At 69.7% G+C, this 57,671-nt stretch carries 49 protein-coding genes and 1 riboswitch (2 of these 50 cut by a window edge); of the genes, 19 read left to right on the top strand and 30 right to left on the bottom strand.

What is annotated here, in order from left to right; genetic code table 11:
• The 4 genes in view from ABFX36_RS07890 to prpD are tightly spaced (at most 1 nt apart) and all read right to left on the bottom strand, a layout consistent with a single transcriptional unit that may run on beyond the window.
• A protein-coding gene (locus ABFX36_RS07890) for a pyruvate carboxylase (RefSeq protein ID WP_346075793.1) crosses the window boundary here: on the bottom strand, positions 1–2,253 show its 5' portion. It extends 1,140 nt beyond the left edge of the window; 2,253 of the gene's 3,393 nt are visible here — the first part of the coding sequence; it begins with the start codon at positions 2,251–2,253; its stop codon lies off the left edge, out of view.
• On the bottom strand, positions 2,250–3,422 hold the full coding sequence (locus ABFX36_RS07895) for a bifunctional 2-methylcitrate synthase/citrate synthase (RefSeq protein ID WP_006896492.1): 1,173 nt from the start codon (positions 3,420–3,422) through the stop codon (positions 2,250–2,252). The genes ABFX36_RS07890 and ABFX36_RS07895 overlap by 4 nt, the downstream gene beginning before the upstream one ends.
• Entirely contained in the window at positions 3,419–4,348 is a 930-nt protein-coding gene (gene prpB, locus ABFX36_RS07900) for a methylisocitrate lyase (protein WP_045538799.1), read from the bottom strand. The genes ABFX36_RS07895 and prpB overlap by 4 nt, the downstream gene beginning before the upstream one ends.
• 1 nt (position 4,349) lies before the next feature.
• Positions 4,350–5,852 (bottom strand): 2-methylcitrate dehydratase PrpD, encoded by a 1,503-nt coding sequence (gene prpD, locus ABFX36_RS07905; RefSeq protein WP_006896494.1) that lies wholly within the window; start codon positions 5,850–5,852, stop codon positions 4,350–4,352.
• A 118-nt stretch (positions 5,853–5,970) separates the two neighbouring features.
• Here prpD and ABFX36_RS07910 point away from each other — a divergent pair, with 118 nt between their 5' ends.
• A complete protein-coding gene (locus ABFX36_RS07910) occupies positions 5,971–7,377 on the top strand; it encodes a short-chain fatty acyl-CoA regulator family protein (protein WP_006896495.1) in 1,407 nt (468 codons plus the stop codon).
• 55 nt (positions 7,378–7,432) lie between these two features.
• Here ABFX36_RS07910 and ABFX36_RS07915 read toward each other — a convergent pair whose 3' ends face one another.
• Entirely contained in the window at positions 7,433–9,601 is a 2,169-nt protein-coding gene (locus ABFX36_RS07915; protein WP_346075797.1) for an MMPL family transporter, read from the bottom strand.
• Positions 9,602–9,699: 98 nt separating this feature from the next.
• Here ABFX36_RS07915 and ABFX36_RS07920 point away from each other — a divergent pair, with 98 nt between their 5' ends.
• The gene (locus ABFX36_RS07920) at positions 9,700–9,960 is read left to right on the top strand and encodes a metal-sensitive transcriptional regulator (RefSeq protein ID WP_006896497.1); all 261 of its coding nucleotides are present in this window, start codon (positions 9,700–9,702) and stop codon (positions 9,958–9,960) included.
• Between the two features lie 7 nt (positions 9,961–9,967).
• Here ABFX36_RS07920 and ABFX36_RS07925 read toward each other — a convergent pair whose 3' ends face one another.
• On the bottom strand, positions 9,968–11,635 hold the full coding sequence (locus ABFX36_RS07925) for a PucR family transcriptional regulator (RefSeq protein WP_062367539.1): 1,668 nt from the start codon (positions 11,633–11,635) through the stop codon (positions 9,968–9,970).
• Positions 11,636–11,740: 105 nt separating this feature from the next.
• Here ABFX36_RS07925 and ABFX36_RS07930 point away from each other — a divergent pair, with 105 nt between their 5' ends.
• Both ABFX36_RS07930 and putP read left to right on the top strand, forming a co-directional pair.
• Positions 11,741–15,271, top strand: coding sequence for a bifunctional proline dehydrogenase/L-glutamate gamma-semialdehyde dehydrogenase (locus ABFX36_RS07930; protein ID WP_062367538.1), 3,531 nt, complete (start codon positions 11,741–11,743; stop codon positions 15,269–15,271).
• Between the two features lie 147 nt (positions 15,272–15,418).
• A complete protein-coding gene (gene putP, locus ABFX36_RS07935; RefSeq protein WP_346075801.1) occupies positions 15,419–16,969 on the top strand; it encodes a sodium/proline symporter PutP in 1,551 nt (516 codons plus the stop codon).
• Between the two features lie 12 nt (positions 16,970–16,981).
• On the opposite strand, the gene ABFX36_RS07940 is transcribed toward putP, so the two are convergent.
• Entirely contained in the window at positions 16,982–18,199 is a 1,218-nt protein-coding gene (locus ABFX36_RS07940) for a PucR family transcriptional regulator (protein ID WP_006896501.1), read from the bottom strand.
• A 118-nt stretch (positions 18,200–18,317) separates the two neighbouring features.
• Between ABFX36_RS07940 and ABFX36_RS07945 the strand changes: the two genes are divergently transcribed.
• Entirely contained in the window at positions 18,318–19,835 is a 1,518-nt protein-coding gene (locus ABFX36_RS07945; protein ID WP_006896502.1) for a flavin-containing monooxygenase, read from the top strand.
• Positions 19,836–19,909: 74 nt separating this feature from the next.
• Here ABFX36_RS07945 and ABFX36_RS07950 read toward each other — a convergent pair whose 3' ends face one another.
• The 8 genes from ABFX36_RS07950 to ABFX36_RS07985 all read right to left on the bottom strand — a co-directional run bounded on the left by ABFX36_RS07950 (position 19,910) and on the right by ABFX36_RS07985 (position 26,910).
• Positions 19,910–21,229: an Ig-like domain-containing protein gene (locus tag ABFX36_RS07950; RefSeq protein WP_006896503.1), complete on the bottom strand. Its 1,320-nt coding sequence runs from the start codon at positions 21,227–21,229 to the stop codon at positions 19,910–19,912.
• Between the two features lie 14 nt (positions 21,230–21,243).
• Positions 21,244–21,984, bottom strand: coding sequence for a hypothetical protein (locus ABFX36_RS07955; protein ID WP_039867447.1), 741 nt, complete (start codon positions 21,982–21,984; stop codon positions 21,244–21,246).
• A gap of 35 nt (positions 21,985–22,019) precedes the next feature.
• Positions 22,020–22,946, bottom strand: a complete 927-nt coding sequence (locus ABFX36_RS07960; protein ID WP_006896505.1) for a hypothetical protein — start codon at positions 22,944–22,946, stop codon at positions 22,020–22,022.
• A gap of 266 nt (positions 22,947–23,212) precedes the next feature.
• Positions 23,213–24,439, bottom strand: coding sequence for an acyl-CoA dehydrogenase family protein (locus tag ABFX36_RS07965; protein WP_006896506.1), 1,227 nt, complete (start codon positions 24,437–24,439; stop codon positions 23,213–23,215).
• A gap of 94 nt (positions 24,440–24,533) precedes the next feature.
• Complete coding sequence (locus ABFX36_RS07970; RefSeq protein ID WP_006896507.1) at positions 24,534–25,340, bottom strand: 8-oxoguanine DNA glycosylase OGG fold protein; 807 nt, start codon at positions 25,338–25,340, stop codon at positions 24,534–24,536.
• A 24-nt stretch (positions 25,341–25,364) separates the two neighbouring features.
• Entirely contained in the window at positions 25,365–25,856 is a 492-nt protein-coding gene (locus tag ABFX36_RS07975) for a histidine phosphatase family protein (RefSeq protein WP_006896508.1), read from the bottom strand.
• 5 nt (positions 25,857–25,861) lie between these two features.
• Positions 25,862–26,668, bottom strand: coding sequence for a CbtA family protein (locus ABFX36_RS07980; RefSeq protein WP_346075807.1), 807 nt, complete (start codon positions 26,666–26,668; stop codon positions 25,862–25,864).
• A gap of 20 nt (positions 26,669–26,688) precedes the next feature.
• Positions 26,689–26,910: a CbtB domain-containing protein gene (locus ABFX36_RS07985; RefSeq protein ID WP_006896510.1), complete on the bottom strand. Its 222-nt coding sequence runs from the start codon at positions 26,908–26,910 to the stop codon at positions 26,689–26,691.
• 62 nt (positions 26,911–26,972) lie between these two features.
• Positions 26,973–27,048: riboswitch (cobalamin riboswitch) on the bottom strand.
• Between the two features lie 104 nt (positions 27,049–27,152).
• Here ABFX36_RS07985 and ABFX36_RS07990 point away from each other — a divergent pair.
• The 3 genes from ABFX36_RS07990 (at position 27,153) to ABFX36_RS08000 (ending at position 33,174) form a co-directional block, all read left to right on the top strand.
• Positions 27,153–31,799, top strand: coding sequence for an ATP-dependent helicase (locus ABFX36_RS07990; RefSeq protein ID WP_062367046.1), 4,647 nt, complete (start codon positions 27,153–27,155; stop codon positions 31,797–31,799).
• Positions 31,800–31,801: 2 nt separating this feature from the next.
• The gene (locus ABFX36_RS07995; protein ID WP_045539391.1) at positions 31,802–32,587 is read left to right on the top strand and encodes a DNA-formamidopyrimidine glycosylase family protein; all 786 of its coding nucleotides are present in this window, start codon (positions 31,802–31,804) and stop codon (positions 32,585–32,587) included.
• Positions 32,588–32,670: 83 nt separating this feature from the next.
• Positions 32,671–33,174 (top strand): nuclear transport factor 2 family protein, encoded by a 504-nt coding sequence (locus ABFX36_RS08000; RefSeq protein ID WP_045539390.1) that lies wholly within the window; start codon positions 32,671–32,673, stop codon positions 33,172–33,174.
• 6 nt (positions 33,175–33,180) lie between these two features.
• Here the strand turns inward: ABFX36_RS08000 and ABFX36_RS08005 are convergent, their stop codons facing one another.
• Entirely contained in the window at positions 33,181–33,603 is a 423-nt protein-coding gene (locus ABFX36_RS08005; RefSeq protein WP_045539388.1) for a pyridoxamine 5'-phosphate oxidase family protein, read from the bottom strand.
• A 79-nt stretch (positions 33,604–33,682) separates the two neighbouring features.
• Positions 33,683–35,425 carry a glycerol-3-phosphate dehydrogenase/oxidase gene (locus ABFX36_RS08010; RefSeq protein WP_062367050.1) on the bottom strand — a complete coding sequence of 581 codons (1,743 nt, stop codon included), beginning with the start codon at positions 35,423–35,425 and terminating at the stop codon, positions 33,683–33,685.
• 51 nt (positions 35,426–35,476) lie between these two features.
• On the opposite strand from ABFX36_RS08010, the gene glpK reads away from it, so the two are divergent.
• The 3 genes from glpK to ABFX36_RS08025 are packed head-to-tail and all read left to right on the top strand — an operon-like array spanning position 35,477 to position 37,902.
• Positions 35,477–36,985 (top strand): glycerol kinase GlpK, encoded by a 1,509-nt coding sequence (gene glpK, locus ABFX36_RS08015; protein WP_082781277.1) that lies wholly within the window; start codon positions 35,477–35,479, stop codon positions 36,983–36,985.
• A gap of 38 nt (positions 36,986–37,023) precedes the next feature.
• Positions 37,024–37,407, top strand: coding sequence for an ArsR/SmtB family transcription factor (locus ABFX36_RS08020; RefSeq protein ID WP_006896517.1), 384 nt, complete (start codon positions 37,024–37,026; stop codon positions 37,405–37,407).
• Positions 37,408–37,416: 9 nt separating this feature from the next.
• Entirely contained in the window at positions 37,417–37,902 is a 486-nt protein-coding gene (locus ABFX36_RS08025) for an SRPBCC family protein (protein WP_346075812.1), read from the top strand.
• Here the strand turns inward: ABFX36_RS08025 and ABFX36_RS08030 are convergent.
• Complete coding sequence (locus ABFX36_RS08030; protein ID WP_346075814.1) at positions 37,871–39,289, bottom strand: MFS transporter; 1,419 nt, start codon at positions 39,287–39,289, stop codon at positions 37,871–37,873. The two genes, ABFX36_RS08025 and ABFX36_RS08030, sit on opposite strands and share 32 nt — an antisense overlap.
• Complete coding sequence (locus ABFX36_RS08035; RefSeq protein ID WP_006896520.1) at positions 39,286–40,689, bottom strand: NAD(P)H-quinone dehydrogenase; 1,404 nt, start codon at positions 40,687–40,689, stop codon at positions 39,286–39,288. Before ABFX36_RS08035 ends, ABFX36_RS08030 begins: the two co-directional genes overlap by 4 nt.
• Before the next feature lie 121 nt (positions 40,690–40,810).
• Here ABFX36_RS08035 and ABFX36_RS08040 point away from each other — a divergent pair, with 121 nt between their 5' ends.
• Positions 40,811–41,302 (top strand): gamma-glutamylcyclotransferase family protein, encoded by a 492-nt coding sequence (locus ABFX36_RS08040; RefSeq protein ID WP_006896521.1) that lies wholly within the window; start codon positions 40,811–40,813, stop codon positions 41,300–41,302.
• 73 nt (positions 41,303–41,375) lie between these two features.
• Here the strand turns inward: ABFX36_RS08040 and ABFX36_RS08045 are convergent, their stop codons facing one another.
• Together ABFX36_RS08045 and ABFX36_RS08050 are read right to left on the bottom strand one after the other, a co-directional pair.
• The gene (locus tag ABFX36_RS08045; RefSeq protein WP_039867450.1) at positions 41,376–42,554 is read right to left on the bottom strand and encodes an amidohydrolase; all 1,179 of its coding nucleotides are present in this window, start codon (positions 42,552–42,554) and stop codon (positions 41,376–41,378) included.
• On the bottom strand, positions 42,551–43,246 hold the full coding sequence (locus ABFX36_RS08050; RefSeq protein WP_006896523.1) for an enoyl-CoA hydratase/isomerase family protein: 696 nt from the start codon (positions 43,244–43,246) through the stop codon (positions 42,551–42,553). Before ABFX36_RS08050 ends, ABFX36_RS08045 begins: the two co-directional genes overlap by 4 nt.
• 65 nt (positions 43,247–43,311) lie before the next feature.
• On the opposite strand from ABFX36_RS08050, the gene ABFX36_RS08055 reads away from it, so the two are divergent.
• From ABFX36_RS08055 to ABFX36_RS08065, 3 genes are read left to right on the top strand one after another with little or no spacing between them, the layout of a single operon-like run.
• On the top strand, positions 43,312–44,124 hold the full coding sequence (locus ABFX36_RS08055) for a purine-nucleoside phosphorylase (protein WP_062367053.1): 813 nt from the start codon (positions 43,312–43,314) through the stop codon (positions 44,122–44,124).
• Between the two features lie 4 nt (positions 44,125–44,128).
• Positions 44,129–45,688 carry a phospho-sugar mutase gene (locus ABFX36_RS08060; protein WP_346075819.1) on the top strand — a complete coding sequence of 520 codons (1,560 nt, stop codon included), beginning with the start codon at positions 44,129–44,131 and terminating at the stop codon, positions 45,686–45,688.
• Positions 45,685–46,332, top strand: a complete 648-nt coding sequence (locus ABFX36_RS08065) for a hypothetical protein (protein ID WP_346075821.1) — start codon at positions 45,685–45,687, stop codon at positions 46,330–46,332. The genes ABFX36_RS08060 and ABFX36_RS08065 overlap by 4 nt, the downstream gene beginning before the upstream one ends.
• Here the strand turns inward: ABFX36_RS08065 and ABFX36_RS08070 are convergent.
• Positions 46,329–48,251, bottom strand: coding sequence for an ABC transporter ATP-binding protein (locus tag ABFX36_RS08070; RefSeq protein ID WP_346075823.1), 1,923 nt, complete (start codon positions 48,249–48,251; stop codon positions 46,329–46,331). The two genes, ABFX36_RS08065 and ABFX36_RS08070, sit on opposite strands and share 4 nt — an antisense overlap.
• 75 nt (positions 48,252–48,326) lie before the next feature.
• Here ABFX36_RS08070 and soxR point away from each other — a divergent pair, with 75 nt between their 5' ends.
• On the top strand, positions 48,327–48,791 hold the full coding sequence (gene soxR / locus ABFX36_RS08075) for a redox-sensitive transcriptional activator SoxR (protein ID WP_278126731.1): 465 nt from the start codon (positions 48,327–48,329) through the stop codon (positions 48,789–48,791).
• Between the two features lie 10 nt (positions 48,792–48,801).
• Here the strand turns inward: soxR and upp are convergent, their stop codons facing one another.
• On the bottom strand, positions 48,802–49,449 hold the full coding sequence (gene upp, locus ABFX36_RS08080; protein ID WP_346075825.1) for a uracil phosphoribosyltransferase: 648 nt from the start codon (positions 49,447–49,449) through the stop codon (positions 48,802–48,804).
• 86 nt (positions 49,450–49,535) lie between these two features.
• On the opposite strand from upp, the gene ABFX36_RS08085 reads away from it, so the two are divergent.
• On the top strand, positions 49,536–49,859 hold the full coding sequence (locus tag ABFX36_RS08085) for a type VII secretion target (RefSeq protein WP_006896530.1): 324 nt from the start codon (positions 49,536–49,538) through the stop codon (positions 49,857–49,859).
• A complete protein-coding gene (locus tag ABFX36_RS08090; protein ID WP_006896531.1) occupies positions 49,856–50,803 on the top strand; it encodes a C40 family peptidase in 948 nt (315 codons plus the stop codon). The genes ABFX36_RS08085 and ABFX36_RS08090 overlap by 4 nt, the downstream gene beginning before the upstream one ends.
• 30 nt (positions 50,804–50,833) lie before the next feature.
• On the opposite strand, the gene ABFX36_RS08095 is transcribed toward ABFX36_RS08090, so the two are convergent.
• The 5 genes from ABFX36_RS08095 to ABFX36_RS08115 all read right to left on the bottom strand — a co-directional run bounded on the left by ABFX36_RS08095 (position 50,834) and on the right by ABFX36_RS08115 (position 54,364).
• The gene (locus ABFX36_RS08095; RefSeq protein WP_346075828.1) at positions 50,834–52,543 is read right to left on the bottom strand and encodes a cytochrome c biogenesis protein DipZ; all 1,710 of its coding nucleotides are present in this window, start codon (positions 52,541–52,543) and stop codon (positions 50,834–50,836) included.
• 81 nt (positions 52,544–52,624) lie between these two features.
• Positions 52,625–53,347 carry an anti-sigma factor gene (locus tag ABFX36_RS08100; protein WP_346075830.1) on the bottom strand — a complete coding sequence of 241 codons (723 nt, stop codon included), beginning with the start codon at positions 53,345–53,347 and terminating at the stop codon, positions 52,625–52,627.
• A gap of 2 nt (positions 53,348–53,349) precedes the next feature.
• On the bottom strand, positions 53,350–53,898 hold the full coding sequence (locus ABFX36_RS08105; protein WP_346075832.1) for a sigma-70 family RNA polymerase sigma factor: 549 nt from the start codon (positions 53,896–53,898) through the stop codon (positions 53,350–53,352).
• A gap of 61 nt (positions 53,899–53,959) precedes the next feature.
• Complete coding sequence (locus tag ABFX36_RS08110) at positions 53,960–54,208, bottom strand: hypothetical protein (protein ID WP_062367073.1); 249 nt, start codon at positions 54,206–54,208, stop codon at positions 53,960–53,962.
• Positions 54,209–54,211: 3 nt separating this feature from the next.
• Positions 54,212–54,364 carry a hypothetical protein gene (locus tag ABFX36_RS08115; RefSeq protein WP_156479425.1) on the bottom strand — a complete coding sequence of 51 codons (153 nt, stop codon included), beginning with the start codon at positions 54,362–54,364 and terminating at the stop codon, positions 54,212–54,214.
• An 80-nt stretch (positions 54,365–54,444) separates the two neighbouring features.
• Here ABFX36_RS08115 and ABFX36_RS08120 point away from each other — a divergent pair, with 80 nt between their 5' ends.
• Positions 54,445–55,704, top strand: a complete 1,260-nt coding sequence (locus ABFX36_RS08120; RefSeq protein ID WP_346075835.1) for a primosomal protein — start codon at positions 54,445–54,447, stop codon at positions 55,702–55,704.
• Positions 55,705–55,926: 222 nt separating this feature from the next.
• Here the strand turns inward: ABFX36_RS08120 and ABFX36_RS08125 are convergent, their stop codons facing one another.
• Positions 55,927–57,048 (bottom strand): adenosine deaminase, encoded by a 1,122-nt coding sequence (locus ABFX36_RS08125; RefSeq protein ID WP_346075837.1) that lies wholly within the window; start codon positions 57,046–57,048, stop codon positions 55,927–55,929.
• A gap of 51 nt (positions 57,049–57,099) precedes the next feature.
• Positions 57,100–57,671, bottom strand: partial view of an LLM class F420-dependent oxidoreductase gene (locus tag ABFX36_RS08130; RefSeq protein WP_346075839.1) — the 3' portion only. 442 nt of this gene lie beyond the right edge of the window; only the last 572 of its 1,014 coding nucleotides appear in the window; its start codon lies beyond the right edge, outside the window; its stop codon occupies positions 57,100–57,102.

The raw sequence follows: 57,671 nt of genomic DNA on the forward strand, positions 1-57,671 counted from the left end.
GATCGCCGCGAGATAGGTGGCGACCTGACCGCCCGCGGTGTCGTGGGTGTGGACGTGGATCGGGATGTCGAACTCCCGGCGCAACGCGCCGACCAGGGCGGTCGCGGCACGCGGACGAAGCAGACCGGCCATGTCCTTGATCGCGAGCACGTGGGCGCCGGCGTCGACCACCTGCTCGGCCAGACGCACGTAGTAGTCGAGGGTGTACAGATCTTCACTCGGATCCGACAGGTCGCCGCTGTAGCTCAACGCCACCTCGGCCACCGCCGTCCCCGTCTCGCGTACCGCGTCGATGGCGGGCCGCATGGCTTCGACGCTGTTGAGCGCATCGAAGATCCGGAACACGTCGATGCCCGTGGCCGCCGCCTCCGCGACGAAGCCGCGGCACACATCGTCCGGATACCGGGTGTAGCCCACGGTGTTGGCACCGCGGAGCAGCATCTGCAGGCAGACGTTCGGCAACCCCTCCCGGAGTCGTTCGAGCCGCTCCCAGGGATCTTCCTTCAGGAAGCGGAGCGCTACGTCGTAGGTGGCACCGCCCCAGCACTCCACCGACCACAGCTGCGGGGTCAGTGCCGCCACGTACGGTGCGACGGCGTCGAGGGCGCTGGTGCGCAGCCGGGTGGCGAGCAGCGACTGATGGGCGTCGCGGAAGGTGGTGTCGGTGATCGCGACGGCGGACTGAGTCCGCAGCGACTCGGCGAACCGGTCCGGCCCCAGACTCAGCAGACGCTGCCGTGAGCCCGCGGGCGGCCGCGCCAGCAGGCTCGCCGGGACGGCGGGCAGTTTGGAGGTGGGACGGACGGTCGACGGCGCCTCACCGTGCGGCCGGTTCACCGTCACGTCGGCCAGATACGCCAGCAGCTTGCCGACGTCGTCGCCCGGTGCGTGCCCGGTGAGCAGTTCCGGATGGTCGTCGATGAACGAGGTGGTGGTCCCGCCCGCGAGGAAGTCGTCGTTCTCCAGGACCGCGCGGAGGAACCCGATGTTGGTGGTGACGCCGCGGATCGAGAACTCGGCCAGCGCCCGCCGGGCCCGCGCGGCCGCGGTCGCGAAATCGCGGCCCCGGCAGGTGAGTTTGACGAGCATCGAGTCGAAGTGGCCGGTCACCTCGCTGCCCAGAGCGGCGGCGCCGTCGAGCCGGACCCCCGCCCCGCCGGGCGCGCGGTAGTCGCGGACGCGGCCGGTCTGCGGCCGGAAGCCGTCGGCGGGATCCTCGGTGGTGATGCGGCATTGCAGCGCCGCACCGCGGACGGTGATCGCGTCCTGGTGCAGCCCCATCCCGGCGAGCGAGGCACCGCCGGCGATCTGCAGCTGGGCCGACACCAGATCCACCTCGACCACCTCTTCGGTGATCGTGTGCTCCACCTGAATCCGCGGGTTCATCTCGATGAAGTAGTGCCGGCCGCGTTCGTCGAGCAGGAACTCGACGGTGCCCGCACAGGTGTACCCGATGTGCCGGGCGAAGGCGACGGCGTCGCGGCAGATGCGGTTGCGCACCTGGGGGTCCAGGCCCACGGCGGGGGCGATCTCGATGACCTTCTGATGCCGCCGCTGCAGGCTGCAGTCCCGCTCGTACAGGTGCACCACGTCACCGCCGGCGTCGGCCAGGATCTGTACCTCGATGTGTCGCGGTCGCACCACCGCCTGCTCCAGGAACACCGTGGGATCGCCGAATGCCGCATGGGCTTCCCGGCCCGCCGCCGTCACCGCATCGGCGAGATCCTCGATCCGTTCCACCCTTCGCATCCCGCGGCCCCCGCCGCCGGCCACCGCCTTGACGAATACCGGGAACGTCAGCTCGGCCGCCGCCGCTACCAGCTCGTCGGGGTCGGATGACGGCGCCGACCCGGCGAGCACGGCCAGGCCCGCCTCGCGGGCGGCCTGAACCGAGCGCTTCTTGTCGCCGGTGAGGTCGAGCACCGCGGCCGACGGTCCGACGAAGACGAGTCCGTTCTCGTCGCACGCGCGGGCCAGTCCGGCGTTCTCCGAGAGGAAGCCGTAGCCCGGGTACACCGCGTCGGCCCCCGATCTCAGCGCCGCCCCGATCACCTCGTCGACTGACAGATAGGCCTTGACCGGGTGGCCGGGCGTGCCGATCTGATACGACTCGTCGGCCTTGAATCGGTGGATGCCGCCGCGGTCCTCGTGCGGGAACACGGCCACCGTTCCGAGGCCGAGGTCGCGGGCCGCACGGAAGGCCCGGACCGCGATCTCGCCTCGGTTGGCGACCAGGATCTTCGAGATGCTCACGCCGGAACGGACCTCTGCTGCGGGCCCGAGTACGCGGACAGCGGACGGATCAGGGCGTTCGACTCGGTCTGCTCGATGATGTGGGCCGTCCACCCGGTGATGCGGCTCATCACGAACAGCGGCGTGAACATCGGGATGTCGAAACCCATGAGGAAGTACGCCGGTCCGGTCGGGAAGTCGAGGTTCGGCCGGATCCCGGTCCGCGAGACCATCTCCTCTTCGAGCTCGGCGTAGATGGCGAGCCATCTGGATTGACCGAGGTGTTCGGAGACCTCCCGCAGCGCGCGGTACATGGTGGGCACCCGGGAGTCTCCCCGCTTGTAGACGCGATGGCCGAAACCCATCACCTTCTCTCCGGCGGACAGCTTCGCGTCGAGCCAGGCGCGCGCCCGCTCGGGGCGGTCGATCTCGATCATGTCGTGCATCACGGCCTCGTTGGCGCCGCCGTGCAGCGGTCCCTTCAACGCGCCGATCGCCGCGGTCACCGCGCTGTAGATGTCCGATCCGGTCGAGGTCACGACGCGGGCAGCGAAGGTGGAGGCGTTGAAGCTGTGTTCGGCGTAGAGCACCATCGACTTCTCGAAGGCCCGGACGACCACCGGATCGGGCACCTCTCCGAAGCACATGTTCAGGAAGTTCTCCGCGTAGCCGAGACCGTGGTGCGGGGCGATCGGGTCCAGTCCCCTCCTGCGTCGCAGGTCGGCGGCGACGATGGTGGGCAGCACCGCGAACATCCGCTGAGCCTTGTCGAGCAGTGACGCGGGTGCGGCGACGTCCTCGTCGGGGTCCTCGGTGCCGAGATAGCTGATCATCGTCCGGACCACGTCCATCGGGTGGCAGGTCTCGGGAGTGCGGGCGAGCACCGCCTGTGCCGATCGGTCCAGACGCCGGGCGGCGCGCTCGCGCTGGGTGAACTGTTGCAGCTGATGATCCCCCGGCAGCTCGCCGTACCAGAGCAGGTACGCGACCTGCTCCATCGAGCACTTCTCCGCGAGTTCCTGCACCGGATAGCCGCGATAGGTGAGCGAGTTGGTCTCCGGGACCACTTTCGAGATCGCGGTGGTGTCCACGACGACACCGGCCAATCCCTTGTATATGGCGTCGGTGTATATGGCGTCGGTCCCGCTCGTCCGTGCGGCCGCGGACTGCGCGGTGGGCGTGTCGGTCATTTCTGAACCCCCGGTCGGGTGAAGGTGAACAGCTGGTTGTCGAAGGCGTTGTAGTCGGCGTATCGGAGGAACTCGTAGAGGCGGGCGCGGTGCTGCATGCCGTCGAGGAGCCCCCGCTGCGTGCCGGTCGAGGAGAGTTCGCCGAGACCGGCCTCGACGGCACCCATCGCGATCCGGAGAGTGGTGACCGGATAGATCACCGCGTTGTAGCCGAGATCCCGGAGTTGCTGTGCGGTGAGCAGTTCCGACTTGCCGAACTCGGTCATGTTCGCCAGCAGCGGCGCGTCGACCGCCGCGCGGAAACGCTCGAACTCGGCGGCGGTGGCCAGGGCCTCGGTGAAGATGAGGTCGGCTCCGGCGTCGACGTACGCCTTCGCTCGGTCGATCGCCGCATCGAGGCCCTCGACGCCGCGGGCGTCGGTGCGGGCGCACACGATGAAGTTCTCGTCGCGGCGGGCTCCGACCGCGGCTCCCAGCCTGCGCAGCATGTCGTCGACCGGGACCACCTCCTTGCCGTCGAGGTGTCCGCAGCGTTTGGGGTTCACCTGGTCCTCGAGGTGGCAGCCGGACAGCCCGGCGTCCTCGAGCGTCGCGACGGTCCGGGCCGCACTCATCGGCTCGCCGAACCCGGTGTCGGCGTCGATGAGCGTCGGCAGGTCGGTGGCTCGCGCGGTCGCTCCGCCGCGCGCGGCGACCTCGGTGAGGGTGGTGAGGCCGATGTCGGGCAGCCCCAGGTCGGCGGCCAGCGCGGCGCCCGAGACGTACACGCCCTCGAATCCGGCGTCGGCCACCATCTTGGCCACCAACGGTGAGAACGCGCCCGGCCAGCGCTGGAGTTCGCCGGAGTTCAGGGCGTCGCGCAGGCCGCGCCGCTTGTCGGCGTCGCTGCGGCCGGAGGAGAAGACGCTTCCGGAAGTGGCGGTCATCTCAGAGGATTCCCTTCCCGGTCTCCGGCGCGGACGCCAGCACGTCCGGCAGGACGCGGACGTTGAGGGCGTCGAGACCGCCGGCGGGCAGGTCCGCGAGGCCGGTCGCCGCCGCGACGAAGCGTTCCTGCTCGGCGGGGTCGATCACGCCCTCGGCCATGCGCGCGAACTTCGCCAGATACTGGTCGCGGGCGAATGGACGGGCGCCGAGCGGGTGGGCGTCGGCGACGGCCAGTTCGTCCTCGATCACCTCGCCGCTCGCGAGGGTGATGACGGCGCGGGCGCCGAAGGCCTTCTCGTTCGGGTCGGTGGAGTGGTAGCGGCGCGTCCACTCCGGGTCCTCGACGGTGGAGATCTTGCGCCACAGTTCCACCGTGTCCGGGCGGGCGGCGCGCTCGGGCGCGTACGAGCGTTCGTGGTCCCATTCACCGTCCTGGAGCGCGACGGCGAAGATGTACATGACCGAGTGATCGAGCGTCTCACGGCTCGCGGTCGGGTCGAACTTCTGCGGGTCGTTCGACCCGGTGCCGATCACGTAGTGGGTGTGGTGGCTGGTGTGCAGCACGATCGACGCGATCTGCGAGGGGTCGCCGACCCGGTCGCGCATCCGCCGGGCCAGGTCGATCGGCGCCTGGCTCTGGTACTCGGCCGAGTGCTCCTTGGTGTAGCTATCGAGGATGGCCCGCTTGGCCTCACCCGGCGCAGGCAGGGGCACCGTGTAGCGCGCCTCGGGCCCACCGAGCATCCAGGCGATCACACCGTCTTCGCCCTCCCAGATCGGCGACGGCGCCCCCTCGCCGCGCATCGCCCGGTCGACTGCCTCGACCGCGATCTTGCCCGCATGGGCCGGGGCGTACGCCTTCCAACTGGAGATGAGTCCCTTGCGGGACTGCCGCGTGGCGGTGGTCAGGTGCAGGGCCTGGCCGACGGCCTGGTAGATCGTCGGCACATCGAGCCGCAGCATGGTGCCGAGACCGGCCGCGACCGACGGACCGAGGTGCGCGACGTGGTCGATCTTGTGCTCGTGCAGGCACATGCCCTTCACGAGATCGATCTGGATCTCGTACGCGGTGGCCAGTCCGCGGATCAGATCGGCGCCGTCGGCGCCCACTCGCTGCCCCACCGCCACCAGGGCGGGGATGTTGTCGCCGGGGTGCGAGTACTCGGCGGCCAGGAAGGTGTCGTGGAAGTCCAGCTCACGCACCGCGACGCCGTTGGCCCAGGCCGCCCACTCCGGTGCGTACGAGCCGTCGACGCCGAAGACCGTGGAGCCGCCGGCGACCGGCCTGGTCTGCGCCTGCCTGCGCGCGCTCACGACCGGTCGCCGCACCACCGACGCGGCGCTCACGGCCGCGTTGTCGATGATGCGGTTGACGATCATCTCGGCGGTCTCGTCGGGCACACCGACGGGGTCGGCGGCCACCTGAGCGATCTTGTACGCGAGATGCTCGCTCAACGGAAACTCTTCGGCGCTGCGGCGGGTGCGGACTTCGTGATTGATCATGTTCGCACCGTACGCAGGCGCTCTCGTCTCGCGAAAGGCCTGGCAAATGCGTATTTCTGCGGATCTTTCAGGACTATGTTGCGAATCTTGCGGATACCGTGCCGGATACAGTTGGCGCATGGCCAAGACCTATGTGGGCGGCCGGCTCCGCCGGCTGCGCGAGGAGCTCGGGCTGTCGCAGGCGGCGCTCGCCCGGCGGCTGGACCTGTCCACCACGTACGTCAATCAGCTCGAGAACGACCAACGCCCGATCACCGTCCCGGTGCTGCTCACCATCACCTCCGCGTTCGACCTCGCGCCGGACTTCTTCTCCGCGTCCGGCGACGCCCGCCTCGCCGCCGACCTGGCCGACGCGATCCTCGAGCAGGGAGAGAAGGTGAGCCGGACCGAGGTGGCTGAGATGGTGGCGCGCATGCCGCAGATCGGCCGCGCCCTGGTCGGCATGCACCGTCGGCTGGCGGCGGCGACCGCCGAGCTGGAGACGCTCCGAGCGCGGACCGGTGACGGCTCCACCGAACCCCACATCACCCCGTTCGAGCAGGTCCGCGACTATTTCTACGACCGCCGCAACTACATCGCCGAGCTCGACCTGGCCGCCGAGCGACTCTTCGCCGACGCCGGCCTGTCCGTCGGCGGGCTGGATCTGCAGCTGGCCGACCTGTTGGAACACCGGTTCGGCGTCCGCGTCACGATCGCGCCCGCCGAGCGCGGCACCGGACCCAAGCGCGTATTCGACGAGGAGTCGGCGACGGTGACGCTCGCGCGGCGACTGTCGGCGGGCCAGCGCGCCTTCCAACTCGCCACGCAGCTCGCACTGCTCTCGCAACGCCCGCAGATCGATCGGCTGGTGGCCTCCGCGGACAGCCTCGACGACGCCTCGATACCCGTGGCGCGCGTGGGCCTCGCGAACTACTTCGCAGGTGCGCTGGTTCTCCCCTACGGCGAATTCGCCGCTGCCGCACGTGAACTCCGCTACGACGTCGACCTCTTGAGTCGGCGGTTCGAGGTCGGCTTCGAGACCGTCTGCCACCGCCTGTCCACCCTGCAACGCCCCGGCGACCGCGGAGTTCCGTTCATCTTCGTCCGTGTCGACAAGGCCGGGAACATCTCCAAGCGTCAGTCGGCGACCGCGTTCCACTTCTCCCGGGTGGGCGGCAGCTGTCCGCTGTGGGTGGTCCACGACGCCTTCGCCACGCCCGGCCGGGTGCGGACCCAGGTGTCGCAGATGCCGGACGGCCGCAGCTACTTCTGGCTGGCGCGGACCATCGACTCGCATTCGGGCGGCCACCTCGCGACGCCGTCCGACTTCGCGATCGGCCTGGGCTGCGATCTCGCACACGCCGACGAACTGATCTATTCGACCGGAGTCGACCTCGCCGAGGACCGCACGATGGTGCCGATCGGCGCCGGCTGCAAGGTGTGTCCGCGGCCGGACTGCTCGCAGCGCGCCTTCCCGATGCTGGGCCGCGGCATCCACATCGACGAACGGATCAGCGACTCGATCCCGTACCGCCGGTCGGAGTGAACCGGGGCGGTACGGGACCGCAGCCGTGCGGATCGACCGATGTCGGTGGAGTCGATCAGTCGTGAGCGAAGCTCACGGTCGGGAGCACCTTCCGCAGCCAGGCCGGCGTCCACCAGGCCGCCCGTCCGGTCAGCCGCAGCAGCACCGGCAGCAGCACCAGCCGGATCAGGAAGGCGTCCAGCAGCACCGCGACGCCGAGGATCACTCCCATCTCCTTGGGAGGCAGCGGTCCGGACAGGGCGAAGGTGAAGAACACCGCCACCATGACTCCGCCCGCGGCGAAGATCACCCGCCCCGAGTGCGCCACCGCGCCCACCATCGCCGACCTCGCATCGCCGTCACGTTCCCAGTGCTCCTTGGCGGAGGCGAGCAGGAACACCGTGTAGTCCATCGCGATGGCGAAGATCATCGCGAAGAAGAACACCGGCGCCCAGGCGTCCAGGAAGCCCTGCGACTCGAAGCCGAACAGTCCGGCACCGAGTCCGTCCTGGAACACCAACCGCGCCACGCCGAACGCCGCCGCGGTCGAGAGGAGACTGACCAGCGTTCCGAGGAAGGAGATGAGCGGCGCCGCCAGCGCGAACAGCAGTAGCAGGAATCCGAGCGTCAAGACCACCGCGATCACCACCGGAGTGCTCCGGTCGAGTTTCGCCTTCAGGTCCAGATTCTCTACGGCGGCACCGCCCACGAGCACCCCGGCGGGCAGGCCGGCGCGCAACCGGTCGACGGTCTGCGCCAGTTCCGGGTCCGACGGATCGACGGTCGGCACGGCCTGGATCATCCGGTAGTCGACGCCGTCGGACGGTGCGGCCGGCGGGGTCGCGGCCGCGATTCCCGGATCGTCCGCCAGCACCGTGCGCGCCTCGTCGGCGACCGCCGCGGGTGCGATGACGGTCAGCATGCCCGGCGCTCCCGGACCGAAAGCCTCCTGCACGCGGTGGTAGCCGACGCGGGCACTGGCGTCTTCCGGGAGCACCTTGATCGACGGCATGGCGGTGGTCAGGCCCACCAGCGGGATCGCCAGGACCACCAGGATCGCCAGGGCCGCCGCTCCCCACCGCAGCGGGTGCCGCCACAGTCGTTGCGCCCACGCCTCGAACCGCGGCGAACGGTGTTCGCCCGCCTTGACCCACGGCAGCGGCAGTTTGTCGATGCGGTGATCGAGCTTCGAGAGCACCAGTGGCAACAGGGTGAGGGTGGCCGCGAGGATGAACACGACCGAGATCATGATCCCGCCCGCCATCGACCGGAACGACGGTGACGGCACCAGCATCACGGCGGACAGCGACACCAGCACGGTCGCGCCCGAGAGCAGGACCGCCTTGCCCGCCGTATCCATGGTCTGAGCGATCGCGGCCCGCATCGGCAGTCGCTGTCCCATCCGTGCCGCCCGGAACCGGACGACGAGGAACAGCGCGTAGTCGATGCCCAGGGCGAGGGAGAACATCATCGCGAAGTTCATCGCCCAGATCGACACCGGGACAACGGCGTTCACCAGCACCAGAATTCCCGCCGACGCGACGAGACCGGCGATCGTCAGCAGCAGCGGCAGCCCGGCGGCGACGAGCGCACCGAACGCCACCACCAGGATGAAGAGCGTCACCGGGAATGAGATCATCTCGGAGGTCAGCATCGCCTCGAGGTTGGCCTTGTTGAAATCCGACCACATCACCGACGCACCCGTGGGCGCCACCTGAACGCCGTCGCGTGAGAGGGCCTCGAGTGGCGGCGACAGATCGGTCGCCGCGCGCACCATCTCGTTGGTGTCCGCGCCCGCACCGCCGATCACGATCGCCGTCCGGCCGTCGGCGGAGAGGGTGGCCCCCGGCGTCGGCTCGATCACCTGGCTGATCCGTCCGTCGGCGCGCAGGATGTCGCCGACAGCGGCGATCACCTCCGGCCCATCACCCTCGGTGAGGGACCGCTGGCCCGTCACGACCACCTGGATGGCCGACGACGCGTTCCCGCCGAAGTGCGCGACCGCTAGATCGCGGGCCGCGACCGAGTCGGACCCCTGTGCCTGCCAGCCGGCGCCGGAGAGACTCTTCTCCACCGACGGTGCGAAGACGCCGAGCCCGATGACGATCAGGATCCACGCCGCCGCGACCAAGCGGCCGTGGGCACTCACCCAGACGCCGAGCCGACCGAGCGGCCCGGGCCGCGGCTCCACCGCGCCCACGGACGCGGCGGACGCCCGCGTCGGTTCCAGTTCTTCACTTCTCATGTCATTCGTCCTCCTCCATATCCCCCTGGGGGGTTAGTGGGAGACCGTACATCCCCCCAGGGGGTTATGCAATAATCGAGGCGACGAGAGGAGTCGACATGCAACTACCCGACGAGAAGCTCAAACCGGTGCTCACGCGGCTGCGACGCGCCCATGGCCATCTGGCGACCGTGATCCGCATGCTCGAAGAGGGTGCCGAATGCGAGGATGCCCTGACCCAGCTCGCCGCGGTCGACAAGGCGCTGGCGCGCAGCGGCTACGCCCTGGTCTCCACGGGCCTGATCCACTGCATCAGCACCGAGGGCCCGGACAGCGTCGATCAGGCCAAGATGGAGAAGCTGTTCCTGTCGTTCGCCTGAGAGCGGATCAGCGACGGACGGCGGTGCGGAGCAGCGCGAGCTGGATGGTGGTGAGGAGCCGGTCGTCCCGGTCCTCCAGGCGCAGGCCCGAGAGCTGCTGGGCCCGCTCGATCCGATAGCGCAGGGTGTTCGCGTGCACGCCCACCGCGGCGGCCGCATCGCGCACGTTGCCGTGCGCGTCGAGATAGGCCTGGACGGTCGCCACCAGGTCGGCGGAGTGCTTGCGGTCGTAGTCCGCCAGCGCGGCCACCCGCGGGTCCAGGAGGTCCTCGCGCGCGGCGACCACGTCGAGGATCTCGCCGAGCAGAACCGCGGTCCGTGATTCGGCCAGACTCGTCACCCGCGCTGCACCCGGAGCCGATGCGGTGGCCGTGAGCACCCGGTCCACTTCGGCCCGCCCGGCAGGAACGTCGGCCAGCCCGGCGAGCGGGCTGACCACCGCGGCGTGCAGCACCGCGCCCGCCAGGGCCGCGTCCCCGTCGAACTTCGTGACGAGTCCGCCGACCCAACGCATGATCGCGGCCGTGTTGACCGCCGGCAGCAGCAGGTACGCGCGACCGTCGAGCACCGTGGTGACGGCCGCGGCGGCGAAGGCGCTGGCGTGCAGCCGGAGTGCACCGCCGACTGCGGCCATCGCGTCCTCGTAGACGGCCTGGTCGCCGCCGGTGGGCGCGATCCCGATCACCGCGACGGCCTCGTCCACCGGCCACCGCAGGTACGCGCCCGCCGACGAGACGTCGATGCCCCCGTGCGCACCGAACAGACGCTGCACCAACTGGCCCTCCGTGGACGGCGCACGCATCTCCCGGGTCAGGATGCGCGCGGCGATGGCGGCGGCCCCGCGCATCACGTCGGCGGAGTCGTCGGCCAGCGGTCGGGCACCCTCCTGCACCCAGATGGAGCCGAGATGCCTGCCGGATCGGGCGTGGACGCCGACGACGAGGCGGCGGCGCATGGCCTGTTCCGGATGCTCGGGCACGTCGACCACCTCGCCGCCGCGGCGGATCGCGTCGAACACACCCCAGCGACGAAGCAGATCCAAGTACGCGGGCGGCCCGGCCCGACCGAGGATCGTCTGCACCCGCAGGTCGTCGGCCTCGCCCTTCGACGGCGAGTACGCGAGGACCCGCGCACTGGTCGCGTCCTCGATGGACACCAGTCCCCCGGTACCGTTCGCGACCAGCGCCACCAGACCGAAGAGATCGACGTCGACGGGCGGCGTCAGGTCCGCGGGGTCATCGTCCCGGACCCGGTCCAGACATCCCTGCACCGTCGTCAGCACCCGGTCCCACCGCGCCCGGGCATCGACCACCACCACGGCCACCCCCGCCCGCGCGGCGACCTCTGCCAACCCGGACGGATTCGCCTTGGTGAAGACCACACGCGGCCCCTCGACGGGCCTCCCCTCCGTGTGGCGCCCTCGCATCCACTCGAGGACCGCGCCGGTGCCGAGTCCCACCAGAAGCACCGCGTCCGTCGGCGCATCGAGACCGCCGGCCAGATCGTCGGCATCGATCATCGACACCGAGGTGATCCGCCGTTCCGGATCGGCGTCGGCGAGGACGTGTGCCACGGCGGTGTCGAGGGCCGAGACGACGTCTCGGAGGAGCACCGACGGATGCGTCGCCGACACCTCGTCGCTCGTCGCTCCGGAATCCTCGTCACCAGTGGTCATGGCAGTAGAGTCTGTCAGGTCAGCTGGAGAATCGTACAAGAAACCACGTGATCGTTCGTAGTATTGTCCGACGACCGCCGCGGCCCGCCGACGTGTACTGGCATCATGACCACCGCACACGCCGCCGACCCGATTCCGGCGCCCACCGAAGTGTTCACCGAACTGAACGAGCTCGCCGACTCCTCCGAGAAACTCGTCACCGACTGGCTGCGCGCCGCCGCGGCGGCGCAGACCGAGCCGCATGCGTCCGCTCGCCGTCTCGCCTCGGTCCTGTCCGATCCGCGCGGGCTCGACTTCACCGTCGGTTTCGTCGACCGGGTGATCGGCACCGAGGACCAGAAGGCGGCCGCCCAGGCGCTCGCCGAACTCGCGGCGAGCACCCCGGCCACGCTGGGCGCCTGGGACCGCTTGCAGATCAAGGCCGGCGGCGTCCTGGCCGAGAGGCTGCCCGGGGTGGTCATCCCCGCCGCGCGCGCACGGATGCGTTCGATGGTCGGGCACATGATCGTCGACGCCCGTGAGCGGCCCTTCCGCCGGGCGGTCGCCAAGCTCCGCGAGAGCGGCCATCGGCTCAACATCAACCCGCTGGGCGAGGCCGTGCTCGGTGACGCCGAGGCCGACAACCATCTCGCGGACGCGCGGGCATTGCTGCGGCGCGATGACGTCGACTACGTCTCGATCAAGGTCTCCTCCGTCGCCTCCCAGATCTCGATGTGGGCGTTCGAGGAGACGGCGCAGTACATCATCGACCGACTGACGCCGATGTATCTCCAGGCCGCCGCCGCGCCCGCGGGCACCAAGTTCATCAACCTCGACATGGAGGAATACCGCGATCTGGAACTCACCATCGAGGTGTTCACCCGGCTCCTGAGCCTCCCCGAACTCAAGCACTTCGAAGCGGGGATCGTGCTGCAGGCCTACCTGCCGGACGCACTCGGCGCGATGCAGCGCCTGTCGGACTTCGCCGCCGCCCGGGTGGCGGCCGGCGGCGCAGGGATCAAGGTCCGGCTGGTCAAGGGCGCCAACCTCGCCATGGAGTCGGTGCACGCCGAGGTGGCCGGATGGCCCCAGGTGACCTGCTCGTCGAAGACCGCGACCGATGCCAACTACAAACTCGTGCTGCACTGGCTGCTCAACAGGGATCACATGCGGGGCCTGCGCGTCGGTGTGGCCGGGCACAATCTGTTCGACATCGCCTTCGCCCATCTGCTGGCCGATCGCCGCGGTGTGTCCGACCGCGTCGAGTTCGAGATGCTGCAGGGCATGGCGACCGAGCAGGCCGACGTCCTCAGCGCCGACGTCGGCCGGCTGCTGCTGTACGTGCCGACGGTGAAACCGAAGGAATTCGACGTCGCGATCTCGTACCTGGTACGCCGTCTCGAGGAGAACGCCGCGCCCGAGAACTTCATGTCGGGAATCTTCGACCTCGCGCCCGGAAGTGCGATCTATCACCGGGAGTCGGGGCGGTTCCGCGATGCGCTCGCCGAACTCGGCCGCATCCTCACCACCGACGGCTACGCGCCTCCCCTGCCGAACGACCGGCAGGACCGGACACTCGACCAGTCCGCTGAGACGGCCCTCGATCCGGCACTGCCGCTTCCGGCCTTCGCGAACGAACCGGACACCAACGCCGCCCTGCCCGCCAATCAGCGATGGGCGCGCGACGCGCTCGCCACCGCGACACCGCAGTGGCTCGCCTCCCAGCCCGTTCCCGACGCGATCGCCGAGGACGAGGTGGACGCGCTGGTCGAGCGCGCCCGGTCGGCCGCCGCACAGTGGAGCGCACGCCCGGCCGCCGACCGCGCAGCGATCCTCTACCGCACCGCGGACATCCTCTCCCGCCGGCGCGGACACCTCGTCTCACTGGCCGCGGCCGAGGCGGGCAAGACCGTCGCCCAGTCCGATCCCGAGATCTCCGAAGCCATCGACTTCGCCCGCTACTACGCGCATCGAGCACTGGAACTGGACGAGGTCGCCGCGGCCGCCTTCACTCCGGACCGGGTGATCGTGGTGACACCGCCGTGGAACTTCCCGATCGCGATCCCCGCGGGCGGCACCTTCGCCGCCCTGGCCGCCGGCGCAGCGGTGATCCACAAGCCGTCGAAGCCGACACCGCACTGCTCGATGGCCATTCTCGAAGCCCTCTGGGAGGCAGGTGTTCCGCGCGAGGCGTGCCAGGGAGTGTTTCCCGACGAGGGCCCGGCCGGGCGACGATTGATCAGTCATCCCGACGTCGACCGCGTCGTGCTCACCGGTGCCTCCGAGACCGCGGCCCTGTTCGCGTCCTGGCGTCCGGACCTGCGGATCAACGCCGAGACCTCCGGTAAGAACGCGCTGATCATCACCCCGTCCGCCGATCGCGACCTCGCCATCGCCGATCTGGTCCACAGCGCTTTCGGCCACGCGGGCCAGAAGTGCTCGGCGGCGTCGCTGGCGATCCTCGTCGGCAGCACGTACTCCTCGGAGCGGTTCCGCCGTCAGTTGGTGGACGCGGCCGCCTCACTCGTCGTCGACTGGCCCACCAACCTCTCGGCCACCGTCGGACCGCTCACCGAGGATCCGAGCGATAAGCTGCTGCGGGCCCTGACCACCCTCGAGCCGGGCGAACGCTGGCTCCTGAAGCCGCGGCGGATCGACGACCGACTGTGGTCACCGGGAATCAAGGACGGTGTGGCGCCCGGAACGTTCTTCCACCGCACCGAGTGCTTCGGACCGGTTCTCGGACTGATGCGCGCCGAGACGCTCGACGAGGCCATCGAGTTGCAGAATGCCACCGACTTCGGACTCACCGCGGGTCTGCACTCCCTCGAGCCGCGCGAGGTCCGCTCGTGGATCGACCGCGTCGAGGCGGGAAACGTCTACGTCAATCGCGGCATCACCGGCGCGATCGTCCGCAGGCAGCCCTTCGGCGGGTGGAAGCGGTCGTCGGTGGGTCTGGGTTCCAAGGCGGGCGGTCCCAATTACCTGATGCTCATGGGATCGTGGGCCGACCGCGACTGCCTGCCCGACGCCGCACCGGCCGCGCTCGCCGAGGTCGGCGCCTTCATCGACTCGGTCTCGCCGGTGCTCACCGCCGGCGAGACGGCATGGCTGCGAGCGGCGGTGAGCGACGACGACACCGCGTGGGCCGCCGAGTTCGGGACGCCGCGCGACGAGACGGGCCTGGCCGGCGAGGCGAACATCTTCCGCTATCGCCCCGCGGCGGTGGCGCTGCGGGTGACGGCGGAGTCGACGCCCGCCAAGGTGGCACGACTGCTGGCGGCCGCGCACCGGAGCGGTGCGCGCGTGGTGGCGGCACCGGCGCCGGACATCGGCGACGATCTGCGCGCGGTGCTCGACGCCGCGGCGGCGCTGGGCGTGCCGGTCGATCCCGCCCGCGACGACCGGGCCTTCGTCGACCGGATCGGACGGGCCGGCATCGCCCGTGTCCGCCTGGATTCTCCGGCGACACCGGCACTGCGCGATCTCACCCTCGGACGGCCCGAACTCGCGGTGCTCGACGACACCGTCACCGCGTCCGGACGCGTCGAACTGCGGTACTGGCTCGCCGAGCAGTCGGTCTCGATGACCCTGCATCGATTCGGGAACCTCGACCGCGCCTTCGTCGAATTGGCCGAAGACCTCAAGTCTTCATAGATCGCCACAATGTGGGGACGTGCATCTTGTACGTCCCCACATGCTTTGCCGGGCCGGTCACCGGGAAGAATCGTCGTGAGCGGGAGACCTGTGTCACATTTGACGCGTGTGTTGCTTCCGGCTGAACCCACCTCTAGGAGATGACCTATGACCGTCGCGCCCGACGAGAAGACCATCCAGCTGGTCGCGGTCGCGCTGTACTTCGCAGCCATGCTCGGCATCGGCTGGTACGCGTACCGCCGCACGCGGAACAGTCTGGACGATTACATGCTCGCCGGCCGCGGCCTCAAGCCGTGGGTCGCCGCACTCAGCGCGGGTGCGTCGGACATGTCGGGTTGGCTGCTGATGGGCCTGCCGGGCGCGATGTATCTCTCCGGCCTCTCGGCGTCCTGGATCATGATCGGCCTGCTGATCGGCGCGTGGACCAACTGGAAGCTGGTCGCGCCGCGACTGCGCGCATACACGCAGGTGGCAGGTGACTCGATCACGATTCCGAGCTTCTTCGAATCGCGATTGCACGACGACTCGCGCATCCTCCGGATCACCTGCGGCGTCATCATCCTGGTGTTCTTCACGTTCTACGTCTCCAGCGGCATGGTCGCCTCCGGCAAGTTCTTCGACAGCTCCTTCGGGGTCGACTACACCGCGGGCATGCTGATCGTCGCCGGCACCACCATGCTGTACACGCTGTTCGGCGGGTTCCTCGGCGCGTCGCTCACCGACGTGGCGCAGGGGCTGCTGGTGGTGGTCGCGCTTCTGGCGGTTCCGATCATCGGCATCATCGACCTGGGCGGCGTCGGCGCCACCATCGACGGAGTGAACGCCGCCATGGACAACGGTCTGAGCTTCTTCGCCGGGACCACCGTCATCGGCATCATCTCGGCGGCCGCGTGGGGCCTGGGCTACTTCGGGCAGCCGCACATCATCGTGCGTTTCATGGCGCTGCGGTCCCCGTCCGAGGCCGGTGTCGCCCGCCGAATCGGCATCGGCTGGATGCTGCTGTGCGCGCTCGGCGCCGTCGGCACCGCACTGGTCGGCATCGCCTACTTCGCCGAGCACACCGCGCAGGCCCCGAAAGACGCCGAGACCGTGTTCCTGTCGCTGTCGCAGCTGCTGTTCCACCCCTTCATCGCGGGCCTGGTGCTGGCCGCCGTGCTCGCGGCCATCATGTCCACCATCTCGTCCCAGCTCGTCGTCTGCTCGTCGGCTCTGGTGGAGGATCTGTACAAGCTGGTCGCCGAGAAGACCGGCAGGGGCCGTGAACTCACCGACAAGACCTACGTCATGCTCGGCCGTCTCGGCGTTCTGACGATCGCGGTGATCGCCGCGCTGCTGGCGATCTCGCCGTCGAACAGCATCCTGGATCTGGTCGCCTTCGCCTGGGCGGGCTTCGGGTCGGCCTTCGGCCCGGCGGTGATCCTCTGCCTGTACTGGCGCCGGGTCAGCACCGTCGGAGTCCTGTCGGGCATCGTCGCGGGCGCGGTCGTCGCCTACGTGTGGGGTCAGACCTCGCTGAGCGAGGACCTCTACGAGATCATCCCGGGCTTCGCCGCCAGCCTGATCGTCACCGTGGTCGTCAGCCTGCTGACCTTCCGCGCGGACCCGGAGATCGATGCCGAGTTCACCCGCGCGGTGGAGCTGAGCCGGTCCAAGGAGCCGTTCACTCATCAGACGGACGACGTCCTCGCCGACGTCTGACCCGCCGCGCCCCTACTCGCGCCACCGCAGCGCTTCGAGCGCCGCCGCCACGGCGACGGCGTTCGTCTCCAGCGGCCGCGGCAGCAACTCCTGGGCACGCGCCACATGCCGGACCACGGTATTGCGATGCGTGTACAGGCGTGCGGCGGCCGCGCTCGCGTTGCACTGACAGGCGAACCACATCCGAACCGATTCGTGGAGACCGCGGTCGGCGGACGCCAGATCGCCGAGGGTGTGCGCGACGAAGGCGTCCAGCCGTGTCAGATCGCGCGTCATCGCCGCCAGCAACGCGAGATCGTCGTATGCGGCGAACCGCGCCGTCGAGCCGAGCCTGGTCAGCAGTTGCTGTCCTTCGAGTGCTTCGAAGTGGCTGCGGCGGAACCCCTCTCGACCCGCGCCGGGCGAGCCGGCCGTCACCCGTACATGCGGGTGCGCCGCGAGGGCCGCGTCCACCACCAGCCGATCGGTCGGCAGCCACACCCACAGTTCCGAGGCCCCGGCCAGGACGGTGAGACGGCGACCGACGCCGGAGGCGACCATGATCGCCTCGCAGGCGGCCTCCAGATCGTCAGGTGCCAGCCCGGCGTCCCCGGAGATCACCATCGCCGACTGCGGTCCTTCGATCGAATATCGGAGAGCGAGGTCGGCGCGGGCCGGCGCGATCGGCGCACCCTCCAGGATCAGCGCGACCGCAGCACGCCGCTGGGCGTGGTTGTCGCCAGCGAGTTCGGCGCGGGCGACGTCGATCTGGTGCGTCAGTTCGGCCACCGTGTCGTCGATGAAGGTGGCGATCGAGACCGAGGTCACCTCGAGAAGCTCCCGCAGCAGTCTCGCGTCCGAGGTCAGACCGAAGCAGATCTGCATCCAGAGCCGCCAGGCGGTGTTCTGCGCGGTGCGGAACGAGTCGAGCGCACCGGCGTCGAATCCGCGCCTGACCAGATCGCGGACGAAGCCGATCGTCTCCTCGTTGAGGTTGACGCTCACCCGTGCGCCGGGATCGGCCAGGTTGCTTCGAGCCCAGTGGTTGAGATTGCCCTCGTTGATCCGCAGGGCGACCTCTCGCAGATCCGCATCCACGAGGACGCGCTCCATCCCGGCGGGGTGCATCGCGGCGTGGTTCATATCGGCGATCCATTCGGGCGGAGCGTTCAGAACCGTCTCCACCCCGGCCCGGATGAGGTCGGCCACCTCGCGACTGGGCTCGGCCAGTTCTGCCTCGTCAGACGCCATATGGTTGATTATGCACTCCGACTGCGGCCATGCTGGTGCGATTCATCCTTGCTTTTCATCGACGGTTACAACGATCATTGGTATCGAAGGTTCAGCCCTCCTGACGAGAAGGAACACCATGACCACCGAATCGACGGGCACATCGGCCACCGCCGACTCGATTTTGAGCGAGCAGCCGCTCGACGTCGTCGTCCTCGGCGCAGGCATCTCCGGAATCGGCGCCGCGCACTACCTCACCACCGAGCATCCCGGAAAGAGCTTCGTGATCCTCGAATCACGCGACTCCATCGGCGGTACCTGGGATCTGTTCCGGTACCCCGGTATCCGCTCCGACTCCGATCTCAACACATTCGGGTACGAGTTCAAGCCGTGGCGCGATCCCCAGGCCATCGCCGACGCACCCCGCATCCTCGACTACCTGCGTGAGGCCGTCGCCGAGGACCGCCTGGAGTCGAAGATCGCGTTCAACCGCCGCGCGGTGTCGGCCGACTGGTCCGAGGCCGAGCAGTTGTGGACCCTGACCGTCAAGCACAACGACACGGGCGAGACCTCCGAGGTCAAGACCCGCTGGGTGTTCGCGGGCACCGGCTACTACAACTACGACGAGGGCTTCACTCCGGAGTTCGCAGGCAGCGACGACTTCGCGGGGCAGATCGTCCATCCGCAGCACTGGCCCGAGGATCTCGACTACCGGGGCAAGAAGGTCGTCGTCATCGGGTCCGGCGCCACCGCCGTCACCCTGGTCCCCTCGATGGCGGGCGATGCCGCCCACGTCACGATGCTCCAGCGCACGCCGACCTACGTGATCCCGCTTCCCCGCGAGGACGCCATCTCCAACGCGCTCAAGAAGACGCTCGGCGCCGAGCGCGGCTACCGGCTGAGCCGTCAGAAGAACATCTTCCAGCAGAAGCTGGTGTACCAGTTCTGCCAGCGCTACCCGAGCGTCGCGCGCAGGGTCATCCGCGCCTCCAATGCGGCGCTCCTCCCCCGCGACTACGACCTGGACACCCACTTCAACCCGCCGTACAACCCGTGGGACCAGCGGCTGTGCGTGGTCCCGGACGGCGACCTGTTCAAGGCGATCAAGAAGGGCACCGCGTCCATCGAGACCGGCCGGATCAAGCGGTTCGTCGCCGACGGCATCGAACTCGAGTCCGGTCAGGTGCTCGAGGCCGACATCATCGTCACGGCCACCGGTCTCAACCTGCAGTTGTTCGGCGGGATGGAGCTCAGCCGCGACGGCGAGCCGATCGACCTGTCCGAGACCGTCGCCTACCGTGGCGTGATGCTGTCCGGCGTGCCCAACTGGGTGCTGGCGATCGGCTACACGAACTCGTCGTGGACGCTGAAGATCGGCCTGCTGTGCGAGTACTTCTGCCGCATGCTGACCCACATGGACCAGGGCGGCTACAGCTCGGTGCGGCCGGTGGCCGATCCCGGCATGGAGACCCGGCCGCTGCTCGATTTCGGCGCCGGATACGTCAAGCGGGCCCTCGACCGTCTGCCGAAGCAGGGCACACAGAGCCCGTGGACCATGACCATGGCGGTCTCCGCCGACGTCAAGCAGCTTCGCAAGGGCGAGGTCGACGACGCCTTCCTGGACTACCGGAAGGTCGCCGCCACCGTCGACGCCTGAGGCTTCCCCTTCGAGTACGGGTGCCCCGGACCTCATGGTCCGGGGCACTCGTGTCTATCGGTGGTCGGCGTCGCTCAGTTGCTGCTGCCGACCGCGTCGGTGATGCCGCCGAACAGCCCGCCGAGGCTCCCGCCGAACAGGCCACCGAGGCTGCCGCCGCCCAGGCTGCCCGTGCTGCCGCCGTCGCCGCCGGTGCCGGGATCGGGGTCGCCACCGTCACCGGGACCGCCCGGATCGCCTCCGCCGTCACCGGGGTCGCCGCCGCCGGCGGCCTCGACGACCAGGTTCCTTATCGACGACTTCGCGCCCACCACGGCCTTCAACTCCACGGCACCGGCGGTCGTGGGAGTCCACTGACAGGTGGCTTTGCCGTTCGCGAGGACGAGCCCGGAGCAGATCGCGGCACCGTTCGCGGTGAGTGTGACCGCACTGCCCTCGGATGCGTCGGACGTCACCACGACCGGGGTTGCGGTGCCGACCTTGGGCGATCCGTTGACCGCGATCACCGGCGCACCGGGTTCGGGTTCGGGGTCGGCTGCCGCGACGGTGCCCGTGATCGTCGCGTTGGACGCCTCGATGGTCGCGGTTCCCGAATAGACCGCCTTCAGCGAGTAGGCGCCACCCGCGGCGGGCTTCCAGTTCGTCGTCGCGACTCCCGCGGCGACGGTCCCGGTTCCGATCGAGGCGCCGTTGTTGAAGAATTCGACCGTGCCGCCGGTGGCGCCGCTGCCGCCGGCCGTGACCGTCGCCTTCACAGTCGAGGTCTCACCGGCCTTGGGCGCCGGCGTCACCGACACGGCCGTGGCCGACGCGGTCTTGGGGGCGGGTGTTTCCACGGTGATGGTCGGGCCCACGTTCGACTGGTTGTTGTTCTTCTCGAACACGTTGGTGGTGGACCACTGCAGGCCGCCGGTGTTCAGCGTGCCCGGCGCACACTCCACCGTGTAGTCCTGCGTCCAGATCAGCGGCTTGGCCTCCCACGAACCGCCACCGGTCGCATCGATCATCACCCAGCCGTCGCCGGAGGTCACCTCGTTCGGCTTCTTGGTCCCGGGACCGTCCGGATTGTTCGTGTAGGTCCCGCCCGAGACCGTCCACACGGAGGTGTTCGGCACCGCTTTCATGCACGACGGATGATTGTCGCGCACGCTGTACACCAGCCACCCCAACTTGCGGTCGATCCGATTCGTGATGGTGACCGTGTCACCGACCTTCACCTTGCCGTCGACCAAGGCCGCGCTCCCGACCGTCCGCGAGAAGCTGACGGTGTCGTTGCCGCCGGTCACCGGCGTCATCGTCTCCGCGCCCGCGGCCCCGGCCGCCGTGGTCCCTGCGATGATCGCCGCGGACGTCGACAGCAGGGCGACGAGCGCAGGTCTGTTGAGTCTGCTCATCTGATTGCTCCTGATCATCCGAAGAGGTTCGAGAGACTGCCGGACCCGAGGCTTCCGGACCCGGAGCTACCCGACCCCGAACTGCCGCCGGCACCGCCCGTGCCCTCGCCGCCCGAGCCGTCACCGCCGGAACCCGTGCCGCCGCTGCCGGTGTCTCCACCGGAACCGTCCCCGCCACCGGGCGACGACGCCGGGACCACCGTGATGGTCGGACCGACATCGGGCTTGTTGTTGTTCTTCTCGAACGCGTTGGTCGTCGACCATTGCAGACCACCCGTGTTCAGGGTGCCAGGAGCGCAGGTGACCACGTAGTCCTGCGTCCAGATCAGCGGCTTGGCCTCCCACGAACCGCCACCGGTCGCATCGATCATCACCCAGCCGTCGCCGGAGGTCACCTCGTTGGGCTTCTTGGTCCCGGGACCGTCCGGATTGTTCGTGTAGGTCCCGCCCGAGACCGTCCACACGGAGGTGTTCGGCACCGCCTGCAAGCACGACGGATGATTGTCGCGCACGCTGTACACCAGCCACAACATCTTCCGGTCGATCCGATTCGTGATGGTGACCGTGTCACCGACCTTCACCTTGCCGTCGACGAGGGTGGCGCCCTCGACCGATCGTTGGAAACTCACGGTGTCGTTCTCACCGCTGACGGGGCCGACGGTGTCGGCGGCCGCCGCACCGGTGCCGATTCCCGCCAGCGCGGCAGCCGCCGCGCAACTGCCCACGACCGCCACTGTCCGTCTGATTGTCGACATGTTCGTCTGCTTTCTCGAGGTGTTGGTATGCGCGCTCATCCGAGGCTGCCCGTGTAGATGCTTCCGGTGTCCATGCCGGCGCTTCCGCTGCCGAGGCTTCCACCGAGACTGCCGCTCGCCGGGCTGGCCGAGACGTAGACGCTCTCGGTCACGGTGACCGGCTCTGCGCTGGAGATGACGGCGCGCAGCGGGTAGGTCCCGGCCTTCTTCGGCACCCAGGTGCAGCTGACGCGGCGGTCACCGTCGAGCTCGAGGTTGCCGCAACCGTCGAGCGACTTGCCGTCGGCGGTGAGGACCACCTTGTCGCCGGGGCGGCCGTCGGGGTTCTTGACGGTGATCTCGACGTCGTTGTCGGCCATCGCATCCTTCGGGTTCACCGAGATCCCGGGAACGCCGCGCGTCACCTCGATGTTCGGGCCGACGTTCGGATGGTCGCCGTTGTCGCCCACCCAGGTGGTCGAGTACTGCAGTCCGCCGGTGTTCAGCACCCCGACGTCGCACTTGAGCAGGTAGTCCTGCGACCAGGCGATGCTCTCCCAGGAGTTGGCCGCGGGCGCGTCGATCTTCGCCCATCCCGGACCGGAGGAGAACTCGTCGGGCTTCATGGCGCCGGAGACGTTCGGATTGTTCGTGTAGGTCTTGCCGCTCACCTTCCACACCGAGGTGTTGGGCACGGCCTCCATGCACGTCGGGTGCGTGTCCTTGACCCAGTAGATGAGCCATGCGAGTTTGCGGTCGAGCCGGTTGGTGACGGTGATGACCTCTCCGTTGGGCACCTTGCCGTCGACCAGTTTGAGTCCGCTGATCTCGCGGGAGAAGTTCACGGCACTGCTGCTGCCCTTCGCCGGACCGACGGTGTCGGCGTCCGCCGCACCCGATCCGGACATCACGCCGACCGCGCCCAGCGCAGCGATCGCCCCTGCCGCTGCGAGTCGTCGCAGCACGATCTTGGTTTTCAACACAGCCTCCTCGATTCGCGGCGCGGGATCAGGTGGGAGGGCGCCGCGACAGCGTCCGATAAATGTATGGATCCGACGAGGGCGAACGCTTCATCGAGCTGTCGATACGTCCCGAATTGCGTGCTGCCAGCACAAAAACTGCGACATATCGGCCGTTCGTAGGACGGCCGGCACGAAGTGGAGGGCGGCGCACCGCCCGCCGGACACGACGATGCCCGCAGGTTCCCCTGCGGGCATCGGTCGGAGTCGATGTGGTTCGGTCGCGCGCCCTACTGCGCCAGCAGTCCCTTCGCCACGTGGGTCACCTGGATCTCGTTCGACCCGGCGTAGATCATCAGCGACTTCGCATCGCGCGCCAGCTGCTCCACGCGGTACTCGGCCATGTAGCCGTTGCCGCCGAAGAGCTGCACCGCCTCCATCGCGACCTCGGTCGCCGCCCGGGAGGAGTACAGCTTCATCGCGGACGCCTGGGCCAGTGTCGGCGGCTTGCCGGCCTTGGCCGCCTCCATCGCGACGAAGAGCATGTTCTGCACGTTGAGCCGCGCGATCTCCATCTCCGCGAGCTTGAGCTGAATTAGCTGGAACTTTCCGATCTCCTGTCCCCACAGGGTGCGCGTCTTGGCGTAGTCGATGGAGAGCCGCTGGCATTCGTTGATGATGCCCAGGGACAGCGCGGCGATGCCGATCCGCTCGGCGGTGAATCCGGCCTTCGCGCTGTCGCCGCCCCGCTTGTCCGATCCGGTCTCCTCGGTCTCTCCGAGCAAACGATCCCGGCCCACCCGGACGTTGTCGAAGAACAGCTCACCGGTCGGCGAACTCATCATGCCCATCTTCTTGAACGGCTTGCCCTGGGTGAGTCCCTCCATGCCCTTGTCGAGGACGAAGGTGAGCACCTTGCGATCGCGCATCGGCGTGCCGTCGCCCTCGTCGAGCTTGGCGAAGACCACCATGGTGTCGGCGTACGGGCCGTTGGTGATGAAGGTCTTGTTGCCGTTGAGGATGTAGTCGTCGCCGTCGCGGCGCACCGTCGTCTTCATCCCGCCGAGCGCGTCCGAGCCGCTGTCGGGCTCGGTGATGGCCCACGCCCCCACCTTCTCCATAGTCACCAGCTCCGGAAGCCAGCGACGCTTCTGCGCCAGGGTGCCGCGGCTGCGGATCGTCGAGACCGTCAGGCCCAGTGAGACGCCCATCGACGCGATGAGGCCCAGGCTGACCCCCGCCATCTCCATGTTGAGGATCAGGAACATCGAGTTGGCGAGACTGTTCGATCCGCCGCCCGAGGATCGCGGCTCGCCCGCCTCCTCGGCTGCGAGCTCCTTCTCCAGGCTCTCGGCGTTCATCGAGTCCATCCCGAAGGTCGCCAGCATCTTGCGGAGGATGTCGTACGGCGGGAGCGACCCCGACTCCAGACCCTCCAGATTGGGCCGGACCTCCTTGTCGATGAAGCCGCGCACAGCGTCGCGGACCATCACATCTTCCTCAGACCACTCGAACATCAAGCCTCCAAACTGGAACACGTTTCACTTAGGTCTGACGGTAGCGCATCGTGTCACCGACCCGGTAGGTCGACGCCCTCAGTCGACCGGCTCGTCACAGCGCCGATCCGTCCCGTACGGCGGCCTCGGCCAGGCGACTGTGCCACTGCCGATTGAGCCACATCTCGACCAGTTCCGGCGCCACGCCCGCCTGCGCGGCCCAGCGGTGAAGCAGGGAGTTGTACCGCACGTATCTGCGGACGGAGTAGTGCGACACCGACGACGCGACAAGCCAGCCGTTCCACGTGAGACTGCCGGCGCTGGCAGCATCCAGCAGTTGCGGACGGTCGGGTGCCCCGGAGTGGATCGCCCAGCAGTACAGGGACATCAGGACGTGGCCCACACCAGGAGCGACCGGCCATCCCGACCAGTCCCGATACGCCGCGGCGTCGATCAGTGCCGGAGCGCGCCGGCAGGCGACGAGCGCACGCTCGACCGCGGCGAACGGCGTGCCCGCATCCCGCCCGGACCGGACGTCGACGAATCGGCGGACACCGCCGCGCAGCGGGTGCTCGGCCAGCCAGGCGGCACACATGTACAGGCGATCGAGTTCCGGTTCGTCACCGAGGCCCATTCCGTGCACACCCGGCTCGAGATCGCCCCGACGCAGGTACGCGGTGCCCTTCCACACCTGCGTTCCGTCCGCATCGCGCCCGCTGACCTGCGCCGGGATCTCGCACTGAGCCAGGCGCTCGTTCCACCAGTCGAGATCCACTTCGACGACATCCTCGAGAACCGTCTCGGCGTAGGGCTGGTTCCGGCACCAGGCGATGCAGTCCGCCGGAATCACCAGGTGCGCGTCCGCGCCGTCGCCGCTCCAACTCTCGTCCATGCGGCCGATGGTCGCACGGCCCTCTGACATCGACGTCGCACCTGCTCCGCGACGTCAGAGCGTGACCGTGTACAGCCCGCCCGGGCACACGTCGGCCGCAAAGAAGCTCGCGGCGTCCTCGCAGAGCACGGCCTGTGCGACCGGGCCCGCGACCACGAGCGTCGCCGGCCCACCCGCGGCGAGCGCGGCGAGAACGCCGCGAATCCGACCCACGAACGCGCCGACCGACTCACCGCCGTGGCCCGACCACAGGGGATCGCCGAACCAGGCGCCCAACTGCGCCGGGTCGACCGACTCCGGCGCGGTCGACCGCCAGCGGCCGACGTCGAGCGACGCCAGTCGCGGGTCGACGCCGAACAGACCGCACGCCAGGCGTGCGGTCTGCGTCACCGATCTCTCGGGTCCGGCGATCACCCGTCCGGCCCGGGGCAGCCGCGATGCGAGCGCCGCCGCATCCCGGCGGCCACGCGAGTCGAGATCGTCGTGCTCGCCGCCGAACCGGACCGCTCTGTTGGGTGCGGTCCGCGCGGCGACCACCAGATGCACCGACGTCAGGCGCCGACCTCCGCGAGCGTGCGGTCGGAAGTCTTGGACCGGCGCATCATCACGCCGAGCAGCGCGACGAACGCCACGGTCAGGACCGTCCACAGAAGTACCTGGTTCGCGATCGCGTACACCCGGAAGTCGGCCACCACCTGTCCGGGGAATCCGGCGCCGACGATCCGGTCGCCGTCCATCACCGGACCGGGGATCTCCTTGAACTCGGGAAGAAGCGCGGCCGTGATGGTCACACCGACCAGGTACACCACCGCGGAGGTGACACCCGACCACAGTCCGCCGATCCGGTCCGCGAGCCGGCAGCCGAGGATCACCGCGACGACCATCAGCGCCACCGACACCAGCGTCAGCGTCAGGTAGGCGCCCGACCGCGCTCCGATGGTGTCCTCCTCGCCGACCGCGGGCGGGTTGGGCGGGTAGACGAAGTAGGGGACGCCGATCACGGCCACGAAGGCCACGGCACCCAGCCCCGCTGCGACCGCCCGAGGGTCCGCGGCCGGCCACCGACGTCCCACGTAGGCCCACAGAACTGTGAACGCGACGGCGAACAGGGCGCCCATCGCGACGGCGAAGACGACCGTGCCGACTCCCGCACCGATGTTCTCCTGGACGGTTCGGCTGTAGATCTCTTGCTCGTGTGCATGCTCGCCGGACAGCATCGACTCGGCGTGCGACCGCTCCTCCTCGTAGTCGATGGCCAGCCGCACCTGCGGTTCGATGAAGATCCGCGCATAGACGAACGACACCAGTCCGGCGATCAGGCCTGCGAGCACGCCTGCGCCGGTGAATCTGCGCTCCATTGTTCTGTTGTCTCCCCGGCTCAGTGGCAGGGGAAGCCGAGGAAGTGCCGTGCGTCGTGCACGAACTCGTGGACATGGGTGTCGCTGCCGAACACCGACACCGCGCCCTGGTCGTATCCCAGGAAGTAGTAGGCGAGCGCCGCGAGTGCCACGGTGGCGGTGAGCCAGAGGGCCGCGCTCGCGGCGGAGAGGTTCGGCACGGCGAGGGAACGTACGCCCTGCGTTGCGGTGGATGCGGTCATCGTCGACGTCCTGTTCTCCCGGATCACGCGCCCGGGGTCGGCATTGTTCACACCGATGCGACTGTCTGGCTCGCAGTCCGACGGCGTCGTCGGCGGACCGCTCACAGTGGCGCGACCGCCCCGGATTCGCACCGGGTTAACCGCATCGGCCCGCTGAGTGTACCGCCGGCCGCAATCCGCTGAGTGTCACAGGTGTGCGCTTGAATGGGAGTGTGGCATCGGGCAGTCAGATCCTTCGGAGCATGCATCCGGCCACGCAGCGGTGGTTCAGCGACGCGTTCGGCGCGCCGACCCGAGCCCAATCCGGTGCGTGGACGGCGATCGCCCGCGGCGAGAACACCCTCGTCGTGGCTCCGACCGGGTCGGGCAAGACCCTCGCAGCCTTCCTGTGGGCCATCGACTCGCTGTACCGCGAGCGGATCGACGCCGCGACCGGCGGCAGTGCGGGCACCGCTCCGGGTGTCCGGATCCTCTACATCTCACCGCTCAAGGCACTCGCCGTCGACGTGGAGCGGAACCTGTCGGCACCACTGGTGGGCATCGCGCACGCGGCGCAGATCATGGGACTCGACGCACCGTCGATCACGGTCGGAGTCCGGTCCGGGGACACCTCGGCGGCCGACCGCCGACGGCTGCAGACCCATCCGCCCGACATCCTGATCACCACGCCCGAATCGCTCTACCTGATGCTGACCTCCTCGGTGCGCGAGACCCTCGCCACGGTGACGACGGTGATCGTCGACGAGGTGCACGCCGTCGCAGCGACCAAGCGGGGCACGCACCTGGCGCTCTCGCTCGAACGGCTCGATGCGCTGCTCGAGCGGCCCGCGCAGCGCATCGGGCTGTCAGCGACCGTGCGGCCCGAGGAACTCGTCGGCGAGTTCCTGGCGGGCGAGGGCGACTGCACCGTCGTGAAGCCGCCTGCGGCGAAGACCTTCGACCTCTCCGTGGACGTGCCGGTGGAGGACATGACCGCCATCCCGCCGCCGGACACCGGGACGGACGATCTCGACGACGCCTTCTCCCCGACCGCCGGTTCCCTCTGGCCCCACGTGGAGTCGGCGATCGTCGACCGCATCGAGGAGAATCGCTCGACGATCGTCTTCGCGAACTCTCGTCGTCTCGCCGAACGTCTGACCGCCCGGCTGAACGAGATCGCCGCCGAACGCGCGGGCATCGAGTTCGACCCGGACCGACCGAACCCGACAGTGCCCGGCGGGATGCCCGCCTACGTCTCGGCCAGTGGAGACACGGCGGGCGCGCCCGCCGTCCTCGCCCGCGCCCACCACGGCTCGGTGAGCAAAGAGCAGCGTGCACAGATCGAGGACGATCTGAAATCCGGCAGGCTCCGGTGCGTGGTCGCAACGAGCTCACTGGAACTCGGCATCGACATGGGTGCCGTCGACCTCGTGATCCAGGTGGAGGCCCCGCCGTCCGTCGCGGCCGGGCTGCAGCGCATCGGCCGCGCCGGACACCGGGTCGGCGAGGTGAGTCGCGGCGTGCTGTTTCCGAAGCACCGCACCGACCTGATCCACTGCACGGTGGTGGCGCAGCGAATGCTCGCCGGCCGCATCGAGGCGCTCTCGGTACCGGCCAACCCGCTCGACATCCTCGCCCAGCAGACCATCGCGGCGACCGCCGTCGACGATCTCGACGTCGACGACTGGTACGCGACCGTCCGGCGCGCGATGCCGTATCGGACCCTCACCCGCGACGTGTACGACGCCGTCCTCGATCTGATATCCGGCCGGTATCCGTCCGACGAATTCGCCGAACTGCGCCCGAGGGTGGACTACGACCGCGCAGCCGGGCGGCTCACCGCCCGGCGCGGCACCCTGCGTCTGGCGGTCACCTCCGGCGGGACCATCCCCGACCGCGGGCTGTTCGGCGTCTTCCTCGTGGGCGGGACCGACCGCGCAGAAAGCGGCCAACCCCGCCGGGTCGGAGAGCTCGACGAGGAGATGGTCTACGAGTCACGGGTCGGCGACGTGTTCGCCCTCGGCGCGTCGAGCTGGCGAATCGAGGAGATCACACACGATCGGGTGCTGGTCTCGCCCGCGTTCGGCATGCCGGGGAGGCTGCCGTTCTGGATCGGCGACGCCGTCGGTCGTCCGGCCGAGCTCGGTGCGGCGATCGGTGAGTTCATCGGGATCGCGGGCCATGAGGAGAAGCTCGCCGCACTCGCCGCCGAACTCGGGCTCAGTGCCAATGCAGAGCGCAACCTGTCCGCGCTGATCGCCCAGCAGCGCGATGCCACCGGCGTGCTCCCGACCGACCGCACCCTCGTACTGGAACGCTTCCGCGACGAGCTCGGCGACTGGCGGCTGGTGCTGCACTCCCCCTACGGCCTGCGGGTCCACGCACCGTGGGCCGGTGCCGTGGCCGCGCAGCTCTCGGCACGTCTCGGCATCGACGGGGCCACCACTGCCACCGACGACGGCATCATCGTGCGCCTCCCCGACACCGATGACGATCCGCCGGGGGCCGACGTCTTCCTCCTCGACCCCGAGCACATCGAAGCGGACGTCACACGCGCGCTGGCCGATTCGTCACTGTTCGCGTCGCGGTTCCGCGAGTGCGCCGGGCGGGCGCTGCTGCTTCCGCGCCGTGATCCCGGAAAGCGTGCCCCGCTGTGGCAGCAGCGGCAGCGCAGCGCCCAGCTGCTGGCGGTGGCGTCGCGCTTCAGCGATTTCCCGATCATTCTCGAGACGGTCCGCGAATGCCTCTCCGACGTCTACGACCTGCCCTCGCTGGTGGACGTCCTCACCCGCATCATGCAGCGCAAGATCCGGATCACCGAGGTCGAGACGTCCACGCCGTCGCCCTTCGCGGCCTCGATGCTGCTCGGCTACGTCGGCTCGTTCATCTATGACGACGACGCCCCGCTCGCCGAACGCCGGGCGACCGCGCTGTCCCTCGACACCGCGTTGCTCGCCCAGCTCCTCGGCCGCGTCGACCTGCGTGAGTTGCTCGATCCCGCAGTGATCACGGAGGTCGTCGCACGGCTCCAGCGGACGGCTCCGGAACGGCGGGCGCGCGACGATCAAGATGTGGTGGACCTGCTGCGATGGCTGGGACCGTGCACACCCGGACAGATCGCCGAACGCTACCGGGGCGACGACCCACTCGCCGTTCCGCTCGACGAGGTGCTCGAGCGACTCGTCGCCGACGGCCGCCTGATCGAGGTGCCCTTCCGCGGCGCGACCGCTCTGGCCTCGGTCGACGACGCAGCGCGCCTCCGCGACGGCCTCGGCATACCGCTCCCGCTGGGCGTCCCCGCCGCCTACCTCCAGCCTGTCGCCGATCCCCTGGCCGACCTGGTGCACCGTTACGCCCGCACCCACGGACCGTTCACCACCGCCGATGTCGCGGAAGCTCTCGGCATGGCGCCCGCGGTGGTGACCCGGACCCTTGAAGAGCTCGCGGCGCGACGAACGGTGATCGAGGGCGAGTTCATTCCGCTCCCGCCCGAACCGCAGACCGGGCGCACCCCGAGCCAGTGGTGCCATTCCGACGTCCTCACCCAGCTCCGCCGCGGATCGCTGGCGGCCGGGCGCGCCGAAGTGGAGCCGGTCAGCGCCGAGGCGTACAACCGATTCCTGCTCGGCTGGCAGCACGTCACCGGGAAGTCACGGCTGCGCGGCGCCGCCGGCGTCGCGGCCGTCGTCGAGCAACTCGCCGGACAGCCGATACCGGCGTCGGCGTGGGAGACGCTGGTGCTGCCGGCCCGGGTGGAGGACTACCGGCCGTCGATGCTCGATGAGCTGACCGCCTCCGGCGAGGTGATCTGGTCCGGACACGGGGGCATCGGCGGGGCCGACGGCTGGGTGGCCCTGCATCTGGCCGACGCCGCCGCACTCACCCTCCGGCCCGCCGAGGACACCGAACTGACTCCCGCGCAGGACGCGGTCCGGACCGCTCTCGACCGGGGCGGGGCCCTGCGCTTCCGCGAGCTGTCCGACGCGCTGAACAACGCAGAGCACGCGATCCCCGACGGTGAACTGCCGGACCTGCTGTGGGATCTCGTCTGGGCCGGGCTCATCACGAACGACTCGTTCTCGGTGGTCCGCGCCGCGCTGAACCCGCCGCGCAGCGCACGATCGTCGGCCACCTCCGCCCACCGGACTCGCGGTCGGCCGCCGCGTCTGCGCGCCGCGCGGCTGTCGTCGCAGTATCTGGCGGGTGCTGCGGGTGCGGCAGCCACGCCGCCCACGGTCGGGGGGCGGTGGTCGGTGATCCGTCGCATCGCCGTCGATCCGACCACCGCTGCCGCTGCCACCTGCGAGGTGCTTCTCGACCGCTACGGCGTGGTGACGAAGGGAGCCGTGACCGCCGAATCGACCGAGGGCGGGTTCGCGCGAATCTACAAGGCGCTCGGCGTCTTCGAGGACAACGGCCAGGTGCGGCGCGGGTACTACATCGACGGGCTGGGAGGCGCGCAGTTCGCCGCCGGTCACACCGTCGACATCCTGCGCGAGTCGGCTGTCGTCGCACGCCAGGAACGGTGCGCGGCGGTGGTGCTCGCGGCCACCGATCCGGCGAATCCGTACGGTGCGGCCCTCGACTGGCCCGAGCGAGCCGTCGAATCGGGGCATCGGCCCGGCCGGAAGCCGGGAGCGGTCGTGATCCTGGTGGGCGGACGCGCCGCGGTGTTCATCGAGCGCGGCGGAAAGACGGTGCTCACCTTCACCGCCGAGACCGAGATCCTCGAGGCGGCCGCGGCGGCGCTGTCGCACGCGGTCACCACCGGGGCGGTGCCGCGCATCCACATCGATCAGGTCGACGGCGAGCCGGTACGCCGCACACCGCTGGGTGACCGACTGGTCGCCTCCGGCTTCGCGACCACGCCCCGGGGGCTGCGGATGAACTACGACCCGAGGAGCCGGTAGCGGTGCCCGAAGGCGACACCGTGTTCCGTGCGGCGCACCGCCTCCGCACCGCGCTCGTCGGAAAAACCCTGAGCGACAGCGACTTCCGAGTACCTCGCTACGCCACCACCGACCTGTCCGGTGCGCGCGTCGAGTCCGTGCGGTCGGCGGGAAAGCACTTGTTCATCGATCTGCGGCGTCCCTCGGGCACCCCGGTCTCGATCCACTCGCATCTGATGATGGAGGGCCTGTGGGACGTGCACGCCATCGGTGCGAAGTGGCGCAGGCCGTGGCACACCGCACGAGTGGTGCTGCGTGCCGGAGACATCGAGGCCGTCGGCTTCGATCTCGGCGTCCTGGAACTGCTCGCCGATCCCGGCCCCGCGGTCGCCCATCTCGGCCCGGACCTGCTCGGCGACGATTGGGATGCGGCTCGCGCCGTCGAGAATCTGGCCGCCGCCCCCGATACCCCGATCGGCATCGCTCTCCTCGACCAGCGCAATCTGGCGGGTGTCGGCAACGTGTATCGCAGCGAACTCTGCTTCATGCGGCGCGTGCACCCGGCCACACCGACGGCCGCGGTCGACCTGCCGCCACTGGTGGACCTCGCGCACCGGTTGTTGACGGCCAACCGGCTGCGCGTCGCCCGCGTCACCACGGGCGCCACCGGCCGCGGCCGGGAACTGTGGGTGTACGGCCGCGACCGCCGCCCGTGCCGCAGATGCGGTACCGCCGTCGAACGCGGGATGCTGGGCGAGCCGCCGGCCGAGCGCAGCATCTATGTGTGTCCGCGATGTCAGACACGGTGACGCGGATGCGCCGAACCCCTAGGGTCGGGCGCAAGACCGGTCGGCCCCAGGCGTCGACCCGCACCGCGACGTCAGGAGGACGAATGGACATCGAACAGCGCGTGGCCGCACTCGAGAAGATCGAAGCGATCAAGGAACTCAAGTACCGCTATTGGCGCGCCTGCGACGCCAAGGATCCCCGCGGATTCCGTGACGCCTTCATCGCCTCCGGCGCCCGGATCGATTACGGCCGCCTCGGCGCGTTCGACGACGTCGAGCCGATGGCGCGGATCTTCACTCAGGTGGCACTGCACAAGGTGGACGGTCGCCACGCCATCCTCGACATGCACCACGGGATGCACCCGGAGATCCGGCTCACCGGTGAGTCGTCTGCGATCGGCCGGTGGACGCTGCGATTCCGACAGCTCAACCTGTCGGACCGTACCGAGACGATCGCCACCGGCGAATACGACGACGAGTACGTCGTCGAGAACGGCGAATGGAAGATGTCGAAGTGCGTCTTCACCGAGACCTGGTCGGTGACACGCCCACTCGACGCCGGGGCGATCATCACCGAGGGCGCCTTCGCCGCAGAGTCGGCCGGGTGAACCGGATCAGCGGATCTCGTGGTCGGGCTCGGGCCCGAAGACGAACCGCCTGCCGGTGATCTCCTCCACGGCGATCTCCACGTACGTCGTCCGCACCGTGGGAATCCAGGGGTTGAGCGGGGTCTGGTCGGCCGCTTCGATCTCCGCGGAGTCTCGGAGGATGCGGGCGCGCCCCTTGGCCACCACGCTCCAGCCGATCCGGCTGGTGAAGGCGTCCACCTCGATCACTGCTCGGTCGTTGACGGCGAGCTCGGCCAGCTTCGTGCCCTCCGCGGTCCGGAACAGGATCTTGCCGTTCGACACGTAGATGTTCACCGGGAAGACGTCCGGCTGCCCGTCGACGCAGACCGCCAGCCTGCCGAGGACGCTGCCCTCCAGCAGTTCCCACGACTGTTCGTTGCTCAGGTTCTCCACCGGCTGCGTACTCATGGCCCCAGTCTGGCCCAGACCGCCCGGGCTGTACAGGGCACTTGGTCTGTGAGCCGGGCGACGTGAGTCGGATTCGCCGCTAGTCCGGAACGGGAACCGGTTCGAGGATCTCGCGGCGCGCCTCCGGTGCCGCGGCGCGCAGCGCATCGGCGGAGGCGTCGTCGGGCTGGCGCTGCGAGGCGATCTCGGCGTCCACCCGCGCCTTGTACGTCGCGACCTCGGTGGCGACCCTCGTCTCGTCCCATCCCAGGACCGGGGCGATCAACTCGGCCACCTCCTGCGCGCAGTCGACCCCGCGGTGGCTGTACTCGATCGCGATCCGCGTGCGACGGGCGAGCACGTCCTCCAGGTGGAGTGCGCCCTCGGCCCACACCGCGTAGACGATCTCGACCCGCAGGTACTGCGGTGCCGCCTGCAGCGGCTGCAGCAGCGACTCGTCGGCGTCGGCGTAGTACAGCACGTCGTCGAGCAGTGAGCCGTAGCGGTTCAGCAGCCGCCGGATCCGGTAGGGATGCAGGCCGAACCGCTGCCCCAGGTGCTCGCACTGGTTGATCAGTGCGAAGTAGCCGTCGGCCCCCACCAGCGGCACCCGCTCGGTGATCGACGGTGCGACACGGGTGGGGATGTAATCGTTGCAGGCGTCCACGGCGTCGGCCCCCATCACCCGGTAGGTGGTGTACTTGCCGCCCGCGATCGACACCAGGCCGGGTGCGACGACGGCCACCGCATGCTCGCGGGAGAGTTTGGAGGTCTCGTCGTCCTCACCGGCGAGCAGCGGCCGCAGCCCGGCGTACACGCCTTCGATGTCGTCGTGCGTCAGCGGGGTCACCAGTTCCTGGTTCACCCGGTCGAGGAGGTAGTCGATGTCTTTACGCGTGGCGGCGGGATGCGCGAGGTCGAGGTTCCAGTCGGTGTCGGTGGTGCCGATGATCCAGTGCGTCTCCCAGGGGATCACGAAGAGCACCGAACTGGCCGTCCGCAGGATGATCGCAGTCTCCGAGACGATCCGGTCGCGCGGGACCACGATGTGCACTCCCTTGGACGCACGCACCTTGAAGTGACCGCGCTGCTTCGAGAGTGCCTGCACCTCGTCGGTCCACACCCCGGCCGCGTTGATGACGCAGTGTCCGCGCACCTCGGTGGTCTCCCCCGTCTCCGAATCGCGGACCTTCACGCCCATCACCCGGTCGGACTCGGTGAGGAAGCCGACGGCCTGCGTCGAGGTCCGGATCACCGCACCGTACTGCGACGCGGTGCGGGCGAGGGTGAGGCTGTGACGGGCGTCGTCGACGACCGTGTCGTAGTACCGGATGCCGCCGATCAGCGAATCGCGCTTGAGGCTCGGCGCCACGCGCAGCGCACCCGACCGCGACACGTGCCGTTGTCCCGGAACCGATTTGGCGCCGCCCATCCGGTCGTAGAGGAACAGTCCGGCGGCCATGTACGGGCGCTCCCAGAAGCGGCGCGTGAGCGGAGCGAGGAAGGGCAGCGGCTTCACCAGGTGCGGAGCGAGCAGACGCAGCGACAGCTCGCGTTCACGCAGCGCCTCCCGCACCAGACCGAACTCGAACTGCTCCAGGTAGCGGAGCCCGCCGTGGAACATCTTCGACGAGCGGCTCGAGGTGCCGGACGCGATGTCGCGGGCCTCCACGAGCGCCACGCGAAGACCGCGAGTGGCCGCGTCGAGCGCCGCGCCGACGCCGACCACTCCGCCGCCGACGACCACGATGTCGAACTGTTCAGAGCCCAGTCTGCGCCAGGCCTCGTCGCGATAGGCGGGGCTGAGGTCGGCGGGCCGATCCGGATTGAACTCGCTCTCCATATTTCGCAAGACTACCCGAGGGTAACCGGCCGTCATGCCAGACTTGACGGCGTGAAATCGGATGCTCAGTACGTCGCCGCAATCGATCAGGGAACCACGTCCACCCGGGCGATGATCTTCGACCGCAAGGGGTCTGTGATGATGAGCGAGCAGGTGGAGCACAGACAGATCTTTCCCCGCGCCGGCTGGGTGGAGCACGACCCGATGGAGATCTGGCGCAACACCCGTCGCGTGGCCGCCGCCGCGCTGGCGGCGGCGCAGCTGCATCCGGGGAACATCGCGGCATGCGGGATCACCAATCAGCGGGAGACCACCGTCGTCTGGGATCGGCACACCGGCACTCCGATCCACAACGCGATCGTCTGGCAGGACACCCGCACCGATGCGCTGTGCGAGGAACTCGCGGGCGAGCACGGCGTCGACCGCTATCGCGAGCGGACCGGGCTGCCGCTGTCGACGTACTTCGCCGGGCCGAAGGTCGCGTGGATCCTTGACAACGTCGAGGGCGCCCGCGATCGCGCCGAGGCCGGCGACCTGCTGTTCGGAACGATGGACAGCTGGCTGGCGTGGAACATGACCGGCGGCGTCGACGGCGGGCTGCACGTCACCGACGTGACGAATGCGTCCCGCACCATGCTGATGGATCTGCATACGCTGCAATGGGATCCGGAGATCTGCGCGGACCTGCGCATCCCGATGTCGATGCTTCCCGAGATCCGGTCGAGCTCCGGTGTGATCGGGAGCCTGCGGACCTCGGGCTCCCTCCCAGATGTGCCGCTGGGCGGCATCCTGGGCGACCAGCAGGCCGCGATGTTCGGCCAGGCCTGCCTGGAACCCGGCGAGGCGAAGAACACCTACGGCACCGGCAACTTCCTGCTGCTCAACACCGGCACCGAGGCAGTGCTCAGCAAACACGGCCTGCTGAGCACCGTCTGCTATCGACTGGGCGATGAGCCGGCACGCTATGCGCTGGAGGGATCGATCGCGGTCACCGGCTCCCTGGTCCAATGGCTGCGCGACAACCTCGGGATCATCGACACGGCCGCCCAGGTGGAGGAGTTGGCCCGCCGAGCCGACGACAACGGGGGCGTCTACTTCGTCCCGGCGTTCTCCGGGCTGTTCGCGCCCCGCTGGCGACCGGATGCGCGCGGCGTGATCGTCGGGCTCACGCGGTTCGCCGACCGCACGCACATCGCACGCGCCGTCCTGGAGGCCTCCGCGTACCAGACGCGCGAGGTGATCGAGGCGATGCAGGCCGACTCGGGCGTGCACCTGCAGACGCTGAAGGTGGACGGCGGCATGGTCGTCAACGAGCTGTTGATGCAGTTCCAGTCGGACATCCTGGATGTCCCCGTGGTGCGGCCGGTGGTGAACGAGACCACCGCGCTGGGCGCCGCATACGCGGCCGGCCTCGCCGTCGGCTATTGGTCGAGCACCGATGAGATCCGCGACAACTGGGCGCGCGGCGGGCGGTGGGAACCGCGGATGTCGGAGTCCGACCGCACACGGCTTTTCGAGGGCTGGAACCGCGCGGTGACGCACAGTTTCGATCTGGCATGAGCCATTGACATACAACCGATTAGTTGTATGTTTGAGAGGTGACCGAGGACGACGAGGACCGCGCTGACGCGCTGTTCCACGCCCTCTCCGACCGCACACGGCGGGACATCCTCCGGCGGGTGCTGGCCGGCGAGCACTCGGTCACCGCGTTGGCGGAGAAGTACGACATGAGCTTCGCCGCGGTACAGAAGCACGTCGCCGTCCTCGAACGGGCCGGTCTGCTGGTGAAACGCCGTGCGGGCCGCCAGCAGATGGCGTCCGGCGACGTGAACGCTGTGCGCTCGGTGTCGGCGATGCTCTCCGACATCGAACAGATCTGGCGGGGCCGCATCGCCCGCGTCGACGACTTGCTCGCCGCATCCCCGGCCCCGACGACCGACACCACCGATCCCTCTGACATCCCACGAGACCATCGACCCTGAGGACCAGCCATGCCTGTCATCGACGTCCAGACCGACACGGACGCTCTCACCCTGACCATCACCGCCGAATTCGCCGCGCCTGTGGAGCGCGTCTGGGAGGTGTACGAGAACCCGCGCCGACTCGAGAAGGTGTGGGGACCGCCCGAGTACCCGGCGACCTTCGTCGAGCACGACTTCACTCCCGGCGGACGCGCCACCTACTACATGACCAGTCCCGAAGGTGAGAAGTTCGGGGGCTGGTGGCGCTTCGAGACAATCGACCCGATGTCGTCGTTCACCTTCGAGGACGGTTTCGCCGATGCCGAACTCAAGCCGCTCGACGGCATGCCGGTGTCGCAGAACCGCTACGTCTTCGAGGCCACCGACAGCGGCACGCGCGCTGTCTTCACCTCCACCTACGAGAGCGCCGAGAACCTCCAGAAGGTCTTGGAGATGGGCATCATCGAGGGAGCCTCGGCGGCGATCAACCAGATCGACGACCTCCTCGCCGCGTAGGCGAATCGGGCTCGCGCATGCGGCGGTCGACGGCGAACTCCCGCAGCGCGACCGCGATGCCGCAGAAGGCCAACGCGGCGAAACCGAAGCTGAGGACCCTGGCCGATCCCACGATGTCGGGGCCGCCCAGAGCCACCAGCAGACCCGCCAGCGCCGAGCCGCAGGCGTTCGCGATCAGCTGGCTGGTGTTCAGTCCCGCCGACGCCTGGGCGGCCTCCGCTTCGTCATCGGTGACCCGCAGACCCGCGGTGAACCAGTGCGCCATCGCCATGCCGATGCCGCAGCCGCCGACGAACAGCACCGCGTACCACGCCACGATCACGCCGGGCGAGGGGTCGCGCATCTGCAGCAGGCCGTACAGGATCAGCCCCGACCCCAGCAGGAGCGGACCGCAGATCCGGACCGCTCGCCGCCCGCGCTCGCTCTCGATTCCGCTCGCGGAGATCGAGGCGACCGTCCATCCCCAGGACAGTGCCGCTCCGAGGAAACCGGCGGCGAGCGGCCCGAGCCCGCCGATCCGCTGCCCGAACAGCGGCAGGAAGGTCTCCACCGTCGACACCGCGGCGAGAACCAGGATCGCCAGGTAGATCCATCGCAGCGGCGACCGGCCCCGATAGGTCGTCTCCGGCAGCACTCGGGAACTCGCCCGCCGCTCCCAGCCCACGAAGCCCAGGCCCGCCAGCACGGCGAAGGCCAGCAGCGTCCACGTCGCGATCCCGTGCACCAGCGAGGCCACGCTGATCGCTCCGACCGCCGTCGTCAGCAACGCCAGCGACATCCACGGAACCGCGGCGGCCGGTTCACCGGATGTGCGCCGTGCGGGAAGCGCCCGAAGCGTCATCGCGATCAGCGCCAGCGCCAGGAGGGTGAGCAGGCCGAATGCCCCACGCCAGAAGTGGATCTGGGCGAAGAATCCGCCGACCACGGGTCCGACGAAGTTGCCGACTCCCCACATCGCCGACATCAGGGCGATGGACCGCTGCCACAGATGAGGAGCCAGCACCAACCGCACCACCGCGAAGCCCAGGCCGCCGAGGAGACCGGCCCCGAATCCCTGCAGGGCCCGGCCCACCAGCATCACGGTCATGGTCGGCGACGCGCCGGCGACCACCGTGCCCGCAGCGAACAGCGCGAAGGCCCACACGTACGACCGCCTGGCCCCGAGCCCGGCCAGCCAGCGGCTCACCAACATCGACGAGATCACCGAGACCACCAGGAAGACGGTCATCGTCCAGGCGTACAGGTCCTGACCGCCGATGTCGGCGACCGCACTGGGCAGCAGCGAGGTGGTCAGGTAGACGTTGATCGCGAACAGCGCCACGCCGCCCGCCATCACCACCATCGGCGCGCGGTTGTCGCGCCCCAGCAGTTCCCGCCAGGTGCTCAATCCAGATCGTCGTGCCGGACGAGCTGGCGGGCGGCCTCGGTGATCGATCCCGACAGGGACGGGTACACCGAGAACGTCTGTGCGATCTCCGAGACCTGCAACTTGTTCTCCACGGCGATCGCGATCGGCAGAATCAGCTCCGAAGCGTTGGGCGCGACCACCACGCCGCCGATCACCACGCCGGTCGCCGGGCGGCAGAAGATCTTGACGAAGCCGCGGCGCAGACCGCTCATCTTGGCGCGCGGATTGGTCGACAGCGGCAGCATCACGGTGCGCGCCGGGTACTCCCCCGCGTCGATGGCCTTCTGCGAGACACCGACGTTGGCGATCTCGGGCCGGGTGAAGATGGCCGACGCCACCGTCTTGAGCCGGATCGGGCTCACGCCCTCGCCGAGCGCGTGGTACATGGCGATGCGTCCCTGCATGGCGGCCACCGAGGCGAGCGGCAGCACCCCCGTGCAGTCGCCGGCGGCGTACACGCCGGGCGCCGATGTGCGGGAGACCCGGTCGACGGTGATGTACCCGCCCCGATCGGTCACCACGCCCGCCTCCTCCAGGTTCAGCGAACCGGTGTTGGGGACCGAACCGACCGTCATCAGCACGTGGGTGCCCGTCACCTCCTTGCCGTCCGCGAGGTGCACGGTGGCGGAGTCCTCATCGCGCGTCACCCGGTCGGCGCGCGCGTACTTGATGAGGGTCACTCCGCGCTCGGAGAAGGCCTCCTCCAGGACGCGCGCGGCATCCTCGTCCTCGTGCGGAAGCACGCGGTCCCGGCTCGACACCAGCGTCACCTTCACGCCCAGCTCGGTGTACGCGTGAGCGAACTCGGCGCCGGTGACACCCGATCCGACGATCACCAGATGCTCGGGCAGCTCGGCCAGGTCGTAGAGCTGGCGCCAGTTGAGAATCCGCTCCCCGTCCGGCTGCGCCGTCGGCAGGATCCGCGGCGACGCCCCGGTGGCGATGAGCACCACGTCGCTCTCGTAGGTCTCGGTGGTGCCGTCGGCGAGCGTCGCCACCACTTCGTGCGCTCCGATTCCGGTTCCCGTCCGACCGAGCCGTGCGGTTCCATTGACGATCGTCACGCCCTCGCTGATGAGACGCGAACGGATGTCGGCCGACTGCGCGAAGGCCAGATCCTTCACCCGCTGGTGGATCTGCGGCAGGGTCACCATCGCCTGGTCGGTGGCGATGTTGATGCCGAGGTCCACGGCACGGCGCACCTCGGTGCGGATTCCGGTGGACGCGATGAACGTCTTCGACGGAACGCAGTCCCACAGCACGCACGCGCCGCCGATCCCGTCCGAATCGATGACCGTGATCTCCGCGCCGTAGGCCGCACCGGTCAGGGCCGCCTCGTAGCCGGCCGGCCCACCACCGATGATCACGATCTTCGCCACTGTGCACACTCCTTAGACACGACTCTGGACTCCGTGAACAAACTTATCCCCTGGCTGCTGCGCGCGCCGCCCGGACCGGCCGGTGTTCCCTCATCGGCCACCGACCGAATAGGCTGGCGACGTGCCGATCTATGCCGCCTACGCGTCGAACATGGACCCTGCCCAGATGCTGGAGCGGGCTCCGCACTCGCCGATGGCCTCGACCGGATGGCTCAACGGCTGGCGGCTGACCTTCGCGGGCGACGACATCGGTTGGGAGGGTTCGCTCGCCACCGTGACCGAGGACCGCGACAATCCCGACGCGCGCGTATTCGTGGTGCTCTACGACGTCACCGCAGAGGACGAGAAGAACCTCGACCGCTGGGAGGGCACCGAACTCGGCGTGCACCGCAAGATCCGCGCGCGAGTCGACACCGCCGACGGACCGGTACTGGCGTGGCTGTACGTCATCGACGGCTACGAGGGCGGTCTGCCGTCCGCGCGGTATCTCGGCGTGATGGCCGATGCGGCCGAGATCGCCGGCGCGCCCGCGGACTACGTCGAGCGGCTGCGCCTGCACGAGGCGCGCAACGTGGGTCCCGGGCCCGCGGAGCCGATGGACAACGAAGGCTGACCGCGGTCGGGAAGAATTTTGGCTCCCGGAGCGGTCTGAGAGGCCGTTGCGGGAGCCAAAATTTTTCGGCCGCTCAGTCCAGCTCTCCGGAGAGCACGACTCCCGCGAGCGTCGCGACGCCCACGCCGAGCGCGCGCTCATCGATGTCGAAGTTCGGCTGGTGCAGATCGCACTGCTGGCCGACGCCGGTCCACACTCCGAGCCTGGCCATGGCGCCGGGCACCGACTCCAGATACCACGCGAAGTCCTCGCCGCCGGGCGACTGCGGCGTGTCGACCGCTGCCGCCGGACCGATGGCCTCCACGCTGCGGCGCAGCATCGCGACACTGTGCGGGTCGTTGACCACCGGCGGAACACCGCGCACATAGGTCAAGTCGTAGGTGACTCCCAGCGGCGACACCAGTTCGCCGATGATGCTCCGCACCAGCGGCTCGAGGTCCTGCCACACGTCGCGGTCGCCGGTCCGGACCGTTCCGCGCAAGCGCCCCTCCTGCGGGATCGCGTTGGGGGCGTCACCGGAATGCGCGGCACCCCATGCCATCACGGTGCCCGAGCGCGGGTCCACCCGGCGCGACAGCAGTCCGGGGAGCCCGGTGATGACGGTGCCCATCGCGTACACGAGGTCGGCGGTCAGATGCGGACGCGAGGTGTGCCCGCCGGGCCCGCGCAGATGCACTTCCACACGATCGGCCGCGGAGGTCAGCGCACCCGCGCGCAGACCGACCGTTCCGGCCGCCAGGTGCGGATCGCAGTGCAGCGCGAAGATCCTGGTGAGCCCGTCGGTGACTCCCGCGTCGATCGCGTCGAGCGCACCGCCGGGCATCACCTCCTCGGCCGCCTGGAACAGGAGCCGGACCCCGAACGGCAGTTCGCCGCCGGTCTCGGCGAACTCGGACAGCAGCAGCCCGGTGCCGAGCAGAATGGCCGCGTGCGCGTCGTGCCCGCAGGAATGGGAGACACCCTCCACCCGCGAGGTGAACGGAAGTCCGGTCTGCTCCGGGATCGGCAGCCCGTCCAGGTCGGCGCGCAGCCCGATGCGCGGCTTGTCGGCCGGCCCCAGATCGCAGACCACCCCGGTGCCCTTCGGCAGGATCTTCGGGGACAGGCCCGCATCGCTCAGGATCTGCACGACCTTCGCCGTGGTCGCGAACTCGGCCATCGACAGCTCGGGTTCGGCGTGGATCTCCCGGCGCCACGCCACCACGCGGCCGAGATTCGATGCGAGCCAGGCGTCGATCACGGGAGAACTCACAGCAGTGTCTCGGGGGTCGGGGCGGTGAGGTCCTCCAACAGCGGCAGTCGCAGCGCGCGCTTGACGGCACCGAGGTTGTCGCCGGCGAAGGACGCGCGCTCGCGGGCGACCTCGCGGGCGCGGTCGAGCAGGCGGTCGGCCTCGACCGCCTCGTCGACGATCCCGCCGGCGACGGCGTCGGCGGCACCGTAGCGGCGGGAGGTCAGCATCGCCTCGGTGAGGGTCGCATCGGGAACACGCGTGCGCAGCAGACCCGCCATCCCGCGCGGGAAGGGCATGTTCAGCGCCGCCTCCGGCAGCGACCAGAACCCGCGGTCGGAGCGCATGATGCGGTAGTCGGCGCAGAGGGCGAGCATCGCTCCGGCGCCGAACGCGTGGCCGTTGATCGCCGCGATCGTCGGCGTCGCGGCCGTCACCACCTTCGCGTACAGGGCGTGGACGGCATCGAGATACGCCGGCAGCGGCTCCGCACCGGAGAAGATGTAATCGGTGTCGAGGCCGTTGGTGAAGAACTTGCCGGTGGCGCTGATGATGAGCGGCTTCTTCGCGGCGACGGCCTCATCGGTCAGCTCCGACACCCGGGCCATCCACTCACGGCCGAAGCGGTTCTCCGGATTCGCCTCGTCCAGTTCCATGCCCTCGGTACCCAGGTACAACTCGGCGGCGTCTTCGGTGAGAGTCAAGTACGGCATGGCAGAAACCTTATCGCCGCACACCTCGGCAGGAGCAGGCACGGGTGAGACACTACGGTTGCCTCATGGATCCAACCGTCGATCATGACGCCGCGGCAGCCGCCGCGGCCGCCGTCATCGCCACCGCTACCGACTGTCCCCGCCACGACGTGGCCGTCGTCCTGGGATCCGGGTGGGCACCGGCTGCGGCGGCGCTCGGCACGCCGGTCGCGCGACTGCCGATGGCTGACATCCCCGGCTTCGGGACCCCGTCCGCGCGGGGACACGCGGGCACCGTCGAATCGATTCAGCTCGGCGAAACCCGCGTGCTCGTCCTGCTCGGCCGGATCCACGCCTACGAGGGCCATGCCCTGGCGCGCGTGGTGCACCCGGTACGGACCGCGGCCGCCGCCGGCGCGCACACCGTCGTCCTGACGAACGCGGCGGGCGGCATCCGTCCCGGACTCGAGGTGGGCCGACCCGTGCTCATCGCCGACCAGATCAACCTCACCGGCCGGTCCCCGTTGGAGGGCGCGCACTTCGTGAACATGGTCGACGCCTACAGCCCGGCGCTGCGTGCGGCGGCCCGCCGCGTCGACCCCGAACTGGCCGAAGGCGTATACGCGGGACTGCCCGGTCCCCAGTACGAGACGCCCGCCGAGATCCGCATGCTCGGCGTGATGGGGGCCGACCTGGTGGGGATGTCCACCGTGCACGAGACGATCGCGGCCCGGGCGGCCGGCCTCGACGTCCTCGGACTGTCGCTGGTCACCAATCTCGCGGCGGGAATCACCGGGGAGCCGCTCGACCACGCGGAGGTCCTGGCCGTGGGCCGCGAGTCGGCCGAGCGGATGGGCCGGCTGCTCGGCGCGGTCATCGGCGCGCTCGCCGAACGGTGAGCCGATGCTGACCTTCGGAACCGCCGGTCTGCGGGGCCCCGTGGCGCCCGGGCCCGACGGGATGAACGTCGCCACGGTGACCCGCGCGACGGCGGGCCTGGCCGACTGGCTGATCGCGCGCGGACACGCCGGAGCGCCCGTCGTCGTGGGCCGCGACGCCCGCCACGGCTCGGAGGAGTTCGCCGCGGCGACGCGCGAGGTCCTGGCCGCGAGGGGATTCGACGTGATCGCGCTGCCCGGCCCGGCGCCGACGCCGGTGACGGCCTTCGCGACCCGCGTGCACGGCGCCGCCGCCGGCGTGATGATCACCGCCTCACACAATCCGCCGCGTGACAACGGCTACAAGGTGTACCTGGGCGATCCGCCGTGCCCGGGCGCCCAGTTGGTGGGCCCCGCCGATCGGGAGATCGAGGCCGCGATCGCCGCGACCGGACCGGCGGAGACGATTCCCCGGAGACCGGTGGCTCCGGACCGACGAGCCCGCGCCGCGCGCGCCGACTACCTGGCGCGGATCTGCGCACGCTTCGAGGGGGCGATTGCGCGGCCCCTGCGGATCGCGTTGACACCGTTGCACGGCGTCGGCGGCGACCTCGCGGTGGAGGCGCTCGCCCGCTGCGGATTCTCCGACGTGCACGTGGTCGGCGAGCAGTTCGCTCCCGATCCGGACTTCCCCACGGTCGCTTTCCCGAACCCCGAGGAACCCGGCGCCACCGACCTGCTGCTGGCACTGGCCGACGACGTGGACGCCGATCTCGCGGTCGCGCTCGACCCGGACGCCGATCGCGGCGCGGTCGGCATCCGCGACGGCGACCGCTGGCGCATGCTCACCGGCGACGAGACGGGGGCGCTGCTGGGCACCTGGGTCCTCGACGCCGTCGCCGAGTCGGCGGTGCCGCACGGCGACCGCCCGGTGGTCGCCAGCTCGATCGTCTCCGGCACGCTGCTGCACGCCGCGGCGCTGCGTCGCGGCGCCGACGCCCGCCGCACCCTCACCGGGTTCAAATGGCTCGTTCGGGCGGGCGAACCGCTCGTCTACGCCTACGAGGAGGCGCTCGGGCACTGCGTCGACCCGGCTGCCGTCCGCGATAAGGACGGAATCAGCGCGGCGGTGGCCGCCGCCTTCCTCGCGTCGTCCTGGATCGGGCGCGGCGGGCTGGCCGCGGCACTCGGCGCGCTGCACGCTGAGAACGGCGTGCACGTGACGGCACCGCGGTCGCTCCGGCTCGACGATCCGTCCGAGATCGCTGCGATCATGGCCGGTCTGCGCACCGCGCCGCCGGCGGCGCTCGCCGGCATCCCGGTGACGGCCGCCGACTACGCCGAACGCACCGACGGCCTGCGAACCGACGGCGTGGAGCTGACCGGTCGGCGGCCGGACGGCGTCGCTCTGCGCGTCTTCGCCCGTCCGAGCGGAACCGAACCGAAACTCAAGTACTACGGACAGCTGAGCGCGCCGGTCGCGGACGGTAGCGTCAGCACCGTGCACCACGAGCTGTCGCAGCTGTTGGACGACGTCCTGGCCGAGCTTCCGGCCGGTCGTCGCGGGGAGGAGATCCGACGATGAGCTATCCGCAGTATCCGGATCCGGGGTATTCGCAGGGCGGGCCCCCGACCGGTCCTCAGCCACCCCGCAACCAGTCGCCCTGGTCGTCGCCGGCGGTGCTGGTCGCGATCATCGCCGGCGTGGTGCTGCTGATCGGCGGGATCGCCGCCGCCGTCCTGTACTCGCAGGGGAGGAAGTCGGACACCGCGGCCCCGGTCTCGTCGTCGAGTCCACCGACGCCCGTCACTCATACCGCGACCGGCACTCCGACGCCGCCCACCGTCACCGCGCAGCCCACCACCACCGCGCCGACGATCCCGACCACCGCGCCGGGCTCAGGTCCGGTCACCGTCCCCGGCGCCGACCGCCAGGGCTTCCTGTCCGGGCCGCGCTGCAACGCCTCAGAGGACGACGCGGTGTTCGTCGGATACACCGAGCGCTCTCGCGTCGTCATCTGCCAGGTGGGCACACAGACCGGCCGCTACTACTACAAGGGCGAGGCCGACGGTGACACGGTCGAGGTGGGGTATCCGACCCGCAGCGGCGACACCTTCGTCGCGACCAACGGCAGCGTCGACTACGTGGTCTCCCCCAGCTCGCTGACGATCCGGGAGAACGGCTCGACGCTCACCGTGGAGCCGATGGTCTCCAGTTGGGTGGATTAGCGGCCCGCTCCTCCGCTCGCGGTCGTGGTGCTCGGAGTCGGACCGGTCGCGAACTGCGTCCGGTAGAGCTCGGCGTAGCGGCCGCCGCGTTCCAGCAGCGATCGGTGGTCGCCGCGCTCGACCACCCGGCCTGATTCGAACACGATGATCTCGTCGGCCGCCCGGACCGTGGAGAGCCGGTGAGCGATGACCAGCGACGTCCGCCCCGTCAGCGCCTCCGCGAGGGCCGCCGAGACGGCGGCCTCCGACGTCGAGTCCAGGTGCGCGGTGGCCTCGTCGAGGATCACCACCGACGGTCGGGCGAGCAGCAGCCGCGCGATGGTCAGCCGCTGGCGTTCGCCGCCCGAGAGGCGGTAGCCGCGTTCGCCGACCACCGTGTCCAAACCGTTGGGCAGCGAGCGGACCAGATCGTCCAGACGCGCCCGCGCCAACGCCTCCCAGAGTTCGTCGTCGGAGGCGTCCGGCCGGGCCAGCCGCAGATTGGCGCCGACGGTGTCGTGGAAGAGGTGCCCGTCCTGCGTGACCAGGCCGACGGTGCGGTGGATCGCATCCGACCGCAGGTCGCGGAGGTCCACACCGTTGAGCGAGATGCCGCCCTCATCGACGTCGTAGAGCCGGGTGGCCAGCGACGCGACGGTCGACTTGCCCGCGCCCGAACTCCCGACGAGAGCGACCATCGAGCCGGCGGGGACCTCGAAGTCGACCTCGTGCAGGACCGTGCCGCCGGTGCGGGAGTCCAGTTGCGCCACCTCCTCCAGCGAGGCCAGGGACACCTTGTCCGCGGACGGGTACCCGAATGACACGTTCTCGAACCGGACCGTGACGCCGTCCGCGGCGTCGGGTACCGTCTCGGCCCCGGGGCGGTCCACGATCAGCGGCCGCAGATCGAGCACCTCGAAGACTCGCTCGAAACTGACGAGCGCGCTCATCACCTCCACGCGCGCATTGGCCAGCGCGGTCAGCGGCGCATACATGCGGGTGAGCAGCAGAGCCAGTGAGACCACCGCTCCGGCGGACAGATGCTGATGCACCGCCAGCCAACCGCCGAGACCGTAGACCAGAGCCAGAGCGAGTGCCGAGACGAGCATCAGCGCGGTGTAGAAGTAACTCTGCAGCATCGCCTGGCGGACTCCGATGTCGCGAACGGCGTCGGCGCGGTCGCCGAACTCCTTCGATTCGATCTCCGGGTGCCCGAAGAGCTTCACGAGCGTGGCGCCGGGAGCGGAGAAGCGCTCGGTCATCTGCGTCGACATCCGCGCGTTGTGATCCGCGCTCTCCCGCGCGAGCCCCGCCATCCGGCTGCCCATGCGTCGCGCCGGCACCACGAACACCGGGAGCAGGATGAGGGCGAGCACGGTGATCTGCCAGCTGATCGCGACCATCACGCCCAGGGTCAGCAGCAGGGTCACCACATTCGACACCACCCCCGAGAGGGTGTCACTGAAGGCGCGCTGCGCGCCGATCACGTCGTTGTTGAGCCGGCTCACGAGCGCACCCGTCCGGGTTCGGGTGAAGAACGCGACCGGCATCTGCTGAACGTGGTCGAACACGGCTCGGCGCAGGTCCAGGATCAGCCCCTCACCGATGTTCGACGACAGCCACCGCGTGCCGATCGAGGCCGCAGCCTCGGCGACGGCGATCGCCGCGATCAACAGCGCCAGCATCACGATCTCCCGGCCGGCGGCCGAGCCTCCGGATCCGATGAGGTTGACCACCCGGCCGGCCAGGAGCGGCGTGACGACGGTGAGTACCGCGGTCACCACCGACAGCAGGAGGAAGGTGATGATGCGCCGCCGGTGCGGGCGCGCGAAACCGCTGATCCGGCGCAGTGTCGCCCGCCGGTCAGCCCGCGCCGATTTCGCGTCGGCGGCGTGCATCGACTTGTACATGACGTCCCATGCGACCGATTCCATGCTCATCGCAGATCGCCCCGTTCGGTGCTCATGACTTACAGTGCACTTCATCAAGTGCACTTGATGTCAAGGAAAGGGCCGATGGCCGAGAGCTCGCCGCGCGGAGCGTGGCTCAAACCGGGACAGGTCGCAGACCGTGCGGGGGTCGCCGTCTCGACGCTGCACTACTACGAGCAGATCGGGCTCATCACCAGCCGCCGCACCGCCGGGAACAGGCGGGAGTACCGCAGGGACACGCTGCGGCTGGTCGCCTTCATCCGCGCCTCGCAGACACTCGGCATTCCGCTCGCCCGCATCAAGGCCGCACTGGACGCACTCCCGCATGACAAGCCGCCGACCAGGCAGGACTGGGCACGGCTGGCTCAGGACTGGCGGGCCGACCTCGACCGCCGCATCGCCGGTCTGGTGGCCCTGCGAGACGATCTGGCCGACTGCATCGGCTGCGGCTGCCTGTCGCTCACCGAGTGTCCGTACGTCAATCCGGGGGATGTCCTGGGCGAACAGGGGCCGGGGCCGCGGCGACTGCCCCCGGCGACCCGGGGATGATCCGGGGGGCTCAGCGCGGACCGAACTGGCGGTCGCCCGCGTCGCCGAGCCCGGGAACGATGAACTTGGCCTCGTTGAGCCGTTCGTCGACCGCGCCTATCACCAGGCGCAGCGATCCGCCCCACGCGCGCAGCGCGTCGAGCCCCTCCGGTGCCCCGACCACGCAGATCGCCGTGAGATCGGTGGCGCCGCGGGCGACGAGCAGATCCAGCGTGTGCACCAGCGAGCCGCCGGTCGCCAGCATCGGGTCCAGCACGCACACCGGACGCCCGGTGAGGTCCTGCGGCAGCGATGCGAGGTACTCGGTGGGCATGGCCGTGGTCTCGTCGCGGGCCACGCCGACCAGACCGATCCCGGCCTCGGGCACCGCTGCGAGCGCGGCGTCGAGCATGCCGAGACCGGCGCGCAGGACCGGAACGAACAGCGGCGTGGACGCGAGCCTGCTGCACGACGCCTCCCCGACGGGAGTCCGCACCTGCAACGGCCGTTCCGGAGCATCAGCGAAGGCCTCGTAGACCAGCATCTGGGCCAGTCGGGCGAGCGCGTTCCGGAAGGCCGCGTTGTCGGTGGCCTCGTCGCGCAGAACCGACAGCCACGCGCGGGTCAGCGGGTGATCGACGATGCGGACGCGCAGGCCTGACGAGGGGGAGTCGGTCATGCGCTCATCGTAATGTCGGGCAGTCGGTGACACGCCGTGGCCGACGGCGGCGGAACCGTTCGGCGGCCGGGTGCGTCCAATTAGGTATGAACGTCCAATCCGGCACACCGGTCATCGTCGATCCGGCCGCGGTCCACGCCGTCGCCGCCAACCAGTCGGGAGCGGCAGAGGCCGTCCGTGCGCGCACGGCAGCCGAGCGATCCGGCACGAGCACGCTGGTACCGACTTTCGGGCTGATCGGCGTCGAGTTCCTGGCCGCGCTCGAACGGCTGGGCGCGGCGCGGGCCGACCGACTCGACGCTCTCGCCTCGCGCCACGCGTCGGCCGCCGACTGCGCGAGCACCGCCCGCACCGCGTACCAGTGTTGCGACGGCACCAACGCCGACGCCGTCGCCGGGGTGCCGGCATGAGTGCCGAACTCTTGATCGCGCCGCTCAAAGCGCTGGTGGCGACACTCGGCACCGGAGTGCTCCCGCCCGGGGCGACGGCGGTCTACTCCGACACCGGGTCCGCACTGGCCGAGGCCTCGACACTGTCGGACCGGAGTGTCGCCGCCACCGCAGCGGGCTGGCGCGGCGCGGGCGGCGACCGCGCGGGGACCGCATCACGCCGTCTGGCGGCCGTCGACGACTCGATCGGCACCGCCGGCAGCGACATCACGTCCATCATCGAGCACGCGGCCGGGCGGGTGAAGGAGGCGAACACCGAACTGAATGCTCTCGTCGAATCGTTCGTCGCGACTGCCGCGACGGTCCCGGCGATCGCCTCGCCCGCAGGGCTGGCCGCGCTGGTCCCGCTCGCGCTGAGCCATCTGGCGCGCGGGGTCCACGTGGTGCAGCGAGCGCAGGTCGACCTCTCGCGCGACGCCTCCGCCCTGGAGGGGCAGGCGGCGGCCGATCCGAGCACGGCGCGGGCCGTCTCCGGTGCCCCGTCGGCCGGTGCTCCGTCGTCGGGCGGCGGACGGATCCCGATCACCCTCCCCGACGGCTCCGTGTCGTACGCCGAGAACGAGCGCGCCGCGACCGCGGTCCGCGCTGCGCTCAGCGTCCAGGGCACCCCGTACGTCTGGGGCGGAACCACCACCGACGGCTTCGACTGCAGCGGCTTCACCCAGTGGGCCTACCGGCAGGCGGGAGTGGAGCTGCCTCGGCTCGCCCAGGACCAGGACACCGCGGGGTTCGCCGTGTCACAGGACGACCTGCAGCCGGGAGACCTCGCCGTCTGGTCCGGGCACGTCGCCATGTACATCGGCAACGGCCAGCTCGTGGAGACCGGCGGCGATCCGGTCGGAGTGACGCCGTTGCGCACCTCCAACGCCGACCAGACCTTCGAGGGCTTCTACCGGCCCCGATGACGGTCGAGGCGGGCGGCCGTCGGTCCGGATTCAGCCGAAGGTGAAGCTGTACACCTCGAGTCCGTCGCTCAGATCAATCGTCGTGTCACGGTGGCGGTAACCGTCGTCGGCGAGGTTGTACAGCCGCGGCGGGCCCGAGACGTCGATCGTCCGGTCCGGGGCTCCGGGTGTGTGCACGACCGCGCGGCCGGTGCCGCCGAGAACCGCGTTGACCGATGAGGCGGTGCTGTCGAGGCGGATACGGGCGGCGTCGACCGCGCGCACCGATTCGTCGGTCACGTCGAACTCGCCCGCTAGCGCGTATGTGCTGGGCTTCGAGTCGGCGCCGAATGAGAAGGTGCGGCGTCCCACAGTCAGCGCACCGCCCGCGTAGGAGCCCTCCGAGCGCGACGCCGACACGTACATCTCCGGCGAGATCGGTCCGGAGGCCGGTCCGCCGCCGAGGTCGCCGGCACTCACGGTGGCGCCGCTGACCGGTGCCGGCAGCGCACGCTCGGGCGAGGCCTCGTGGAGCAGAGTGCGGATTCGCTGTTCCATCTCCTCGTAGCCGCCCTCACCGTAGGAGACGGCACGCACGGTGCCGTGCGCGTCGATCAGGTACTTCGCCGGCCAGTAGCGGTTGCCGTAGGCGTTCCAGATCGCGTAGTCGTTGTCCTGCACCACCGGATAGCCGATGTGTTCGTCGCCGATCGCGGCGGCCACATTGCCCGAGTCCTTCTCGAACGCGAACTCCGGCGTGTGGACTCCGACGATCTCCAGTCCCGACGTCCGGTACGCGTCCCACCACTGGCGCACGTGCGGGCCGTCGCGCAGGCAGTTGATGCACGAGTAGGTCCAGAAGTCGACGAGGACCACCTTGCCCCGGAGCCCGGCCACCGTCAGCGGGGCGCCGCCGGGCGTGTTGAACCAGCGACCGCCTCCGGTGAAGTCGGCCGCACTGCCGCAGTCGGCGAGCCCGTCGCCGCCCGTGCACGCCGCGGCACCGCCCGTCTGCCGTCCGAGGGCGCGGTTGACCGCGTCCGACTGCGACAGCGCACGGTCGACCGAGGCGGTGTACGAGGGAATCGCCGCCTGCAGCCGGGCCGGGGCGTCGAAGACGAGTGCCACCGCCAGCCCGATGAGGATCACCCCTCCCACCGCGCGGAAGGTGCGCTGCCGCCGCCGGTACGCGGCCAGCCGCTTCGCCAGCGACGCCCCCGCGACCGCGAACACGGCCAGCGGCAGTGCCGCGCCGACGGCGAACGAGACGGTCAGGACCACGGTGCGCCACCCGATGTCGCCGGTCGCGCCGGCCACCGAGATCGCGGCGAGCACCGGGCCGGCGCACGGCACGTACAGGGCGCCCAGTCCCAGGCCCAGAAGGAAGGGCGCGGCCCGCCCGCCTCGGCCCTTCGGCGTCCACCCGGGCAGTCGCGCGAACGGACGCTCCAGCACATGCGCCACCGACGGGATCAGCATGCCCAGTCCGATCAACACCAGCAGGACGATGCCGGTCCATCGCAGCAGTCCGCTCGGCAGTCCCAGCGCGGCGAGCACCAGAGTCCCGAGCAGCGTGATGAGACTGAAGCTGACCACGATTCCGCCGATGATCGCGATCGCCCGGCCCGGTGACGCCGACGTCTCGCGAGTCCCGGTCTGAGCGCCGCCGGTCACGAAGATGATCGGAATCATCGGCAGCACGCACGGCGACACCCCGGTCACCAGACCTCCGGCCAACCCCACCAGAATCATCGTCAGCATCGCGGATCCATTCCTCTCGACCGGTCTGTTCACGATTGATTCGACGCCGAGCGCGGCGGGGATTGGATCGCGGGACAGATCTCAGGGAATCGGGAACTGGACCACCATCGGTGAGGTCGGCTGCGGCGAACCGGTCATCGGCTCCACCGACAGCGAGACGTCGGCCGGCCGGCTCATGTCGGTCATGATGACGCTCGACGTGTCGGCACCGTGCACCATGCCCGCCGACTTCTTCCGCCCGTCGACGGTGATCCACACCTGGTATCCGGTCCGGTGGTCGGTCGGCGGCAGGTTCTCAACACTCACCACGGTGGCGCGCTGCGACGGTGCGTACATCGCCTTGACCGTGCCGTCGCCGACGGCACCGGTGGCCTTCTCCATGTCGGGTGCGGCGAGCACGTCGTCCATCGAGGTCCCCGAGGTCGACGTCGCCGACGGCCGGTGGTCGGCGACGACCCGCCAGGTGACGACGCCGCCCGCGGCCGCGACCGCGATGCACGCCGCTGCCGCCGCGCGCACCCAGCGGCGCGAGCGGCGCGAGCGGCCGGCGGACGGCGCGGCGGACGCCTCACCGTCCACGGCGCGCATGAGCGCGGCCCGCACCGGCGGCGGTACCGGGTCCGCGTCGGTACTCAGATCTGCCGCGGTCTCCTGCCAGGCGGCCCATGCGGCCGCACATTCGGGGCACGTCTGCAGATGCGCCTCCACCCGGCGCCTGTCGAGTTCGTCGAGCGCGTCGAGCGCGTGCAGGGGCAGCAGATCACGCGGGTGGTCGCGGGTGCTTCCAGATCGTGGAACGCTCATGGTCACCGTCCTCCCATGCAGGTCCGGAGCCGTTGCAGCCCGTCACGGATACGTGTCTTGACCGTGGCCGGACTCAGCGCGAGGGCCGCCGCGACCTCCGAGTACGGCAGTCCGCCGAAGTAGGCGCGATCGATCGCCTCGCGCTGTTTGACGGTCAGCGTGTCCAGGCAGGCCCGCACCCGGATCCGTTCGTCACGCGCCACCACGTCGTCGCTGACCGAGTCGAAGTCCGGGACGCGCGCGGCCTCGAACCGCTCGTCACGCCGGTGTTCGGCCACGTCGTGGCGCACGGTGTCGACGGCGCGGCGGTGGACGAGCGTGGTGATCCAGGCCCGCGCGCTGCCGCGGCCGCGGTCGTAGGCGCCTGCGGTGCGCCATACCTGCAGCCACGCGTCCTGCAGCACCTCCTCGCCGCGGGCGCTGCTGCCGACCACGCGTCGAGCCAGCGCCAACGTGCGCGGGCCGAGTTCGTCGAAGAGCACGTCGAAGGCGTCGCGGTCGCCTTCGCCGACCGCTTCGAGGAGGTCGTCGAACGACACCGTGCCGGTCACGACAGACTGATTCGTGTGGTCCACACCAACCATTCGACACCCGATGCGTCACGGATTGGTGTCACTGCCGATTTCGATCGAAACCAATACTCGGCCGTCTCGGCGACGAATCATCAGCGAGGGCGGCCGAGCCGGCCACCCCGTCGACGAAACGAACTCCGATGATCTCCACCTCCACCCGTCGCACCGCCGTGGTCACGCTCGCGGGCGCCGCCGCCCTGGTCGCAGTGCTCTCGGCGTGCGGCGACGACAACGACAAGACTCCGACCACCCCGTCGACCATGTCCTCGCAGATGTCCCCCGCACCCATGTCTCAGACCCCGATGTCCCCGCCGATGTCCCAGACGCCCATGTCACCGCCGATGTCCTCGCAGATGGCACCCATGTCGCCGACGATGGCGCCGCCGGCCACCAGCGAGATGATGACTCCGCCGGGTGCGATGACGGACGAGAACGGTCCAGCCATGACCGGCCACTGACCCGAATTCACGACGTCGACCGGCCCCGTGCAGCACGCGAACGAGTTCTTGATTAGGCTCAGTGACCATGGCCGGTGACATCGTTCCCATCGAACTCGGACTGACCGAAGGCAACCTCTTCACACTGTGGGCTCCGCGGTGGCGCGAGGGCGATGACGAGTGGGAAGCGTTCCTGGGTCTGGAAGACGACCTGTACGCGTTGCCCGGCGTCGCCGAACTCGTCGCCTTCGTGCGCACAGACGACGACAACGACCTCGTCGATCACCCCGCGTGGGAGACGATCAAGAAGGTGCAGGCGGCCGAGCTGGTCCCCGACGACCGGCACAGCTACGACCTCATCGGCGTCCCCGAGCTGGCCGCCGAGGACCCGCGACCGGAGGTCCTCGGCGAGCTCGAGGACGCGCTGGAGATCGTCCGCATCATCGGCGAGGTCTGCGAACTGGCCCCGGTCACCAAGTTCTTCACGGGCAACCCGATCCTGGGCGCCGTCACGGTCGGCACCAACAACTTCGAGGGCCGCGACGGCGTCGACCTCTGGGTCCGCATCGGGCGTCTCATCGCCAAGCACTGGGACGATGTGATCGACGCTCTCGATGCGGTCATCACCGTGCCGAAGGTCGACGCCGACGCGGTGACGATCGCCGAGGACGAGTTGGCCGCGGCGGCCTCCGCCGAGGACGAGGACGAGCCCGACTTCGATGCCGAAGAAGTGGTCCTCGACGACGCCGACGACGATGACGAGCAGGACGACGACGAGGAAGACGAGATCGACGAGGACGATTTCTGGGCCGGCGTCGGGATCGATCCCATCCGCATCTACACCGACGCCGGCGAGTTCCTGACCCTGCGCTGCTACCTCGGCGACGATCCAGTGTTCCTGGGCCGTAAGGGCACCATCTACGGTTTCGGATCGCAGCGGGCGCTCACTCGCTTCCTGGCCGACAACGACGACCACGATCTGGCGAAGCTGTCGACCTTCAATGAGGTGCAGGCCGCCGCCGACACCAACGAGATCGAGTACGACGTCCTCCCCGAGAACGTCTACGCGCTCCAGGGCATCGACGAGGACATCCTGGACGGCCCGCGCCGGATCGACAGCCGCCAGCTCGATCTGGCCGTCGAACTGCTCACCGACGCCGCCGACTACGCGGGCATCGACACGGTCAACGAGGCGCTCGCCACCACCACGCCGCTCGGCTGGTTCGTCGACTACGCCATCAATCCCGACCCGAAGCGGCTCGCCCCGTCGGGCCCGTTCGACAACGAGGCCGAGGTGTGGCGCGCGCTGGTCCACGACTTCGAGGACCGCCTGGTACGGCGGGGTTAGCCGCCGCCCCGCCCCACGGCCAGTTACGCGAGCACGCCTCTGCGCCCTCCTTGGCCAGTTGAGCGAGCCTCCCCTCCTAATAGGCCAGTTGAGCGAGCCTCCCTCCTAGGCCAGTTGAGCGAGCCTCCCTCCTAGCCTCCTAGGCCAGTTGAGCGAGCCTCCCCTCCTAATAGGCCAGTTGAGCGAGCGAAGCGAGTCGAAACCCACCCCACTCCACCCCGCTCAGCCCATCAGCACCTCGAACCCGGGCTTGATCACGTCGTCGATCAGGCGCAGACGCTGGTCGAACGGGAGGAACGCCGACTTCATCGCGTTGACGGTGAACCGCTCGAAATCGGCCCACCCGTAGCCGAACTGACGATGCAGGACCATGAACTCACGGCTCATGGACGTGTTGCTCATGAGGCGGTTGTCGGTGTTCACCGTCACCCGGAACCGCAGTTTCGCGAGGATGTTGAAAGGGTGATCCGTCAGCGACGCGACGGCACCGGTCTGCACATTGCTGCTCGGGCACAGTTCCAGCGGAATCCGCTTGTCGCGGACGTAGTCGGCGACTTGGCCCAGCTTCGCGCCGTCGAAGGATGAGTCGGTCGGCCGGGAGCCGGGCGGGAGCACCACGTCGTCCATCACCCGCACCCCGTGGCCGAGCCGGTCGGTGCCGCAGAACGCGACCGCCTCGTGGATCGACGGTAGCCCGAACGCCTCGCCGGCGTGGATGGTGAAGTGCGAGCACTCGCCGCGCAGGTACTCGAAGGCGTCGAGATGTCGGCTCGGCGGATTCCCGGCCTCGGCGCCCGCGATGTCGAACCCGACCACACCGCGGCCACGGAAGCGGACCGCGAGTTCGGCGATCTCGCGAGAACGCGCCGCGTGCCGCATCGCCGTCACGAGGCATCGGACGATGATCGGCCGGCCTCCTCCCGACGACGCCGCGGCCTCCCCCGCCGCGAAGCCGCGCAGCACCGCCTCCACCACTTCGTCGAGGGACAGTCCCTGCTCCAGATGGAGCTCGGGAGCGAACCGCACTTCGGCGTACACCACACCGTCGGCGTGCAGATCCTCCACGCATTCGCGGGCCACCCGCTCGAGGGCGTCGGCGGTCTGCATCACGGCGACGGTGTGCGCGAACGTCTCCAGGTAGCGCTCCAGCGATCCGCTGTCAGCGGCGGTGGCGAACCACTCCGCCAGCTCGTCGGCGTCATCGGCGGGCAAGCGGTCGTAGCCGCCCCTGCGAGCGAGGTCGACGACGGTGGCCGGGCGCAGTCCCCCGTCCAGGTGATCGTGCAGCAGCACCTTCGGCGCCAACCGGCATTCTTCGACGGTGATCGTGGCGGAAGTGACCATGGCCTCGACGGTAGCGCCGATCCGGCGGCCGCGCGCGATGAGCGCGACCGCTCAGTTCAGCAGCGCCGTCAGCATCGCCCCGGCCTCAGCCACCTTCCCGGGCAGATGCCCGTTCGGGACCATGTTGATCACCAGCCCGTCGATCCCCTGGTCGAGTACCCGCCGCTGCAACTGGTCGGCGACGTCGTCCGGAGTACCGATGAACATCCGGTCGGTGGCGCGCGAGTAGGTCTCGTCGTCGATCACTTCCGGGTCCACGCCAGTCTTGCGGAGGTAGTCGTGCGCCAGGCTCCGGGCACGGTCGCCGTCCGCGTCCATGATCACGAAGCTCAGGAAGCTGGTCTCCAGGGTGTCGCGATCGCGTCCGGCCTCCTCGCACCGTGCCGCGAGCGCGTCCATCTTGCGCGGCAGTTCGGAGGCGTTGCAGATGACGTTGAGGTGGTCGGCGTAGCGCGCGGCCAGACCGAAGGTCTTCTTCTCCCCGCCGCCGCCGAGCATGATCGGCAGGTCGTCGCGCAACCGAGGCTGGTTGAGCGTGTCGTGCGCCGAGTACCACTTGCCGGTCAGCTCCGGCCGCCCGCCGCGCAGCATCGGCGAGAGGATCTCGAGCGATTCCGACAGCC

Source organism: Gordonia cholesterolivorans (assembly GCF_039531975.1).
Classification (GTDB): Bacteria; Actinomycetota; Actinomycetes; order Mycobacteriales; family Mycobacteriaceae; genus Gordonia; species Gordonia sihwensis.

Bases quoted from the DNA above. Each gene is read 5' to 3' on its own strand.
- ABFX36_RS08070 (WP_346075823.1), bottom strand. From the start codon at position 48,251: ATGAGCATGGAATCGGTCGCATGGGACGTCATGTACAAGTCGATGCAC.
- prpB (WP_045538799.1), bottom strand. From the start codon at position 4,348: ATGACCGCCACTTCCGGAAGCGTCTTCTCCTCCGGCCGCAGCGACGCC.
- ABFX36_RS08085 (WP_006896530.1), top strand. From the start codon at position 49,536: ATGAACGTCCAATCCGGCACACCGGTCATCGTCGATCCGGCCGCGGTC.
- ABFX36_RS08115 (WP_156479425.1), bottom strand. From the start codon at position 54,364: ATGGCTGGACCGTTCTCGTCCGTCATCGCACCCGGCGGAGTCATCATC.
- ABFX36_RS08120 (WP_346075835.1), top strand. From the start codon at position 54,445: ATGGCCGGTGACATCGTTCCCATCGAACTCGGACTGACCGAAGGCAAC.
- soxR (WP_278126731.1), top strand. From the start codon at position 48,327: ATGGCCGAGAGCTCGCCGCGCGGAGCGTGGCTCAAACCGGGACAGGTC.
- ABFX36_RS07980 (WP_346075807.1), bottom strand. From the start codon at position 26,668: ATGGAGCGCAGATTCACCGGCGCAGGCGTGCTCGCAGGCCTGATCGCC.
- ABFX36_RS07910 (WP_006896495.1), top strand. From the start codon at position 5,971: ATGGCCAAGACCTATGTGGGCGGCCGGCTCCGCCGGCTGCGCGAGGAG.
- ABFX36_RS07940 (WP_006896501.1), bottom strand. From the start codon at position 18,199: ATGGCGTCTGACGAGGCAGAACTGGCCGAGCCCAGTCGCGAGGTGGCC.
- ABFX36_RS08090 (WP_006896531.1), top strand. From the start codon at position 49,856: ATGAGTGCCGAACTCTTGATCGCGCCGCTCAAAGCGCTGGTGGCGACA.
- ABFX36_RS08100 (WP_346075830.1), bottom strand. From the start codon at position 53,347: ATGAGCGTTCCACGATCTGGAAGCACCCGCGACCACCCGCGTGATCTG.
- ABFX36_RS07955 (WP_039867447.1), bottom strand. From the start codon at position 21,984: ATGTCGACAATCAGACGGACAGTGGCGGTCGTGGGCAGTTGCGCGGCG.
- ABFX36_RS08110 (WP_062367073.1), bottom strand. From the start codon at position 54,208: ATGGGTGCGGGGGACATCTGCGAGGACATGGTCGACGGGGTGGTCGGA.
- putP (WP_346075801.1), top strand. From the start codon at position 15,419: ATGACCGTCGCGCCCGACGAGAAGACCATCCAGCTGGTCGCGGTCGCG.
- ABFX36_RS07950 (WP_006896503.1), bottom strand. From the start codon at position 21,229: ATGAGCAGACTCAACAGACCTGCGCTCGTCGCCCTGCTGTCGACGTCC.
- ABFX36_RS08010 (WP_062367050.1), bottom strand. From the start codon at position 35,425: ATGGAGAGCGAGTTCAATCCGGATCGGCCCGCCGACCTCAGCCCCGCC.
- ABFX36_RS08055 (WP_062367053.1), top strand. From the start codon at position 43,312: ATGGATCCAACCGTCGATCATGACGCCGCGGCAGCCGCCGCGGCCGCC.
- ABFX36_RS08065 (WP_346075821.1), top strand. From the start codon at position 45,685: ATGAGCTATCCGCAGTATCCGGATCCGGGGTATTCGCAGGGCGGGCCC.
- ABFX36_RS08005 (WP_045539388.1), bottom strand. From the start codon at position 33,603: ATGAGTACGCAGCCGGTGGAGAACCTGAGCAACGAACAGTCGTGGGAA.
- ABFX36_RS07915 (WP_346075797.1), bottom strand. From the start codon at position 9,601: ATGAGAAGTGAAGAACTGGAACCGACGCGGGCGTCCGCCGCGTCCGTG.
- ABFX36_RS07985 (WP_006896510.1), bottom strand. From the start codon at position 26,910: ATGACCGCATCCACCGCAACGCAGGGCGTACGTTCCCTCGCCGTGCCG.
- ABFX36_RS07945 (WP_006896502.1), top strand. From the start codon at position 18,318: ATGACCACCGAATCGACGGGCACATCGGCCACCGCCGACTCGATTTTG.
- ABFX36_RS07965 (WP_006896506.1), bottom strand. From the start codon at position 24,439: ATGTTCGAGTGGTCTGAGGAAGATGTGATGGTCCGCGACGCTGTGCGC.
- ABFX36_RS07990 (WP_062367046.1), top strand. From the start codon at position 27,153: ATGCATCCGGCCACGCAGCGGTGGTTCAGCGACGCGTTCGGCGCGCCG.
- ABFX36_RS08095 (WP_346075828.1), bottom strand. From the start codon at position 52,543: ATGCTGACGATGATTCTGGTGGGGTTGGCCGGAGGTCTGGTGACCGGG.
- prpD (WP_006896494.1), bottom strand. From the start codon at position 5,852: ATGATCAATCACGAAGTCCGCACCCGCCGCAGCGCCGAAGAGTTTCCG.
- ABFX36_RS07925 (WP_062367539.1), bottom strand. From the start codon at position 11,635: ATGACCACTGGTGACGAGGATTCCGGAGCGACGAGCGACGAGGTGTCG.
- ABFX36_RS07895 (WP_006896492.1), bottom strand. From the start codon at position 3,422: ATGACCGACACGCCCACCGCGCAGTCCGCGGCCGCACGGACGAGCGGG.
- ABFX36_RS08060 (WP_346075819.1), top strand. From the start codon at position 44,129: ATGCTGACCTTCGGAACCGCCGGTCTGCGGGGCCCCGTGGCGCCCGGG.
- upp (WP_346075825.1), bottom strand. From the start codon at position 49,449: ATGACCGACTCCCCCTCGTCAGGCCTGCGCGTCCGCATCGTCGATCAC.
- ABFX36_RS07970 (WP_006896507.1), bottom strand. From the start codon at position 25,340: ATGTCAGAGGGCCGTGCGACCATCGGCCGCATGGACGAGAGTTGGAGC.
- ABFX36_RS08125 (WP_346075837.1), bottom strand. From the start codon at position 57,048: ATGGTCACTTCCGCCACGATCACCGTCGAAGAATGCCGGTTGGCGCCG.
- ABFX36_RS08000 (WP_045539390.1), top strand. From the start codon at position 32,671: ATGGACATCGAACAGCGCGTGGCCGCACTCGAGAAGATCGAAGCGATC.
- ABFX36_RS08050 (WP_006896523.1), bottom strand. From the start codon at position 43,246: ATGCCGTACTTGACTCTCACCGAAGACGCCGCCGAGTTGTACCTGGGT.
- ABFX36_RS07920 (WP_006896497.1), top strand. From the start codon at position 9,700: ATGCAACTACCCGACGAGAAGCTCAAACCGGTGCTCACGCGGCTGCGA.
- ABFX36_RS07930 (WP_062367538.1), top strand. From the start codon at position 11,741: ATGACCACCGCACACGCCGCCGACCCGATTCCGGCGCCCACCGAAGTG.
- ABFX36_RS08025 (WP_346075812.1), top strand. From the start codon at position 37,417: ATGCCTGTCATCGACGTCCAGACCGACACGGACGCTCTCACCCTGACC.